This window comes from Clostridia bacterium, from assembly GCA_017405765.1.
Classification (GTDB): Bacteria; Bacillota; Clostridia; order Oscillospirales; family RGIG577; genus RGIG577.
The window spans coordinates 1-57671 of sequence record JAFQZS010000051.1 but is presented as its reverse complement, the minus strand read 5'-3'; the positions used below and the strand labels follow the sequence as shown (position 1 = coordinate 57671).

Here is a 57671-nt window from a genome sequence, read left to right as displayed (position 1 = left end):
CGCTCCCTTTTTTATTGTATCATACCTTGTTCTCGTTTATGATACGCACGATAATATCGTGAAGAAGCTCGACCGTGTAATCGCCTATTATGGGCTCGAGGTGGCTTTCGCCCACGCCCGAATCGTCGGTAAGGAAGACGTAGTCGCCGTTAGTGCAAATTGCGAGCGCACGGCCGAAAAGCTCCGTGTCACGGTCAGCGTTAGATGCGACGACGGGAATCATCATTATGCCTCTTTGGGAGGCGGAGCGAACGGCTTCATCGATAAGTGCGTCGTACTGCGAGTGCGGAGGCGCGTCGAAAATCAGGAACGCAAGCTTTCTTGATTCGTCGCTCCAGTCGTTATTATGCGTTATCGTTTCGTCGAGAATCTGTGCAACGGCTTCGGGCAGGTCGCCGCCTCCGTCTGCGTATTCGGCCATGAGCAGGCGCGACACTTCGGAGACGTCGGAGGTAAAGCCGTTCGTCTTAGTCACGTATTCGTCCTCTTCGTCGCGGTAGAAGTTCACGCTGTAGGTTATGTTGTCGCTTCCTGTGTCGGATGCGATAGACGCAAAGTCCTTCTGAAGATACGTAAGCTCGTCGCTCATGGAGCCCGTAGTATCAACGATGAACATGACCTGAAGGTGTGTCTTCTTTTGTGCAGAAGACGTGCCGACAAGGCTTATCTCATCTGACGCACGCATAACAGACGGGCTTTGAGCGTCATCGGACGGGATGCTTTCATATGATATTTCCGCCGACGCTCCGCCTGCCGACACGGTGCGGGGCGTTTCGCCGTCATAATAGAAAAGGTATGCAACGCCGTTCTTATTCGTCAGGGCAGTCCACAGCACGCCGCCGTCATCTGACATGACGACGCTTTCGCCCTCAAGAGGTATGCCCGAATCATCGGTGAGCGTAACTTTTATGCGTCCGCGCGGGTCTATGCCGTAGGAAGGGAAGGAAATGGCACCTGAATTTACAAGATTCGTAAAAAACGGCCAGTTGTCGTTGTCGTTCCATTCTCCGGCGGTAAGCACGAAGGCCTCGCCCGGATCGACGTATATGGCGTCGGCGGGTGCAGGTGCGGAAGTGTCAGAGGGCCCGCTGCCCGTATCCGTCGTATGCGATGCAGACGCGGGATAGTAGTCTCCGCCTGCTTCGGAGGCTTCTTCGCGGACAGCGTAATCTGCGCCGTCATCCTCGGCTTCTTTTTCCCAAATGGAGCAGGCGGCAAGCGAAAACAGCATAACGAGTGATAATATAAGAGAAATGAGCGTTAAGATCTTTTTTCTTGATTTCATTACTTTGACCCTCCTTACAAGCGTTTGTCTTAAAAGACGAAAGTAAAATGAAAAAAGTTTCGCATTTTTATATACGAAACTTTTTTAGCGAAGCGGCGGGGGATACGCGGGTCAAACTGAGACGTTTCATTTTTGCGATCTTTATAGTTAAAAGAAGAAAGCCCTTGAAAATCCACATTTTCAAGGGCTTTAACTTGGCAGCGGGACTAGGATTCGAACCCAGACAAACAGAGTCAGAGTCTGTCGTGCTACCATTACACAATCCCGCTTTACGACTTTCTCATAATACAACACATACTTTGATTTGTCAAGCAGTAGAGACGAAAAAATTTAATTTTTTTCTGTATCTGCGCACAAGGCGCGTTGGTTTCCATAAAAAATAATGTTTTGCAGGCTTGTCTTGAAAAAGAGCGTTTTTTAGAGTATTATCATAATATGATTAGAATAAATCGGCTAAATTCTCATAGGAAAGGAACGTGAAAGCGTATGAAGTATCTTAATCTTTTAGCGGAAAAGTATCCGAACATACAAAGCGCGATAACGGAGATAATCAATTTGAACGCCATTTTGAACCTTCCGAAGGCTACGGAGCATTTCGTGTCCGACATACACGGCGAGGACGCCGCTTTCACGCATATTCTGAATAATGCGTCGGGCGTTATCCGCGCAAAGATCGACGACCTGTTCGAAGGCAAGCTCACAGAAAGAGAGAAAAAAAGCCTTGCCGCTCTGATATATTATCCCGAGGAGAAGCTTGAGATATTAAAGACGCAACAGGATAATCTTAATGAGTTCTACAAGATAACGCTTCACCGCCTTATTGAGGTCGTGCGCGTCGTTTCTTCAAAATATACTCGTTCCAAGGTGCGTAAGGCGCTCCCGCCCGACTTCGCCTACATAATCGACGAGCTTTTGAATTATCAGGACGACCTGGGCAATAAGGAGCAGTATTACGCAAATATCGTTTCAACTATAATAAACATAGGCAGCGCCGATTCCTTCATTTACGCCATGTGCGAGCTTATCAAACGCCTTGCGGTGGATCATCTTCACGTGCTGGGCGATATATTCGACAGAGGACCCGGCCCCGACAAGGTCATGGACGCGCTTATAAATCACCATTCGGTTGACATAACGTGGGGAAATCATGACATTCTCTGGATGGGCGCCGCGGCGGGACACGACGCCTGCATCGCGAACGTACTGCGCATCTCGCTGCGTTACAGCCATATGGCTTGCCTTGAGGAAGGCTACGGCATAAACCTACTGCCGCTTGCAAAATTCGCGCTCGACAAATACGGAAATACCGACATTTCGCGCTTTATACCGAAGAACGCCGAGTCTGAGCTTACGGGTATGGCCGCTATGATGCAGAAGGCTATGGCCGTGATACAGTTCAAGCTGGAGGCCGAAGTGATACGCCGTCATCCCGAATACGAGATGGAGGACCGCGCGCAGCTTCATCTTATCGACTACGATAAAAAGGTAATACGTATAGACGGCAAGGAATACGAGCTTTTGGACTGCGATTTTCCGACGATAGACCCGAAAGACCCCTACAAGCTTACTCCCGATGAAGAGCACATAGTCGTAAAGCTCCGCAATTCCTTTAAGAACAGCCGCCTGCTCCAGAAGCATATTCGCTTTATGTTCGCAAAGGGCGGTATGTATATAAAGTATAACGGCAACCTTCTGTTCCACGGCTGTATCCCGCTCAATAAGGACGGTACATTTGCGTCTGTGGAGATAGACGGCGTACCGTATAAAGGCAGGGCGCTGCTTGAAGAGATGGAGAAGATAGTAAGACGCGGATATTACGCGCCCGAGGGCAGCCGCGAAAAAGAGCAGGGCATGGATATGATGTGGTATCTTTGGAACGGCCCGAAATCACCGCTTTTCGGCAAAAAGAAAATGGCCACTTTGGAGCGCTACATAGCAAAGGATAAGGCGCTTCACAAGGAAGAGAACAACACCTACTTCAAGCTGCGCGACAGCGACGCTCTATGCGATATGGTCTGCGAGGAGTTCTCAATGTCTAAGGAGACGACGCACATAATAAACGGTCACGTTCCCGTAAAGGTCAAAGAGGACGAAAGCCCGATAAAGGCCGGAGGACGCCTTATGGATATCGACGGAGGCATGTCAAAGGCTTACCAGTCGGTAACGGGTATCGCCGGATATACGCTCATATACAATTCATACAGCATAAGGCTTGTTTCCCATGAGGCGTTCAAGTCGCGCCAGGAGGCGATAGAGAACGAAGCCGACATCTACTCGACCGAGGTAATACAGATAAAGACGAAGAGAAGACTTCGCGTAGCGGACACCGACGTCGGCGTAAGGCTGCAGGCGCAGATAGACGATCTTACCGAGCTTTTAGCAGCGTATAGAAGCGGCAGAATAAAAGAGCTGTTCAAATAGTCATAACGAAAAACTACCTTCACAAAACGAAGGTAGTTTTTTTCGCCTGTTTTTCATATTAACTTCAAAAAACCGTCACATTGGCGGTTTATGATATGAGCGTAAGATAAAAACAGGCAAAGGAGGCTGTACGATGAATGACTCTTACGATACTTTTGATAATACTTCTGGCAATAATGAACAGAATGCCGATAGAGAAGAGAGAAGCAATTATTCTGAAGGCGAAGACTGCAGTTCTCAAAGCAGCGCAGAAAGCGGCGCCGAACGAGGATATAGCAAAACCGGCGATGCTTCGAGCGAAGAAAACACATCATATGATCACCAAGGCGGCGAAGATGGCAAAGAGAACGCTTATTACGGCGGAGAGTATATTGAAACAAACGAGGCGCAAAGCCAAAGCCGCGATACGGACGGCGAGGGATATTCGAGGGACTACGCTGACGGCAGGTCTTCATTTAATAAAGAGAACGATAACGGCGGCGTAAAAAAGAAAGAAAAAAGACCTATCACGAGGGGCGTTATGGCAGCATGCATGATAGGGTCGCTCGTTTTAGGCATGGCGGGCGGCGCGATATCTACTAGGGTAATGATAAAAAACGATCCCACGCTCGAACCGAAGGTAATATATCAGGCCGTTGAGACGAATTTTGAAGGACAGAACATGCAGTCCGGACAGTCGCTCAGTACTGAGGATATAGCGGCGCTCGTAAGCGATTCCGTAGTTGAGATATCGACGGAAAAGACGGTGTTCGACTACTGGTTCGGCCAGTACGTGACGCAGGGCGCCGGAAGCGGCGTTATAATCTCCGAAAACGGCTACATAATAACGAACAATCACGTTATAAGCGGAGCGTCAAAAATAAGCGTAACGCTCACTTCAGGCAAACAGTACGCCGCAGAGCTTATAGGCTCAGACGAGCAGAGCGATATAGCGGTGATAAAGATAGATGCAAGCGATCTTACGACTGCGATCTACGGCGATTCCGATGAGCTTAGAGTCGGCAATCACATAGTCGCCATAGGCAATCCGCTCGGACAGCTTGGCGGCACGGTCACGGACGGCATAATAAGCGCGCTTGACCGCGAGATCGCGATCGACGGACAGAAGATGAACCTTATGCAGATAAGCGCGTCGATAAATCCCGGCAACTCGGGCGGCGGACTTTTCGACGGCAAAGGACAGCTCGTCGGTATAGTCAACGCAAAGTCGGCCGGAACGAGTATAGAGGGGCTCGGCTTCGCGATACCGATAAACGATGTAAAAGAAATAGTCGAAAACATTATGAACACGGGCCGCGTACCGGGAAGAGCGGTGCTAGGAGTTATGCTGATAGATATAAACGACGTGCGCACGGCTATGAGTTACCGAGTTCAGGAGTACGGAACGTATATTCTTGAAACTACTCCGGGCGGCTCTGCAGACGCCGCGGGGCTAAAGTCCGGCGACTACATCGTAAGCTTTGACGGAACGGAAGTGACAAACGGCACCCAGCTTAAAAACCTCGTGGAGACGCATTCCGAGGGAGATACCGCAACGATGGTCGTAAAGCGAGGCGACGAGACGCTGAGCTTTGACGTTACGTTTAAATAAAACTGACATTTTCATATTTACCCTTCCTTTCTTTAACATAAATCGGAGCGAAAGACGCTCCACGACAAAAACGGCTTAAGTGCCGTTTTTGTCGTTTTACGGGATTTTTTTGCGCGCAGGATCATTTTTGAAGCTTTACTGATGGATCATTAAATGATACAATAACATCAAAGAAAAGACTGAAGAGGGATATTATGTATAACATTTTAGTAGTTGACGACGAGGAAAGAATACGCGAGATAATAAAGAAATACGCAACTTTTGAGGGACACAGCGTAGTAGAGGCGAAAGACGGCATGGAGGCCGTGGAGCTTTGCCGCAAAACGACCTTCGACATAATCATCATGGATGTTATGATGCCGGAGCTTGACGGCTTTTCTGCCTGCAAGGAAATAAGAAAGCACGCGGACACGCCGATAATCATGCTTTCGGCGCGCGGCGAGGAGTACGACAGGATACACGGCTTTGAAATATGAGTAGACGATTACGTTGTAAAGCCGTTCTCGCCGAAGGAGCTTATGATGAGAGTCAGCGCAGTATTAAAGCGAGCAGCCTCAAAAAGTGAGAATGCGCCGGAAAAAGACGTGTTTACTTTCAAGGGGCTCTGCGTAGATTTTACGGGGCGCATAGTTACGGTAGACGATGAGCGCGCCAGTATGTCTCCAAAGGAATACGATCTTTTGTTCTACATGGTAAAGAACAGAAATATTGCTCTTTCGAGAGAGAAGCTTATCATGGATGTGTGGGGATACGATTTTTACGGCGACGACAGAACGCTAGACACGCATATAAAGCTTTTAAGAAAGAGCCTCGGCCCTTATGCGGGGCTTATCGTCACGTTGAGAGGAGTTGGATACAGGTTTGAAGCCTGAAAGCAGGAATATGCACCTTAAATGGAAGGTGTTCATCCAGTTTATAATTTTTGCCGCAGTCGTGCTTGCGTGTCTGTGGATATTTCAGATAGTGCTTTTGGACTCGTTTTACAAGCAGATAAAGATTTATGAGATACAGAAGGCGGCGGAAACGATAGAGCATAATATAGACGACGAGCAGCTTGAGGATCTGGCGATACGCATTGCGAGAGAAGGCAATATGTGCGCAGCCGTTTACGATCAGTCGTTCGAACAGAAGTTGTCGATAGATATACTGCCGGACTGCGTTATCCATAAGCTGCCGGCGTTCATTATCGAGGAGATATACGCAAGAACCCTTGAAAGCGGAGGCGAGCATATGGAGATATTCTCGCGCGAGGCGTTTTTTGACAGAAACTACGACGAGGACGACTTCCGCAAAGGAGCGCCGGGACGCGACGGAGGAATGGGCGCGTCGCTCATATACTCGCGCATAGTTAAGACCGCCGACGGCGGCGAATGCCTCGTGCTCTTGAACTCCACGATATCGCCGGTGAACGCCACCGTAAATACGCTGCGCACACAGCTTATCATAATCACGGCGATAATGATATTGCTTGCGTTCGTTTTGGCGCTAGTTATATCAAAGCGCATAGCAAAGCCGATAGTGAAGATAAACGAATCGGCGAAAATGCTGGCGCAGGGCGATTATGAAGCCGACTTTTCGGTAAACGGCAAAGAATTTCTCGAAATAAAAGAGCTTTCAAACACGCTCGACCATGCCTCAAAGGAATTGTCAAAGGTGGAAAATCTGAGGCGTGAGCTTATTGCCAACGTATCCCACGACCTTCGCACGCCGCTTACTCTGATAAAGGGATACGGCGAGATGATGCGCGACATCCCGGGCGAGAATACGGCGGAGAATATCCAGATAATCATTGACGAGACGAGCCGACTGTCGGAGCTTGTGAACGACGTGCTCGACATATCTAAGCTTCAGTCCGGCGAGCAGGTATTCAACGTGGAGCGTTTTTGCCTTACCGATATGATAGAGGAGATACTGGGCCGCTACGGAAAGCTCGTGAGCCGCGACGGATACTCGATAGATTTCGAGAGGACCGAGAACGTTTACGTTGACGCAGACGAGACGCGAATGGCTCAGGTAGTATATAATCTCGTGAACAACGCGATAAATTATTCGGGAAAAGATAAGCGCGTGCGGATCGTGCAGAGCGTAAAGAACGATACCGTATGCGTCAGCGTCATAGATTCCGGTGAGGGGATAGCCGAAAGCGACCTTCCTTATATATGGGACAGATACTACAAGGTAGACAAAACGCATAAACGCGCGCATATAGGCACGGGCCTCGGCCTTTCGATAGTGAAGCACATTTTTGAGCAGCACGGCGCGCGCTACGGAGTTACGAGCGAAGTGGGGAAGGGCAGCACGTTCTGGTTCGAGCTTAAGGCGAAAGAGACGAGCGAGATCAAATAAAAGCATTATAAAAAGGAAGGGAAGCCCCTTCCTTTTTTATATTCACGAAAGCCGTATTTACGGCCTCGACTGCCGAGTTCGTTTTTTGTTTCACATGTCGTGCGCCGCGTTCATATCATGATACCGAGGTGGTATTTATGTATATACTCATACACGTCGTATCGCAGACCGAGGCGGGCAGGATCATGAAAATGCTTGAGTCGAACGCTATATATGCCTCTGTGCGAAAGACGCCTTTCTTTATATCGCACACGGGATGCGGCTTCGCCGTAAGGATAAAACACAGCGAGCTTGAACGAGCCATGTCCGTTTTAAAACGACATAAAGCGTCATATAAAGGCATATATGAGGTCTTGGGAGAAGAGGCGCGGAGGATAGATGCATGATATATTTTGACTGTGCGGCGTCTTCTCTTCAAAAGCCTCCGTCCGTGTATGACGCGCATATAACGGCCATGCGCGCGTTTTCCTGCGGCGTAGGCCGCTCGGGATATGCGCCCGCCCTGCGCGCCGCCGAAAAGATATACGAGGTGCGCGAGCGGGCGGCGGAGTTCTTCGGTATGCCCAAACCTTGCGGCGCGGTAATTACGCATAATGCCACTCACGCCTTAAATACAGCGCTGAAGGGCACGATCTTACCGGGGGAAAGACTTGTGATCTCCGATATGGAACACAACGCCGTATATCGAACGGCGATGTGGCTTAAAAACTGCGGCGTAAAGATAGATATAGTGCATATAGCTTTCAGCGACGACGAAACATGTGAAAATTTCAGGGCGGCATTTTCGAAAGAAACGCGCGCCGTGTGCATAACACATATTTCCAATGTATTTGGAAACATTTTGCCGATACGTCGTATTTTTGAAGATGCAAAAAAGCATGGTATCCTTACGATATTGGACGCCTCTCAATCGGCGGGCAGCATTAAAATAAATATGGAAGACGATAATATCGACATACTTTGCTGTGCGGGACATAAGGGGCTTATGGGTCCGCAGGGCACGGGGCTTATGTGCGTAAACTCCGACGTTGATATAAACCCTGTCATACACGGCGGCACGGGAAGCGACTCTGTTTCACCCGATATGCCCAAGTATCTTCCCGATCGGTTTGAAGCGGGAACGCACGACACGCCGGGAATAATAGCGCTCGGCGAGGGTATGGGCTTTATTGAAAATTTGGGCGTTGAGAAGATCTTCGAGCACGAAAAAAGCATAATTTCATTTATTAAGACCGAGCTTTCAAAACTGCCGAACGTCACGATCTATGAGCGCGCACAAAACACGGCCGGCCTTTTTTCGTTTAATATAGAAGGCATAGACTCTGAGGAGACTGCAGCACGTCTTGACGCGCTGGAAATATGCGTAAGAAGCGGTCTTCACTGTTCGCCTCTTGCGCACAAGTCATCGGGAACGCTTGAATGCGGCACGGTGAGAGTGAGCGCGGGCATATACAATACGTTTGAGGAGGCCGAGCGGCTTATTTGGGCGGTGCGAAGCATCGCATAGGCGTTATTTGCGTTTCGCAGATTTTCTCAAGCTATTTTTTCATATATTGATTGCAACGTGATATATAATTATGTTATTATGTAAATATATATGTACCGATCGGGCGCGTTTGGACGTGCAGGTACAATTCGCTGAAAAGAGATCGATATATGGGTTTGTTTGAAAACATATGGAGCTATATACGACTTATATCCATCATTGACATAATCGATATAGCCATTGTCGCTTTTACAATATACAAAATAATAACATACGCCAAGGGCACGAGAGTAAGCCAGCTTTTAAAAGGTATCGTGATTCTGCTCGTCGTTATGCAGGTAAGTGCGTTCTTGCAGCTTAACGCCGTCAATTACATACTTAAAAATCTTATGCAGATAGGCCTGCTTGCTCTTATCGTCGTGTTCCAGCCCGAGCTTAGGCGTATGCTTGAAAGCGTGGGTACGCGCGGATGGGGGCTTTCGTTCTTTACACGAAATGAAAGCGGCGAGAATGCCGAAACTCTTGCCGTTATCGAAAGCGTATGCAAGGCCGCGGCGAAAATGTCGGAAGCACATATAGGCGCGCTCATCGTATTTGAAAGAAAAACGTATCTTCAGGATATTGCCAAATCCGGTACGAGGCTTGATGCGCGCGTAAGCGAGGAGTTTTTGCAGAACATTTTCTATCCGAAGGCTCCGCTTCACGACGGAGCGGCGATCATAAGCGAGAACTTAGTCGCCGCGGCGGGCTGCATACTGCCGCTTTCGCAGCAGCGCGGCATAAATAAGGAGCTGGGAACACGCCACAGGGCGGCTTTGGGCGCAAGCGAGACGAGTGACGCCGTCGTTGTTGTGGTATCTGAGGAAAGCGGCATGATATCATTCGCCCAAAAGGGCGTACTGACGAGAGGGCTTGACGCGGCCGCACTCAGCGATAAGCTTCAGGGCGCGCTTATCGCGCAAGACGAGATCATGACAAAGCAGAAGGATTTCAGGGATATTTTCATCGATTTCTTCAATCCAAAGAAAAAGAAAGAGGATAAAACCAAGGATGAATAATTTTTTAAAAAAACCTCTTGTTTTAAAAATAGTTTCTGTAATTCTGGCAGTGATAATCTGGGCATACGCCATTAACAGCGAAAATCCCGAAAGAGACAAGGATATACGCTCCGTAAAGGTAACTATCAATACCGAAGGATCAGTGCCGTACAACGCAGGCCTTGCGATAACGGAGGGAATGTCTCAGACTATCGACGTAAGGATACGCGGCCGAAACAGCGCGCTCGTCGAATACGATGCAAGCAAAATAACGGCTACCGTGGACATAAATTCGATAACGGAGGAGGGAACGTATGCTCTGCCCGTAAACGTATATGTGCCCGGAGATAACGTATGGCTTGTAAATTATACGCCGACGCGTCTTTCGTATACGTTTTCCAAGATGACTACGGCAAGCGTTCCCGTACAGGTCGTGCTTTCGGGTACTCACAGCGCAGAGTATGTGATAGACGAAACTGCGGCAACGCCGTCTTATGTAAGAGTTACGGGCCCCGTAAGTGAGGTAAATTATATTTCTTACGCGGCGCTTTATGTGGACGTTACGAATGCGGCCGGAGACATGACGTATGAAGGCGAGATCGCGCTTATAAATAAGGAGGGTGAGCGCGTACGCTCTAAAAACGTGACGTGCAGCACAGAGACCGCCGCAGCTCAAATAAAAATGAGCAGGCGAAAGACAGTGCCGCTGACATTCGATATAACGGGAGAAGCAGACGAAAGGCTGGAATTTACCATAACGCCGGACAGCGTTGAGATAACGGGAAGCGCACAAGCGGTCGACGCAGTAAGCGAAATAAACGTGGGAAGCGTTAATGCGGAGAATCTTATTGAAGGCGGAGAGGTATATCTCACTATTCCCGTACCGCAGGGAGTAACGATATCAAGCGAGGTAACGTCGGCCCGCATAACGGCGCAGACGCCTCAGGACAATGCAAATGTGAACACGCCGCTTGAAGGATATGCGTCAAAATCAATTGAAAATATTGAAATAGATATGTCGGGAATAAGCGAAACGGGGCTTTCGCCCGACGACATCACGGTATCGTCCGATACGGTAAACGTAATAGTAGTCGGCAGTATAGACGAGCTTGCCGCAGTAATGGCCGACAACATTTCTGCCGAAGCCGATTTTTCGGGACTCGGCGCTGAGGCAGGCACGTATGAGATACCTGTAAAAGTAACATTGCAGACAGACGACCCCGACAGCAACGCCGCAGTTACGGGAACATATACGATCAGCGCAGAGGTGAAATAGATGCTTGTTATAAGCGATATAAGAAAAAGCCTTGACGCGGACGACGGCGACGCGATAGAAGAGGCGCTTTCACGCCTCGGCAGCCGACGAAGCGAATGCGAACGCGCTCTCATCGTAAGAAAAGGCGTTGACGCGCGCCGCAAGAACGTAAATTTTGTTTATTCGGTGGGGCTTTTTATGCGCACAGATGAACAAAAGGCGGCAAAAGCCATAAAAGGCGCGTCTGTAAGGAGCGAATTTTCGCTCGACATACCGAAGATCAGACGCGCGCATGACGCCTGCCGTCCCGTAATTTGCGGATTCGGCCCTGCGGGGATGTTTGCCGCATTGGTGCTTTCGCGCGCGGGCCTTCACCCTGTAGTGATCGAGCGCGGAGCCGACGCCGATGCACGCATAGAGACGGTTCGCACATATATGCGAACCGGAAAGCTTGACATAAATACAAATATACAGTTCGGAGAGGGCGGCGCCGGTACTTTTTCGGACGGAAAACTCACCACTCGCATAGGCAGCCCGGTATGCGAGTTCGTTTTAAAGACATTTGCCTCTCACGGCGCGCCGGAAGAGATACTTTACCTTGCAAGACCACATATAGGTACCGATATACTAACGAATGTTATAAAGAGCATACGGCGCGAGATAATATCTTTGGGCGGCGAGGTGCGGTTCTTGTGCAGGGCAGAGAAGATAATTACAAAAAATGGACGCATATGCGGCGTTTTTACGGAAGATGGCCGCACTATTGAAACAGACACGCTGATACTTGCTACGGGTCACAGCGCGCGGCAGATGTATGAACATATTTACGAAAGCGGGATAAGCATAATGCCGAAGCCGTTTTCCGTGGGATTTCGCATAGAGCATTTAAGAAAAGATATCGACGAGGCCATGTACGGCCGATTTGCGGAGCATAAAAACTTAAAGAGCGCCGAGTATCAGCTTTCGTATCGTGAGGGAGACAGAGGCGTATACACATTTTGCATGTGCCCGGGAGGAGAAGTGGTGGCCGCATCGTCGGAGGAGGGCGCGTTTGCCGTAAACGGAATGAGCAGGCATGCGCGCGACGGTGTAAACTCAAACAGCGCCGTCGTTGCGTCGGTATCCGCCGAGGATTTCGGAAGCGGGCCGCTTGCGGGCATGTATTTCCAGCGCAGGCTTGAGAAGAGCGCATATTCGCTTGCACAGGGACGCGCGCCCGTTTCTACATTGGGCGCATATATGGGAACGGGGAAAAACGAATTTACCCGCGTTTTGCCGTCTATAAGATTCAAAACGTGTGAAGCCGACATTTCTGCGCTTTTTCCAAAGAATATAGATGGATTCTTAAAACGCGGGCTTATGGCTTTTGAACGTAAGCTTGCGGGTTTTTCATCTCCCGACGCCGTAATAACAGGAGTTGAGACACGCACCAGCGCGCCCGTGCGCATCATAAGAGACGATACGCGTCAGTCGCCGGATGTGAAAGGTCTTTACCCGTGCGGAGAGGGCGCAGGTTATGCCGGAGGTATAATGAGCGCAGCGGTGGACGGTGTGAACACGGCCATGCAAATTCTTAAAAATCTGGAAGGGTGAACGGTATGTTATATAACGAGGGGCTGGTCGTATCGCTTGACGGCGATTACGCCGGAGTGAAAATAGTAAGAGAAGGCGCATGCGGCCACGACTGCAGCAAATGCGTAGGCTGCGGCGGAGGCGAAACGACGATAATCGCACGAAACGACGCTCGCGCCTCCGTAGGCGATTTCGTCGCGCTCGAGGGCGACGGTATAATCGTGCGGCGCGCGTTTATCGTGTATATGCTGCCGATACTACTTTTCTTTGCGGGATATGCGATAGGATATTATCTTTTGGGCATGGGCGAGGGCTTATGCGCCCTTTTAGGACTTGTATTGGCCGCAGTAGAAGTGATAATAACGATGCGTTACAGCAAAAAGCAGAAAGAGAAGGGCAATATCCCCGTTATAACCCACGTGCTTTAAAACCGCGTGAACGCGAAGAAATTCTCTTTTACGTAAATCGAAAGCGTATCAAGGCTTTCCCCGCGCACTTTTGCAGCGTGATAATATACGTCAATGATCGCCGAAGGCTCGTACTGCCACGGCGATTTTTCGCATTTTCTCGCCCAGGCGAAGCAGTCCGCGCCGTCCGTTTCAATAAGTATGCGCTCGCGCGGAAGAAAGCGCGCAAGCTCGTCCGCTTCGTCCGAAAAGCCGACGTCAGGCCCCAACGAGAAGTAACAGCCCAAGTCGAGATACTTTTTCGCCATGGGGATATCGCCGTGGAACCAATGTATGCATACGTTCTTTACTCCAAAGGCCTTTATCATTTCGAGACATTCCGCCTCGCGTCCTACGGTATGTACGCTTACGGGACGGTCGTATTTTTCTGAAAGCGCGAGAAGCGTTTCAAACACTTCTTTCTGATACGGCTCCGACTCTTTCGGGGCCCATTTGCCGCAAAGGCCTATCTCTCCTATTATCCTCGCCTGACTTACGTATTTTTCAAATTCATCGGCGCGGTCGTGATAAAGATGCGCGCGCCACGGATGTATCCCAAAGGCGGCTGCGGCGTTATCAGAGCTATTTTCTATCTTGGCCGCCTCAAGATAAGTGGGCATATCCATAGCCATCATAAGAAGGCCGATCTTTTCGTTTGAGCCGCCGTTTAAAAGCACATGCATATTTTCATATGGGCCGTAGTTCTCTATGTGATTGTGTACGTCGAAATAATCGCAGGAATGCATAAAGCGCCTCCTTTGGGCTATAGTTTGCAAAAGTATTTGACAGTATCCTCGCTGTTTATACAGGACAGCGCATCGGAAAAATACAACCTTCGCTCAAGCGAGGAGTCGTATATATCAAGAAGCGGCACGAGCACGAATTTGCGCCCGAGCATTCGCGGATGGGGCAGAATAAGCTCCTCATCAAGAGATATAACGTCGTCGTAAAGAAGCATGTCTATGTCTATCACGCGCGGAGCGTTTTTATAAGGACGCTCGCGCCCCATTTCGCTTTCTGTTTCCAAAACCAAATGAAGCAGCCTGCGGGGAGACAAAAGCGTAGATACCTTTACGCAGCAGTTAAGATAATCATCGCACGGGCCGCAGTCCACGGGAGAGGTCTCATAAACATTCGATACGCTTTCTACGCGCGTTGACTCAAGCGCGCCAAGCTTTGCGACGGCAGTCTTAAGATTTGCCGTGCGGTCGCCTATATTTGAACCGAGCGAAAGATAGACCGTGCTTCTCTTTAACGAGGCGCTTACGCCTACCGCACAAAGCTCGGCGTCTATCGGCGCGCTTTCCTTGCAAATGCGTGCGCGCATTTTTACTATGCTGGGGAAGCGGCACATTATCTCTTTCAGAGCATTTTTTAAAAATACCTCTAAAAGATCGCACCTCGAATCTCTTACAAGGCCTTCAAGTGAGGAAACGAGCTTTGTATAATCTACGCTCGTCTCAATATCGTCACAAAGACGCTCGTCGTCTATGTCGGCCTGAGCCCAGATAAGAAAATTCTGGCCGTTCTTTTTTTCAAAGTCATATACGCCTATGTGTCCGAAGACTTTGAGCCTGTCTATAAATATCGTAAACATTGGCATACCTCATATATCAAGCTTTGCGCACATTTTAAATACTTTTTTTGCATGAGAAACATCATGCACCCTTATCATGTCAATTTCGTCGCGCAATGCGGCCGCTATTGTTATGGTGTTGCCGATATTAAGGCTTTGTTCATCTGCGCCTATGGTGTTTTTAATATACGATTTGTTCGACGCGCCGAGCAATATCGGTATTTTCAGCGTTTTAAGCTCGTACAGATTGCGTAAGACGTCGAAATTCTGCTCAGTGGTCTTTCCGAAGCCTATGCCCGGATCGAATATGATGTTTTCGGGCGGAAAGCCAAGATACGAAAGGTCCGAAAGGGCCATTTCGAAAAACTCGAGAACATCGTTTACTATATTTATCTCCTCGTCGATATCGGCGGGTGCGTGCGTTATTACAAGGCGCGCGCCGTATTCCTTTGCAAGCGCCGCCATTTCGGGGTTCACCCTGCCGCTTACGTCGTTTATTATCGACGCACCCAAAGACAGCGCATCGCGCGCAACTTCGGGTTTTGTTGTGTCTATCGATACCAAAGCGCCCAGCGCGCATACGCGCTTTACGACCTCTGTTGTACGTTTGAGTTCCTCCGACGCCGATACGGGCGTAGATCCCGGACGTGTCGATTCGCCGCCTATATCTATTATGTCGGCTCCGTCGAGTATGAGCTTTTCGGCATGGCGCACGGCGGAGTCTAAAGAATAGTGCTTACCGCCGTCGTAAAACGAATCGGGCGTCACATTTAAAATGCCCATTAAAACAGGCATTTTTCTTTCTTCCATCTCCATTTTAAGCCTCCTTCATAATAAGAGAAAGAGCCTCGCTTCTCGTGCGTGCGTCGCTTCGCAAAGTGCCGCGAAGCGCGCTTGTAACCGTTTTGCTGCCGGGTTTTCTTATTCCGCGCATAGTCATGCAAAGATGCTCTGCCTCAACGACTACGGCAACGCCGCGCGCATCTACGGCCTCAACGATAATGTCTGCGATCTGTTTTGTAAGCCGTTCCTGAAGCTGGGGCCTTTTTGATACGTCGTCAACTATGCGGGCGATCTTGGAAAGCCCCAGCACCTTGCCGTCGCGCGGCAGATATGCCACGCTGGCCGTGCCGACAAAGGGCAGCAGGTGATGCTCGCACATCGAGTAAAGCGGTATATCCTTGACGACGATGAGCTCGTCGTAATTTTCGTTTTCAAAAACTTTAAAATGCTTTGTTATATCGCATTCAATGCCAGCGAATATTTCTTCATACATGTTGGCAACGCGCTTCGGCGTCTCCAGTAAGCCCTCGCGGTCGGGGTCTTCGCCGATTGCGATAAGTATCTCTCGTACTGCGTTTTCTATACGCTGTTTATCCATGAAAAAACGCCTCGATTCTTTTGTTTTTCGTTTTCTTAGATTATACGTTAATCCTTTTTTTGTGTCAATTTTTTTGTATGAGCATAATTCGACGCTTGGTTTAATAGACATAGTATATCATTTTAAGAAAGACTCAAAAAAGGACGCGGGGTGACGCTATGAGCAGCAAAAGAGAAAGCGGGTATGAAAGATACGAAAGCAGACGCCGCCAAAGAACGGAAGGCATGCGTACATATGAACGGGGTGCGGGCAGTATGCGCAAAGATGAAGAAAAAGCACCAATGTCGTTTGCCAAAAAAACTGCCGTACGATTTTTTGTTTGCGTCATTATTTTTCTTTTGGCGCTTGCTTTAAAAAATGCGCACGATCCGGCGGCGGAGCGACTGCGTGAAACGATATCGGATACGCTGGGGGCAACGACGACGGCTGAGGATGTTGAAGTTTTTGCTTCGGGAGTATCCTCGCGTATAGGCGAGATAGCGGGAACGACGGTAGCTGTGTTTTCCGGACGTGAGGGCGCCGTAAGCGAAGAAAAATCTGATCATGATACCCAAAGCGAAGAAAAGTCTGTGCCCAAAGGATCGTACGATACGCCAAAAGAGGAAGAGGCGTATGACGGGGAGATGAGCGTTTCCGACTACGCGGTAAATCTTTCGTCAAGGAAGTATACGGAAATGATAGAACCGTTAAGCGATGTCGAGCTTTTCGGAGCGGCAACGGAAGCTTATGACTGCGATACGGGGGAGGCGCGTGAGGAGCTGCCGTCAAACGTCTGCAACGACAATCTTATACTGCCCATAAAGCTGATAATTCCCGTTGACAGGCACGTTACGTCAAAATTCGGTCCGCGAATAAACCCTGTTACGAAAAAAGAATCGTTTCATTACGGCGTTGATTTGGGCGCGCCGGAAGGGTATGCAGTGCTTGCACCGGCAGACGGGGTTGTAGCCAAGGTATCCGAAAGCGAGGCATACGGAATAAACATGATAATACATCACGATCACGGTATAGGCACTTTTTACGGTCATTTAAGCGAGGTGCTCGTATCGGAGGGTGAGAGCGTCAGCGCAGGGCAGACAGTGGCGCGCGTGGGCTCTACGGGGTGGTCAACGGGACCTCACCTTCACTTTGAGCTTCACAAGGATATGATGATACTTAATCCCGAAAATTATTTTGAGTTCATCTATGACTGACAAAAGGAGACGTAAAAAATGACAAAGAGAATAAAAACGGCTCTGGGAGCGTGCCTTACATTCGGTCGTGTGCAGCTGCAGTTGTCTGCGATAGCGCTTTTTTTACTGCTTTTTGTAGGCGGAAACGCTATAGTTTTCTTTTCGCTCATATCGGCTGCGGCGCTTCATGAAGCGGGGCATTTGACTGTTATAAAACTTTTGGGCTTTAAGGTGGACAAGGTAAGCGTTACTGCGCTGGGCGCGGCCATTCACAGAAAGGGACTCACGGGATTTCGCCATGACATATTTATCGCCGCCGCAGGGCCGCTTTTCAGCGCTGCGGCGTTTGCCGTTTCGTATGCATTTTACGCTTCGGGAAGCGAGAGCCGGTTTTTATCTCTTTTTTGCGGTTTAAATTTAATATTATGCCTTTTAAATCTCGTACCTGCATGGCCGCTCGACGGAGGGGTCATGCTTTTGTCGGCGCTTTATCAGAGATACGATGAAAAACATGCGCGTTTCCTTGCGTTCTATATTTCTCTTTCGGCGTCGCTTACGCTTTTTGTTTTGGGAGGCATATTGCTTTATCATACGGGGTACAACATTTCGCTCATTCTTATATCACTGTTTTTATTATATGGCGTGAGCCGATTTGAAGAGCTTGTATAACGGCCGCGATTATTATATAATAACTTTAATAAACTTTTCATTGGAGAGGCAAAATGATCGATAAAAAGCTGCGCCGCATACTGCTAAGAGTGCAAAAGCCGGCGCGTTATATAGGAAACGAGCTCGGAAGCGTGCATAAGGATCCAAGCGGAGTTGACGTGCGCTTTGCTTTCTGCTTTCCCGACTGCTACGAGGTAGGCATGTCGCATCTCGGAATAAAGATACTTTACTCGCTTTTGAACGATATGGAGGGCGTGTCCTGCGAGCGCGTGTTCGCTCCGTGGACCGATATGATAGCCGAAATGAAAAAAGAGGGAATACCGCTTTTTTCCATGGAAAGCAGAACGCCCGTATCGGAGTTTGATATTATAGGCTTTACGCTTCAATATGAGATGTCGTATTCAAATATCGTGATGATGCTGAAGCTTTCGGGCATACCCGTGCTTTCAAGCGAGCGCACGAAGGACGACCCCATAGTTTGCGCGGGCGGGCCGTGCGCATATAATATGGAGCCTATAGCCGACTTTTTCGATTTCGCCATGATGGGCGAGGGCGAGGAGATAATGGGCGAAATGATAGCGGCTTACAGGGAGTACAAGCATTCCGACATGACGAAGGAGGAATATCTTCGGCGCATATCGCATATCGAGGGCGTGTACGTTCCCTCGCTCTACGACGTAAGATATAACGAAGACAAAACGGTTAAGGCCGTTAGCCCTAAATTTCCCGACGTGCCGAAAACTGTAAAGAAGCGCATAATCGAAGATTTTGACAAGGTATATACGCCGAGAAGCGTAATAGTGCCGAACATAAAAATAGTACACGACCGTGTGAACATGGAGGTGTTCCGCGGCTGTCTTCGCGGCTGCCGCTTTTGCCAGGCGGGCATGATATACCGCCCCGTGAGAGAAAAAAGCGTAGATACGCTTATGGAGCTTGCGCGCGATCTCATTGCGCAGAGCGGCTATGAGGAGATATCGCTAGCCTCGCTTTCAACGAGCGATTATTCGCACATAGACGAGCTTCTTGACAGGATGCTCGAATGGTCGAAGGAGAACAAGATAAACTTTGCCATTCCGTCGCAGCGCGCCGACCAGTTCACGAAGGAGTTCCTTGATAAAACGACGGCCGTAAGAACGAGCGGCATCACGTTCGCCCCCGAAGCGGGAAGCCAGAGGCTCAGAGACGTTATAAACAAGAACATCTCAGAGGAGCAGATACTTAACGCCTGCCGCATCGCCCTTACGGGAAACAATACGACTATAAAGCTTTACTTCATGTCGGGGCTGCCTACGGAGACAATAGAAGATATAGACGGCATAGGAAAGCTTGCCTTCGCCGTACTTGCGCTCGGTGCGAAAAAAGGGGACAAGCCCAAAAAGTCGATAATGATAAACGTGAGTGTTTCGGCGTTCGTGCCGAAGCCGTTTACACCGTTTCAGTGGATGGCGCAGGACACGCGCGAAAAAATGCGCGAAAAGCACGTACACCTTAAATCCTCCGTAAAATCGAGAAAGATACATATAAGCTACAGCGACGATGAGACGAGCCATCTCGAAGCGGTGTTTGCGCGCGGCGACAGGCGGCTTTCGCGCGTTATTCTTCGCGCCGTCGAAAAGGGGTGTATGTTCGACAGTTGGGGAGAGTGCTTCGACTTTGAAAAATGGATGGAAGCGTTTGAAGAATGCGGCATCGACCCCGCATTCTACGCCAACCGCAAAAGAAGCTATGATGAGGTTCTGCCGTGGGATCATATAGACGTGGGCGTTTCAAAGCGCTTTCTCATGCGTGAAAACGAGCTTTCAAAGCTTGGGAAAACAAGCACGAACTGCCGCGACGGCTGCGCGGGCTGCGGCATAAAACAGGCGTTTGGAGGTGAGCTTTGTGGGACCGGTAAGACTGACGTTTAAAAAGACAGACGAGGCCGTATTCATCTCGCATCTTGACATATCGCGCCTTTTCGTGCGCGCGCTCAATCGCGCGGGGATAAAGGTGAAATACACACAGGGCTTTAATCCTCACGCTTATATAGTGTTCGGAGTCCCGCTTTCGTTAGGATATGAAAGCGTGTGCGAGCGCGTCGATTTCGAGGTGCTGTCGGGTGAGAGCGCCGACGAGATAATAAGGCGTTTGAATCTCGCCATGCCCGGCGGGATCGAGATAACGGACTGCCGCGCGCCGGTAAAGAAGTTTAAAGAGATAGGCTTTGCGCGCTGGGAGATAACAGCCGAGAAAGCCTCGCCTCTTACGGAGGACGAGCTTTCTAAGATAAGGACGCTTCTTTTGTCGAACAGCCTTATGATAACAAAGGAGACGAAGCGCACCGTAAGCGAGGTAGACTTAATGGAGAAGTCGCGCGGATTTTCGGTAATAAGACAGGACGAAAACTCCGTGCGTATTGAGACGGCGCTTTCGAGCCGTCCCGAGGACGTTTTAAACCCCGAATATGTTATTCGCGCCGTAAGCGAGCGGCTTAATATTGAATTTAGCGACGTTTTTTACAGAAGAATAGAGTTTTTAGATGAAAATATTGAGATTTTTCGCTGAAAAATCTAAAAAACACTTGCTTTTTTTTAATGTGCATGGTATTATTCTATGGTATATTGCGCTTATTGTGAAAGCGGCGCAATTTTAAGAAAACGGATGGTCCTCTGGGCGGGTGATGCGGCCCATGAACATCTATGAAAGAAGGGAGGACTTTTCAATGGATTATCTTCAGACTTTGACTCAGGATCAGATACGCACGGATATTCCCGAGTATTCCATCGGTGATACCTTAAAGATCTATGTAAAGATCAAGGAAGGCTCGCGCGAGCGTATCCAGATGTTCGAGGGCATACTCATCGCAGAACGTCACGGCGGCATTCAGAAGACTATCACCGTGAGACGTATATCGTACGGCATCGGCGTTGAGCGTACTTTCCCCGTAAATTCGCCTAACATAGCGAAAATAGAAGTATCCAGAAAAGGCCGCGTAAGACGCGCTAAGCTGTTTTATCTGCGTGACAGAGTCGGTAAAGCGGCAAAGGTTAAGGAAAAGCTTTAAGAAAAAGGGGACTTTTACGAGTCCCTTTTTTGCTTTTTATAAGCAAAAAAGAATTTGCTCCATATTTTTTCAAAGAGGTGCAAACATGGATATGAATAAACAGACCGATCCGCAATCTAGGGCGGACGAAGATAAGGAAGAAAGAAAAGGCCGCCCCTACGCCGAGGCGCTCGACTGGACAGAGGCGCTCGTATTCTCGCTCGTCGTTATTATTCTCGTATTCTCCTTCTTCGTAAGAATAATAACGGTTGACGGCCAGTCGATGGAGCGCACGCTTCACACGAGCGACAAGGTCGTGCTTACCACGATAGGATACGAGCCCGAATACGGAGATATCGTAGTCGTCAATATGCCGAACTGGACAGACAGACCTTTCATAAAGCGCATTATCGCAACTGGCGGACAGAGCGTGGATATAGATTTTTCATCCGGAAGAGTAATAGTTGACGGACAGATGCTAAACGAGCCGTATATAAATGATATAATCCGCGAAGACGTATACCAGCAGCTGGATTTCCCGCTAGTCGTGCCTGAGGGCACGGTGTTTGTGATGGGCGACAACAGAAACGCCTCCACCGACAGCAGAAGCGCCCTTGTAGGATGCGTTGATAAAAGATATGTCATGGGCAAGGCGCAGTTTAGGATATTCCCGCTCAATTCTTTGGGAAGCATATATAAGAATATGGACTGGTAAAGAACAGGAAGTTAAGATATGTCACAGATACAGTGGTTTCCCGGACATATGGCAAAAACGCGCAGGCTCATAGCCGAAAATTTAAAGCTCTGCGATATCGTCGTGGAGATACGCGATGCGCGCATACCCATATCGTCTAAAAATCCGATGATAGACGAGCTTTTAAAAGATAAGCCGAGGCTTGTGCTATTAAATAAAAGCGATATATCGGATAAGCGCATAAATGAGCAGTGGATAGAGCATTATAAGGATCTTGGTGTGCACGCCATGCTTTTTTCTGCGATCACGCCGCAGGGGAACAAGGAGACGCTGGCAAGGATACGCCTTATTCTTAAGGATAAGCTCGAACGACAGCGCGCGCGCGGCATAGTGAACCGCCCCATAAAGATAATGGTGGCGGGCATACCCAATGTGGGAAAGAGCGCGTTCATAAACTGCATTTCGGGGCGAAAGGCCATGAAGGTGGAGAACAGGCCGGGAGTCACTCGCGACAAACAGTGGATAAGGCTTTCGGGCGGCTTTGAGCTTCTCGACACGCCCGGCATACTCTGGCCGAAGTTCGAAGACGAAAAGGTAGGCCAAAGACTTGCCTTCTGCGGCTCAATAAAGGATGAGATAACCGATACCGTTTATCTTGCCGCAGAGCTTGCCGATTTTTTAAGAAAGAATTATATAAGCGAGCTTTCGCAGCGATACGGCATACCTCGGGATGAGCTTGCCGGCGCAGAAAAGTATGAGGCTTTTTCGCAAATAGGAAAGAAGAGGGGCTTTCTTTCGGGAGGCGGAGAAATTGACGAGGAGCGTACCGCCAAAATGATACTTGACGAATTCAGAAGCGCAAAAATCGGAAAAATATCGTTGGAAAAGCCGGGTGACTATATATGAGCGGCAAAAGATTCGACATGACGGCGTTCGAAAGAGAAGCCGAAAGCGCAGGTTACGGCGTCGTCGCCGGTACGGACGAGGCCGGACGCGGCCCGCTTGCGGGACCGGTAGTAGCGGCTGCCGTTATACTGCCGAAAGAGCCCATTGAGGGAATAAACGACTCGAAGAAGCTCTCCGAAAAGAAGCGCGAAGCGCTTTACGACGTTATCATGGCGCGCGCCGTTTCCGTAGGAGTGGGTTACGCCGACGAGCGTGAGATAGACGAGATAAATATACTGAACGCGGCGATGCGCGCCATGGCGCGCGCCGTTGACGATTTAAATGTCAGGCCGGATTTTGTGCTTATAGACGGAAACACCTCGCGCTTTATGGAAATACCGCACAGATGCATAGTAAAGGGCGATCAAAAAAGCGCCTCCGTTGCCGCGGCGTCGATAATCGCGAAGGTCACGCGTGACAGGCTTATGGCCGAATACGCGAAGAAGTATCCCGAATACGGCTTTGAAAAGCACAAGGGATATCCCACTCGCGAGCATACGGAGCTTATTAAAAAATACGGCCCCTGCAAAATACACAGAAAGACTTTTTTAAAAAAGATATTACCTTAAAAAGAGGTGTTTGATTTTGGACGATATAAAACGCGGAAGACACGGTGAGGAATTGGCCGTTAAGTTTTTATACGATCAAGGCTACGACGTGATAACGGTAAATTACCGCACGCGGGAAGGCGAGATAGACATAATCGCAAATGACGATACGTATCTTTGCTTTGTGGAGGTAAAGAGCCGCATCGGCACGCCCTTCGGCACGCCTGCCGAGGCCGTGACGACGGAAAAGCAAAAGAGGCTCATTAAAGCAGCCAAGCGCTTCATATACGATAACAAGCCTCCGCTTCAGCCGCGATTCGACGTTATAGAGTTGTTCGCGGACAGGGAACGCGGCGACTCCACACGCTGGCAGATAACTCACATAAAGAACGCATTCGGAGAGACGGAAGAATGATACGCTATTTCGACGCGCACTGTGATACGATAACGCGCACCGCCGACGCGGGCCTTTCAATGTACGAAAACGATATGCACATCTCGTTTTCAAAGCTTGAACGCTTTAAGAATTACGCGGGCATTTTTGCCATATGGCAGGACGACACAAAAACGCCCGCCGAGGCTTATAACGATTTTTTTAAGTATTACGATTATTTTACGGGCGAAGTTGAAAAAAGAAAGGATATCGTTGCTTTCTGTAGGGAACGCGCCGATTACGAAAATGCCGTAAAGGAAGGCAAGATCGCGGCCTTTTTATCGATAGAGGGTGGGCTTCCCTTAAACGGCCGCTTGGACAATCTCGATAAGTTTTACAAGATGGGCGTGCGCCTTATGACGCTCACGTGGAACCGCTACAACGGCATTGCAGACGGAATAACCGAGGAAACAGGGCGAGGCCTTACCGACTTTGGGCGCGAAGTTGTAGCTCATATGGGAAAGCTGAATATGCTCATCGACGTGTCGCATCTTTCGGTCCGCGGCTTTTACGATGTTATGGAGGCGCACAAAGGTATTGTTGTCGCCTCGCATTCAAACTCGATAAAGGAATGCAGCCACAGACGGAACCTTACCGACGAGCAGTTTCTTATGCTCAAAGACTCGGGCGGCGGCTCGGGCATAAATCTTTACGCCGATTTTATAAGCGACAGACAGACGGCGCACATATCCGACGTCGTACGCCATATCGAGCACTTTATGGCTCTGGGCGGCGAGGACAGCCTCTTTATAGGGGCGGATTTTGACGGGATAGAGCGCACGGTCAAGGGACTTTCGGACGTTGTACATATTGAAAACCTTTATGAGGAGCTTTTGAAGCTCAATTATAAAGAAAGGACCGTACAAAAGCTGTTTTATGATAATTTGGAAAGAATAATGCTCACCGTGCTTTAAACGCGCGGGGAAATTGGAGGTCAGAAATGAAATACATAAGCACGCGCGACACGTCTATAAACTTTTCGGCCGCACAGGCGATGAAACAGGGCCTTTCAAAAGAGGGCGGACTTTTCGTGCCCGAAAGTATAGTGCCGTTTGAGAAGGGCGAGCTGTCCGCGCTTTCGGGCAAGCCTTATCGCGAGGCGGCCTTCGCCGTAATGAGAAAATATCTCACCGATTTTTCAGACGAGGAGCTTTTCGACTGCATCGACTCCGCATACAGCGAAAAGCGTTGGGAGGCTTCGGAGATAACGCCTATCGTGGGACTTTCGGACAACGCGTATATTCTTGAGCTTTTCCACGGCCCCACCTGCGCGTTCAAGGACGTTGCGCTTCAGATACTGCCTAAGTTTTTAACGTATTCGATAAAGAAAACCGGCGAGGACAAGACCGTCGTGATACTCGTTGCAACTTCCGGCGACACGGGAAAGGCGGCGCTTGAGGGCTTTGCCGACGTCGAGGGCACTCGCATAGCCGTATTCTATCCGGATGACGGCGTAAGCGATATGCAGAAGCTTCAGATGGTGACTCAAAGCGGCGAAAACGTAAATGTGGGCGCCGTAATAGGAAACTTTGACGACGCTCAAAACGGCGTTAAAAAGATATTTACAGACAAGGCGTTCTCAGAAAAGATCGCAGGACGCGGTTTTATGCTCTCCTCCGCGAATTCGATAAACTGGGGCAGACTTCTTCCTCAGATAGTGTATTACGTATACGCTTATGCGCGCCTTATTTCAATAGGCAGAATAAATGCCGGAGACAAGATAAACATATGCGTGCCCACGGGCAACTTCGGAAACATACTTGCCGCTTATTACGCTATGAAAATGGGCGTGCCCGTAAACCGCCTTATATGCGCGTCAAATGAGAACAACGTGCTTACGGATTTCATAAACACAGGCGTTTACGACAAGAACCGCACGTTCCACACTACGATATCGCCGTCGATGGATATACTCATCTCATCTAACCTCGAACGTCTTTTGTTCGACCTTTCGGGCGGCGACGAAAAGCTCATATCCTCTTATATGAAGGCGCTTTCGGAGAGCGGAAAATATGAGGTGACGGACGAAATGAAAGTACAGATTGCACATCTGTTCTCAGCAGGCTTTACGGACGATAACGGCACAAAAGCCACGATACGCCGCGTATTTGAAGAAAAGGGATATTTATGCGATACGCACACGGGCGTAGCCGTGACGGTGTATGAGGATCACGTAAAGAAAACGGGCGACAAAACGCCCACAGTGATAGCTTCGACCGCAAGCCCCTATAAATTCGCAAAGAGCGTGCTTGAGGCGCTGGACGTAGATATTTCGGGCAAAAACGACTTTGAGCTTCTCGATATGTTAAGTGAAAAGAGCAGCGTAAAGGTCCCCGATGCACTGGGACTTTTAAAAACAAAGCCGGTGCGCTTCAATGCGAAAATAAAGAGAGAAGATATGGAAAGCTTCGTTGACGATTATCTTAAATAAACATGTATGCGGGGCGCGTATCCCGCGTCCCGCATATTAAATATGCTCAGCCCTTTTTAAAGGTTGCGCATATGGTGTCGGCCTTGGCCTTTGCCGAATGGGGGCCTACGTCTATACTGCCTGCGCAGCAGCAGTTTGACTCTGAGCAGTTGTATGCGCAGTTGTCTACCGTGCAGGTGATGCCTTCGATAACTTCCTTGTTAATGTTTACGTTTTTCACGCATCTTCACCTCCGAGGATATTATCGTCTGAAAACATGTGCAATATTCACCGGCAGCACTGCGCGGAAAACTTAATTTTGATCATACAGGTGATGGAATGGCAATTTTTGCAATAGGGGATACTCACCTCTCGTTCGGAACGGATAAGCCTATGGATGTGTTCGGCGGACGCTGGAGCGATTACGAAAGAAAGCTTAAGGAAAACTGGGAAAAGGCAGTAGGCAAGGATGACAGCGTTATAATGGTGGGCGACATTTCGTGGGCCATGAATTACGACGAGCTTAAGGCTGATTTTGAGTTTCTTGACGCGCTGCCCGGAAAGAAGTATATAGTTAAGGGGAACCATGATTTTTGGTTCGACACAATGAAGAAAAACCGTGATTTCACAGCGCGCTGCGGCTTTGGATCAATAGATTTCATAAATCACAGCTGTGTTGTGATAGAAGACACGGCAGTCTGCGGCACGAGAGGGTGGTTTGCACCCGAGCAGCAAAATACGCCACATGACCAAAAGATCTTTGCGCGCGAAATGATGCGTCTCAGGGCCGCGCTTGAAGCGGCGAAGAATACGGGTAAAACGGATATTGTTGCGGCGATACATTATCCTCCTCTTTACAGAACGTATGAATGCCCCGATATAATGAATATGCTCACAGAGTACGGCGTTTCGACCTGCGTATACGGACACATTCATTCAAGCGCGGTAAAAAATTCAATAGAAGGCACGTTTTTCGGAGTGGAATATATGCTTGTTTCGGCAGATACTATGGATTTTGTGCCGAAAAGGATACGATAGAGGCGCTTTTGTTAAATAAATAATAATATTCGGCAAGAACATTTGACAACACGGATCAAATGTATTATATTTAGATAATGCAGGTAAAGTCAATTTGAGGAAGGATGTATTAAAATGACACTTAATAAAGTGGAGAGAAACGGCAATACCGTTGAGATGGAATTTGCGATAGACCGCGCTGAATTTGATAAGGCGATCGAAAAGTCTTATCGTAAAAACGTGGGCAAAATATATGTGCCCGGCTTCAGAAAGGGTAAAGCTCCCCGCAGGATGATCGAAAAAATGTACGGAGAAGGCGTGTTTTATGAGGACGCTATAAACTTCGTTTATCCCGATATGTATGACGATGCGGTAAAGGAAGCAAAGATCGAGCCTGTTGATCAGCCCGAGGCAGACGTTGTCGATGTAGGCGAGGCAGGCCTTGTAATGAAGGCGACGGTTACCGTAAAGCCGGAAGTAAAAATCGGCGACTACAAGGGTTTAAAACTTAACCGTGCGGTATATACTGTTACCGAAGAGGAAATCGATGAGGAAGTTAAAAAGCTTGCCGAGCAGAATTCCCGCCTTGTGACCGTAGAGGACAGAGGCATAAAGAAGGGCGATACGGCCGTTATTGATTTTGAGGGCTTTATAGACGGAAAGTCGTTTGCAGGCGGCGCCGCAAAGAGCTTCTCTCTTGAGATAGGCTCAGACATGTTCATTCCCGGCTTTGAGGATCAGATGATAGACCATAAAACGGGCGAGGAATTCGATGTTACCGTTACCTTCCCCGAAGATTATCATATGAAGGACTTTGCCGGCAAGGAAGCTGTATTCAAGGTTAAGATAAATGAGATAAAAGAAAAAATAGTTCCCGAAATAGACGACGATTTTGCACAGGAAGTAAGCGAGCATGACACGATTGCCGAGGTTCGACAGGAGCTTAAGGAAAAGATGCTTGAAATGCGTGTGAGAACGGCAAATGATATGCTTGAGGGCGAGATAATCTCTCACCTTGTAGATACGCTTGAGGCGGACATACCCAGCGTTATGATAGCAAATGAGCTTCAGCAGGTACAAAAAGAGCAGGAGCAGCAGTTCATGGAGCAGGGCGTGACTATGGATCAGTATTTCCAGATGACGGGACAGGATCCGCAGGAGTTCGTTAAGCTTATGATGGATCAGGCGGAGCGCAGAGTAAAGAGCAGACTTGCCCTTGAAAAGGTGGCCGAGATCGAGAATATCGAGGTTTCCGACGCAGATCTCGATATGGAGATAAAGCGTATTGCGGAGCGCTTCGATATGGAGCCCGAGCAGATAAGAAACGTAGTGCCGCTTGATACCGTAAGAGAGGATCTGAAGACTCATCTTGCAGTTGAACATATAAAGGGACTTGCCGAGATAACCGAAATATCCGGCGAAGAGTATGAGAAGATGAAGCAGGAGGAATTTGAGGCAAAGCAGGCCGAGGAGGCTATGAAGAAGGCTGCCGAGGAATTAAAGGAAAAAGAGGCAACTGCCAAGGAGCCTGAAATAATCCACGTGACTGCTGACGACGAAACGACTTCTGAGGAGAACAAGTAAGTAAATATATTTACTTATAACCCTGTGTTTGATTTAAGTATTTAAAAACGGCAGTGGGTGACCGCTGCCGTTTTTTAAGAATTCTTATAAAGGGCGTTATTAACCCAAAGAAAGGAGTGCATGAAAATGCCTACAATGCCATATGTTGTTGAACAGACGCCGGGTGGCGGCGAGCGCGGATACGATATTTTTTCGAGACTTTTGAACGACAGAATAATATTTTTGTCGGAAGATGTAAACGATACTACCGCAAGCCTTATAGTGGCGCAGCTTTTATATCTTGAGGCGCAGGATCCCGATGCGGACATAAAGTTTTATATAAACAGTCCCGGCGGCTCCGTAACGGCGGGCTTTGCTATTTATGATACGATGCAGTATATAAAGTGCGACGTATCGACGATATGCATAGGAATGGCGGCCTCTATGGGCGCGTTCCTCTTGGCGGCAGGTGCGAAGGGCAAGCGTTTCGCGCTTCCCAACAGCGAGATAATGATACATCAGCCGATGGGCGGCGCAAGGGGTCAGGCTTCCGACATTAAGATACACGCTCAGCAGATATTAAAGATCCGCGACAGCTTAAATAAGATCTTGGCGGAGCGCACGGGTCAGCCTCTTGAAAAAATAGAGAACGACACCGACCGCGACAATTTCATGTCGGCCGAGGATGCGCTGAATTACGGGCTTATCGACAAAATTATTGAAAGACAGCAATGATCTGTATTGGTTCGGGATGTTTTTTCATCCCGAACCGTTTGTCTTGACGAAGGGAGAACCCGGATGGATAAGTTTTATAAAGACAGCGAAAAAAGATGCTCCTTCTGCGAAAAATCGCAGCGTGAGGTGCGCCACCTTATCGAGGGGCCGCACGGCTATATCTGTGACGAGTGCGTGGAGCTTTGCAGCGCGATAATTAAAAATGATCGTGATCCGATGAATAGAGCCGCATCTGCAAGCGACCTCTTCGCCTCGTCGTCTGCAAGGCTCAAACCAAAAGAGATAAAGGAGCGTCTGGACGATTACGTTATAGGTCAGGATGACGCCAAGGTGGCGCTGGCAGTAGCGGTGTACAATCATTACAAGAGATCCGTTTATAACAGCGAGCATGACGGTGACACCGATATACAAAAGAGCAATATTTTACTTATAGGCCCCACGGGAAGCGGAAAGACTTATCTTGCGCAGACGCTTGCGCGAGTTTTGAACATTCCGTTTGCCATTGCCGATGCAACGACTCTCACTCAGGCAGGATATGTGGGAGAGGACGTGGAAAACATCCTATTAAAGCTCATTCAGGCTGCCGATTACGATATAGAACGCGCCGAGCACGGCATTATATATATCGATGAGATAGACAAGATATCGAGAAAAAGCGAAAACGTATCGATAACGCGCGACGTATCGGGAGAAGGCGTACAGCAGGCGCTTTTAAAGATCCTTGAGGGTACCGTGGCCAATGTTCCGCCGCAGGGCGGACGAAAGCATCCGCAGCAGGAGTTCATACAGATAGATACTACTAATATACTCTTTATATGCGGCGGTGCATTTGGCGGGCTTGAGTCGATAATAAAGAAGCGCATCGGAAAAAGCCAAATGGGCTTCGGAGCTGACATAAAGAGCAAGGTCACAACAAATACTTACGACGCTTTAAAGCAGGTGACTACGAAGGATCTTATGAGATACGGCATAATCACGGAGCTTATAGGGCGCCTGCCGGTGCGCGTAGTGCTTCGCGACCTTGATCGCGCGGCGCTTATAAGCATATTGACCGAGCCGAAAAACGCGCTCACGAAGCAGTATAAAAAGCTGTTCGAGGTTGACGGAGTAACGCTTGATTTTGAACAGGAAGCCCTTGAGAAGGTAGCGGACATGGCGCTTGAGCGCGGTCTCGGAGCAAGAGGCCTTAGGTCGATACTTGAAGAATCAATGATGAAGCTCATGTATGAGATCCCGTCGCAGCCGGATGTAGAGACTCTTACCATAACTGAGGACTTTATAGAAGGAAAAGGCGAACCGCATATAACAAAGCGTGATACGGCTAAAGCAAAGCCAAAGCCGAGAAAGAAGACCGAGCAAAAAAAGAATACGGCCTCTTAATTTAAAAAGGCTTCTTCCGAGAAATTCGGAAGAAGCCTTTTTCTATGCCGTAGCTTCTTTTAATACCTTGCCTATGGAGTCGTGTATGCAGAGCGTCGCCATTCTGTCGCTCGGCGTCTCGCTCTTGTTTATGAGCACGAGATTTTTTCCTCTGAAATAATCTATAAGGCCGGCGGCGGGATATACGTTCAAAGAGGTGCCGCCGATTATAAGCGTGTCGGCGCGGCTTATGGCGTATATCGAATTGTCTATCGTGTTCGGATTCAGCGCTTCCTCATACAATACTACGTCGGGCTTTATAAGGCCGCCGCATGAGCATACAGGCAGAGGCGTGTTGTCGATTATAAATTTAAGTCCGTATGATTTGCCGCAATTTTGGCAGTAGTTTCTGTGTACGGAGCCGTGCAGTTCATATACGGTGCTGTTTCCTGCCTTCTGATGAAGCCCGTCTATATTCTGCGTAACGACGGCCAAAAGCCTGCCTTCTTTTTCAAGCAGGGCAAGCGCCTTGTGCGCGTCGTTCGGCTCGGCGTCGGGATAGAGCATGACTTCGCGGTAGAATTTATAAAACTCCTTTGTATGAGTTTCAAAAAACGTATGGCTGAGTATCGTTTCGGGCGGGTATCTGTACTCCATATTGAACACGCCCGACGCGGAGCGAAAATCGGGGATGCCGCTTTCGGTGGATACGCCAGCTCCGCCGAAGAATACTATGTTTTTGCTCTCTTTTAAAATTTTGCTGAGTTTACTGATTTTTTCGTCCATGATCAAACCTCCTTAATACATAAGTGCATCGCGGTAAATTATATGACCGGCCTTTACGGTGAGCTTAGGCACAAGCATCTTGTCGGCGTGTACCTCGCCGCCGAAAGCATCTGAAAAGGTAAGCTCGTGCGGCGTAACTTTTATGACCGCCAAGTCGCCCGGCGCACCGATATTTAACGTGCCTGCCTCGTTTGTTATTCCGTATACGCGCGCCGGGGTATAAGATACGGCGCGGATAACGTCCGAAAGCTCCATTCCCATGTTAAGAAAAAGCGACGCCTGATGGATAAGCGAGCCTATGCGTCTTTTATACTGAGTGGGCCGCACCATGTCTGTGCTGATGATGTCGGGAAGAAAGCCTTGTGATACGCCTTGTTTCGCACAGTTCAGCGTCATATTTACGACGGACGCAGCCGTATCGAATATTACGCCGCGCCGTCTTGCTTCCACGACTTCGGGAAGGACGCTTCCGTCGGGTGCAAATATAGTTGAGTCCCCGCGGAACATATGAGTGAACACATCGCCCTTTTCAAGACGCGAAAGTATATCGCCCACGGTTATACCGTCGTCCAGCGGCCCGAAATGGACAGTCGTGTTGCAAAGATAACCTTCACAGTTCAGCTCTTTTTGCATTTTCTTTATTTCATCCAAGGCCGAAAGACCGAAGCCGCAGGAAAGACCTCCGCCGGTGCGAAGCTTAAAGCCTATTATTCTGCTTTTATATTTTTTAAACAGTTCTCTTACACGTTCGTGCGTAACATACATGGGATCCTGTATCTCGCCGTAGGGAGCAGGCTGAACGCCGTACATAGAAGGCTCAAGCAGAGCTTTTATCGTGACTATGGAAAGCTCGGTCGTATTAAGGCACATATCCATGTTGTATATGCCGCCGCTGCCCGGGTCGATAACGGTAGTGACGCCACAAGGGGGACACATTACGTCGGCGCTTGCGCCGTACGGAAAATCGGCGGGGAATGCGTGCATATGCGCATCGATAAGGCCCGGAGTCACTATGCATCCGCTTGCGTCTACCTGCTCCGTGGCCTGGCCGTAATGCTCTTTCGGCTCGGCAAAAACTCCGTCTCTTATGTAAATATCGCCTTCTCGCATGGTATTTGTAATGGGATCGAATATCGTGCCGTTTTTTATTACTATATTCATGTTTACCCCCTTATTTTATTTTTTTATATAAGCGAGAGACGCCATTACGGGCGCGCCTCGCCGTCTCTTACTTCAATTATGAGCTCCGTTTCCGAAAGACGGGACAGCAGCATGCTTTCTAAGCGTTTCTGCGGGTTTTTCACTATCCATATGCTTGCCGCTTCCCAAATAGCGAAAGAACCTATTGTAGATATCACGGCAAGAAGGATTTTATTAAGCGATATGGCAAGAAGTATGCCCGCCGCAAGAAATATGACTCCGACAACAAGAAATTTGAGCTGTTTCGCTATATTTCTCTTATATTCCTTTTTCTTCTTTTGCTGCATTATCTGAATGTTTCGTGCAAATGCGGCAGTCACAGCGTCCTTGTTTACGGGAGTATCACTTATTATCCTAAGGGCAAGCCCGTCGCCGAAATGCTTTTCTTCAAATCGGTCTGTTATATATGATATAACATCGTCGCTTAATACAAGTCTGTCCTCATCAAAGCGGTTATAAAGTTCGTCCTCGGAGCGTATTCTAAGCTTTATTTCAAATCTGCCCATGAAAGCCTCCAAAAAAGCGTGTTAAATTTTAGTGATCATGCTGCAAGAAAAATGCTCGCTTGCAAGGGGATTTTTGCGCCGCGATCCAATAGAGCGCAGCATATGAAGTATGCCCGCGCATCGCGCCGAGCCCGTCTTCGCTTTTTATATATTATACCAACATTCAACAACAAGCACGCAAAGCCTTGGAACAAAAGCGTTTTGCCAGCTTATCACTAGCGGTTTTACTACCGATTTACTACTTTTAATTAACGGATTGCGCCCTGATATACAGCCTATAGTAGTTAACGTCGTAAACAACGAAGCACTCTCCAATCAGCAAAAATGTTTGACGAGAATGTCTTGAAGTCGTTGGTGGTCTGATATTGCTATTCCTTTATCTTTCAATGAAGTTGCAATAGCAACTCGTATATGTTCTTTGACCTTTCCATTTTTTGCAATCTGTTCCAATGTATGCGGGAAAAGATGTAATAGCCATGAAACGTCAAACCTATCGAAATCGAATTTAGTGTATTCACAATAGAAGTCAAACACCGCACTATTACCAAGAAATTCCTGGAAATCCTTCGCTTTGAGGATATTGAGCAAACACCAATAACCGACCCGATCTAATTCTTCGTATGGTTGTCTAGCTGGATATACGACTACACCATTGTTATTTGTTTTTTTAGCCGCATCTATTCTTTGCTTAAGGAATTCCTTCAGTTGAATATTAACTACTTTACTAATACGCGCATCACATTGAATAAGCATTGTAAATAAATTAAAGCTAAAATTCGTTTGTATTAGTTTGTTAGCCCATGTGATAAGCTTTTTCTGCTGATTCTTTGAGACATATCCGCAGTAGTGCTGGGTTATCTGATCATACATCTGGGACAGATTATTATTAATAATCTGCGAGATTCTCACAGACAGTCTTCGTGAATAGTATTTTTCCTCTGGTGCAGAGATGTAATGAACAAGATTGAAATAATTGATACCCGTGCTTGTTGAGGGCAACTCAAACTTCTCGCCCTTTTTCAGTGCAGAAATCTTCTTATCCAAATAAGAAATCAATGTATCCTCTACGATTTTCCTTGTTGTTTCGCTATACATTTTCCTTTTCGCCAGTTGGCGATCAAGGAAAAGAACCTTATCATTTATCAATATTTCCCTGAATTCTTGTGTTAGGATGAAGCCGCATATCTTATCAACCAAGCCCTGCGAAACGCTGACATATCTGAGTAATGCGAGGCAATTCTTAATTTGCGTTTGCAACCCAATAACATCAATGTTGTTTTTTGTAGATTTGACCGCATAACTGTAGTAATCCAATAAGTTGTTTACAGCGGTCTCAACCAAAGACATATTCTGAAACTCGATTGTTTCAATGTGATATTTGTCCAGCAACTCTACTATTTCCTTTGCATCAAAATACTCTACGAAACAGTGAAAATCGATTTCATCGAAATAAATGTCATTCCCTTCAATAAAAGGAAATAGCCGCTCATGCAATACTTTCTTTCCCTGTGTGGAGTACTTGTATACTAACAGGGACATCAGATTCTTCACTGCAATTCTATACTCGGAGAATACATCTGCTACAATTCCATTTCCAAGCAAGAAATGCAAATAATCGTTTACTCGACAAACCGCCTTACCGCTGCTTGTTAATCCAAATTCTGTTGAACCGGATTCTATCGCCTTTTGCAGCTTTTGCCCATCAACAAACGACTCATAAGCGTATTTATAAAGCAAATCCGGACTATGAATATCTGTTAAGTTGTCATATGTACTCCTGAATTCCACTGGCAAATGCCTAAACAGATTTTCAATCTCCGAATCATTTGGTGATAAGGCTTCAACTGCATCTATATCATAACAGCGATACCATGTATTAACATTCTTTATTACTTTGCGTAAGCTAATACAGTTAGATTCAGCAAGATAGTACAACAGATAGTTCTCTGCCTTAAACGCTTGCTTTGTAACTTCTGAAAAAAGGAAAAATGCTTCGTCATATCTTCTCAGCCGGGACAGATAAAAAGCCTTTCTATAATTGCTTTCGATTGACTTGTATGTCTTTGCTGAAAAGGTGTGCATGTGTGTATAATCGAATAGAATGCAATTCCTGTCAGCAAAAGGCACTCCATCAGTAATAAACTGCCTGTGCTTGTGGTTATCTTCTACCTCTAATACTCTCGCCTTTCGGAAGACATCTAAAATGCAGTGATATTTAGCCAATACATCTTTTGAAAGTGCATTTTGTTCAGCCAATGATAATTGATTTATTGCAAAGAACTTTTTTAATATCAGGCTATCATTTTGAGGATAGCTTATAACTCCAGTGTCCCTTATTCTGACGTAGGGATACAGTCTTTTTGAAATATCTCCGATTCGAAGGGCATTTAATCGATTTAAGGGTCGAAGCAAATTGTATAGAATCTCAAACGCTTCATCCTCTGATTTTCCGTCTAATGACAGTTTAGATTGATTCTTTAACGCAGCAAAGATCGCATTGTAGCGATTCAAGTAGTCGTCAGTTGGAGGCAAGAGTTTATTCAACTCGATAACTGCGAGTCCCTTTGACTGATGATAAATAAGTTCAGTATCTGTAAGGGCCGAGCTACCAACATAAAGGAAGATAGGCTCTCGGAAGCTACCCTTAAGTAGTGTTTTCGTCCAGTTAAGAATCAGTTTAATATTATAATCATTAAGGCTGTATCCTATAAAAACAACAGTGTTGGTGGAAAAAATAGATTTTACCAGGGTTTCAATCAATTTGAAGTTTTCGCTGTAGTTGAGGTAGTCCTCTTCCTTCAGCACAAAATTATTATGCTTAAAATCCCCGTGTAGTTTTAGTATAAACCTATCTCCAAAAACGGTTGGAACGTCTTCATCTCGTGAGACTACCTTAAAGCTTTGACAATACTGGATCGCCGCATCTTCCAGTAGCGTGTCATAGTTGGTAGTAATAAAGGATACCGGATTTAGGTTCAGCATTTCCCGATGGATGGTATTTGGCAACAATGAAGAAGAATACAACTGTTCCTTGACGAACTTATAGTACTCTGCCTTGTTCTCCCCTAAAGAATAATAAAACATCTGCGGAATTTGAAGAGATTCATCGGAAGAATATTTTTTTTGGGGTAGTTGTTCCAGTTTGACACTAATTGCGTCAATCAACTCTTTCCACGTCGGTGCTCCGGAGAGTTTTGATACGCCTGCACCAACGAAAAACGTAAGTGCATTATTCTGTGAAGCGTTTAATATTCTTTGCAGTTCTTTCTCATACATATTAATCCCCTCGTCTCATGCCGCAGCAAATAATCGGCCCATTGTATAATCATGTTGAACATGTTTGGCGCTATCTTGTTCTCTCAAAATGCGAACGGGTCCATCGCAAAAGGCAGCCACCTATTTATTGCTTTGAAAACTCCGACGATCCGATGCCGAAGAACCGCTCGAAGAAAACTTTCAGCTTATCGATGACTGTCTGCTTCTTTTGGGTACGGTTGCCGCCTCCGAAGCGGGAGACGGGAGGCAGAATCTTCTCAATATCTGTACCGGTCGTTTTTATCTCGCCGTTGCGGAAAGAATCCTCCATGAACTTGCGTGTCTCTTCCTCTTTCAGATTCTCCTCCGTAATGATTTGGACGAGTTGCTTCTCCCGTTCCTCGGCAACGAACGTGCGCCACTCCAACATAACGTCATCCACATCGTTAATTCCGGCAATGAATGTTTCGATGAGTGCCTTCTTGCTGCGCAACTCCGGCGATGCGTCCACAGCCTTACGGATGGTAATCAGCACTTCTTTGTCCTGGCAATGGCTGTCATGGAACTTTTTCACGAGCAGAAGGATGTAATCGATATTAATCTCAATCTGGCGGATCAGCTCCACCTCAAAGATTACATCGTCCGTGATATCCTCTTTATCGCCGCCGGGTTTGCGACCACGCCATTCGTCGCGCAGATCCTGATAGCGACCGAGGTAATCCTGCAGATCGCGCTCGGTGAGAATCTCCTTCCCGGCAAAATCATCGAAGGAGACGAGAAGGTTTCGCATACGCAGGATCGAGCCGAACAGTGCGATAAACTCCTTCTGGTTCTGCTCTCCAATGATCTGCGGCACGGTGAGCGGAAATCTGTCCGTCAGCTCATCTATCATATCTACATAGCCGGGATGATGCTTGTCGTCGGGGCCGATGAAACCGTAGTAGTAATCCTTGAATGTCTGCATCAGTACGATGCCGGACGCATTTTTGTCGCCGAACAGCGAAATGGCATCATCAACACGTTTTTGCAAATTGCGAAAACAGATGATATTGCCGAAAGTTTTTATGCTGTTTAGGATACGATTTGTGCGGCTGAACGCCTGTATCAGACCGTGCATTTTCAGATTCTTATCTACCCATAGCGTATTCAGCGTGGTGGCATCAAAACCCGTGAGGAACATATTGACCACAATCAGCAGATCAAGCTCCTTGTTCTTCATACGGAGTGATACATCTTTATAGTAATTCTGGAACCGGTCTCCGTCCGTAGAATAATTGGTATGAAACATCCCGTTGTAATCACAGATGCAGGCTTCAAGAAAATCACGAGAGGACTGATCCAAAGCGGATGTGTCCTCAGAGTTCTCTTCATCAAGGATGCCGTCAGCCTCTTCCTCGTTCGCACCATAACTGTAAATAGTTGCTATACGGAGCGAACGCGCAGGGTCGGCAGCCATCTGCTTTTTGAATTCCTCGTAGTATAATCTTGCCATCGGAACGGAGGCAACGCAAAAAATGCTGTTGAATCCGCTGATGCGTTGTTTCTGCTTTATCTCCTCAACAGCGCCACGGGCGGCAGACGCTACCTCCGAAATGTTCGTCAGTGTATTGAAAATGTAAGTCTTATCCCCGCGATATGTCTTTTGGTCAAAATGCTCCAGAATGTACCGTGTGACAAGTTCGATGCGCTTCGGTGCCATGAACGCTTTCTCTCGGTCGATATCCCAGACGTTCTTATCGTCAATATCCGGGTCGGTATCCATCGTCTTGATGTAATCCACGCGGAACGGCAGAACGTTTTTATCATTGATGGCGTCCACGATGGTATAGGTGTGCAATTGATCGCCGAAGGTCTGCTCAGTGGTGAAAAACTGCGTGTTCCTAACCGCTCCGGCATTCGCCGCAAAAATCGGCGTCCCGGTAAAGCCGAACAGATGATATTTCTTAAAATTCTTTACGATTGCCGTATGCATATCACCGAACTGGCTGCGGTGGCATTCGTCAAAGATAATAACAACGTGCTTGTGATAAACTTCATGTCCAGGATTCTTTTTTACGAAGGTGGACAGCTTCTGAATGGTTGTGATAATGATATGTGCATTCGGGTCTTCAAGCTGCCGCTTTAGGATTGCGGTAGAAGTATTACTGTTGGCAGCGCCTTTCTCAAAGCGGTCATATTCCTTCATGGTCTGATAGTCCAAATCTTTGCGGTCAACCACGAAAAGCACCTTGTCTATATAGGGCAGATTGGAAGCCAGCCGCGCCGTCTTGAAGGAGGTCAGCGTCTTGCCGGAGCCGGTGGTATGCCAGATATAGCCGCCTCCCGCCACGCTGCCATACTTCTTGTAGTTCGTGGCGATCTCAATGCGGTTGAGGATGCGTTCCGTTGCCGTGATCTGATACGGACGCATGACCATGAGCATATTCTCGGATGTGAAAATACAGTACTTCGTCAGCACATTCAGAATGGTGTGCCGTGCGAAAAACGTCCGTGTAAAATCAATCAGATCAGGGATCACCACATTGTTGCTGTCTGCCCAATAGGATGTGAACTCAAAGCTATTGGAAGTCTTCTCCTTTTTTGCTTTGGAGGAATTCGCATCCTTTATAGCATTGAAGCGGGTGCTGTTGGAATAATACTTCGTATTCGTGCCGTTGCTGATGACGAAGATTTGCACATACTCGAACAGTCCGCATCCTGCCTAGAAAGAATCACGCTGATAGCGGTTGATCTGATTGAACGCCTCCCGGATAGCAACGCCGCGCCGTTTCAGCTCGATATGCACAAGCGGCAGACCGTTGACGAGAACGGTAACATCATAGCGGTTATCGTGCTTCGCCCCGACATCCTGCCCGACAGAATACTGATTGATGACTTGCAGGAAATTATTATGCACGTTCTTCTTGTCAATCAGCAGGATATTCTTGCTGCTGCCGTCGTCGCGGCGGAGCACCTGTACGAAATCCTCCTGTATCTTCCGGGTCTTTTCCACAATATGCTCATTGGGATTGGCAACGCTTTCCTTGAGGAAACGGCTCCACTCGGAATCGGTGAAGGTATAGCCGTTCAACTTTTCAAGCTGTGTGCGTAGATTGGCAAGCAGCTCCGCTTCCGTATGGATCGACAGGTATTCATAGCCCTGCTCCGTGAGCATACGAATGAACTCCCGTTCAAGCTCCGCCTCGCTCTGATAGCTGTCAGAGCGGGCCTTTACGGGTTCGTATTCCGTAACGACTGTATTTTCCGTGGTCTGAGCCACAATGTTGAAGTACGGCAAGATGCCACCTCCTTGGGTTTATACTTCTTTGAATGTCAGCAGCTTATCTCTGTAATACTCGTACTGCTGTCTACGAGCCTCTATCTCGGCGGGAAGCCCCTTAGTGATGTCATTGCATAGGGCATCAAAACGGTCTAATAATCCGGCAATTCTTATTTGCTCGGAGTAAGATGGTAATGCAAAACAATATTGCATCACAGCATCTTTGTTCCCACGCGGCATCTTTGCTCCTTTTGCATATTGGTTGTCATAAGCAAAGAACCTTTCGGAGGAAAGGACATAATACAGGTACCGTGGATATACTTCCACATCATCATGGATACCTACGGTGAGGACGTCTCCATTCGTGCCGCCTGAACAGTCAGAAAGCCATATTTTCTTTAAGTATGGCCTGATGTTTCCGATCAAAACATCGTTTGCCTCGAATCGGATAAGCCGACCTTCAATTGGAACGTATTCTGAAGGCTTGCGACCGCCTTTATCTGGAAGAAGATTATCTACCCCAATGTAGGAGTTCTCGTCAATTTCAGCGGCATCGATTCTCTGACTTCTATATTCAGCCACATCCTGCAACTGCACCTCCGCATACCCAAACACATACTGCAAAAGCGCTATTTCAGCCTGTCTGTCTGTCTGTCTAACGATTGTGTTTCCGGTCTCGGCGAATGTCAATAGCAAATCTCTGTAATATTCGTACTGTTTTTGCCTTGCGCTGATTTCTGCCGGGAGACCGATGTTGAGGTCATTACATATAGCCTCAAAACTATCCAGCACATTCGCATATCGCTCCTGCACATCCAGAGGTGGCAACGGTATCTCTATATTTTCAATAGACGGCACATTGGAATGAACCACCTTGCTTTTGACCTTGCCCTTGCTTTTCTGCTCTCTCGCATAAGTGGTAGAGAGGACATGGGCAAGATAGCGCGGGTTCTGCTTGTGCTTCATCACCACAATGTCACCACCTGCAAGGCAGCGGTCATGCCCTACATATGCGACGGATTTTGCAATATCCTCCACGCTTTCCCCGGTGATAGCAAACAGAATATCACCATACTCAAAATACTTAGGAGACGGCACATATTCAAGCTTCGTATGGGATACGCAAGTATCGAACCATGTGTTGTAGGTCGTATATATCTCGCCGTAACGGACGCAAGGGATACCTTCCTCGGTCACTTCCTCGCGCTTGATGCCAGCTCCACGGAACATCTCTGTGGCGATCTCCTTGAGCTTAACGACAGGGATTTCCTTGCGCACATCCAGCAACGCATCCCTATAGTATTCATACTGTTTCTTCCGCGCTGTAAGCTCCGCTGTAAGCTCCGCTGTAAGCTCCGCTGTAAGCTCCGCTGTAAGCTCCGTGAAATTGTCCAGGATACGGACAATTTCACGCTGCACCTCTATGGGAGGGACAGGGATCTTTGCTTTCAAAATATTGTCATTATACAACCTTGCAATAGTCCCACCGGATGAAATACTCCAAGGGGACAATTGATAGCAATAGAAAAGATACTTATTTAGAACTTGTGTTTCGTCATTTGAAACCCATACAATATTTGAGTCTTGAAAATAAGAAGACTCACCGTTAAAAATGACGCTTCTTCCTATTGTACCAGCGGCTGATATCAATACTTCTCCAGCCTTCGGATATGAATACTTACTTTTGTATTCGTTAAATAGCTCTTCAGAGATATATGAATCTGCAACTCCGCCAAATGTCCCAATTTTATAGAACGGTATACCGCCTTCACTGTTGGTTTGTGATTTCAAAATCCTTTTACACATACAAACAGGGCCGATTTCACCTAAACGCTTATATTCAACGCCATTAGTGCAGTATTCTTTTATAAGTTCTCCCAATCTATTCATGTACTGCCTCCTGCATTCTTTTATATGACTCATCACAGATTTTTCTTCCGAATCCTATATTCATCAGACTCAAGGTAATTATTATCCATTCCAAGCCTTGCCTTTGGTAAAAAGAACTTACCATACGCCTCTATGAATGGGGTGTAATCACATGAATCCGCACATACTATACGACTGTGACTTCCTCCGTCCTTTCGCCCAAAGCGAAGCCTTAACTGCCGCAAAGACAGCTTTTTGAAGCCCTTTTCAAAAAAGATGAAATTCTCTCCGCCATTTATCGCATGGGAGTCAAAAGCCAAACAGTCTGGTTCTGTGGATAGTATTTGCTCTAACAAGCTTTTTTCTCTTTCGGTTAAAGGAACTTGTGCGTCGGCCTTGTCTATCAAATCTTGCACACCGCACTTCCGTCCATCAACAATGATAAGAGGATCTTGTGTCGGCAACGTCGGAAATGTACTGGTTCCGTCATCGTAAGCCCAAAAGGTCAATATATTGTTGCCTGCACCATGTTTTTTAATTTCAGCTCTCGCGGTCTGAGGACTATCAGCCCAATATGATATCTTCATACCGGGAAATAAGAAAGAATATCGTCCGTTACACATGCGTAGGTTCCCAGCAAACAATTCAGATGCTGTTTTTTTATATAAGCCGTCATTGAATTCGACACAGCGGAAGAAATCAAACTCATCAGTAATATAAACAGGCAGGTCTTTGTGCTTGTATGTTGGACGTCCATAATCTTGACTTTTAAAGACTCTGCCCCAACTCATATCTCAATCTCCATAATAATACGATTTATTTCTTCCCGGAGGGTCGCCTCACGTGCGACGATCTCCTCAATCTCGGCATTCAGTTTTTTGATGTCGATTTTCTCGCGAGTATCCTCCGCCTCCACATAGGTGGAAACGGAAAGGTTATAGCCGTTCTCCGCGACTTCGTCATAGCTCGCCAGATGAGAGAAATGTTTGATCTCGCTATGATTCGCCACCGCGCTCACGATACGGGCAATATTGTCATCGGAAAGCCTGTTATTCTTCGTGACCTTAACGCATTCGCCGGAGGCATCCACAAACAATACCCGATTGCCCTTCTTGTTCTTCCGCAGAACCATGATATCAACGGAAATGGTCACGTTAAGGAACAGGTTCGCCGGGAGTTGGATCACAGCGTCCACGAAGTTGTTATCGATCAGATACTTTCGGATTTTCTGTTCCGCTCCTCCGCGATACATGATGCCGGGGAAGCATACGATTGCAGCCGCGCCGTCTGCCGAAAGCCATGACAGGCAGTGCATAACGAATGCCAAGTCCCCCTTGGAATCGGGAGCCAAAACACCGGCAGGCGCGAATCGCGGATCGTTGATCAGAACGGGATTGCTTGACGCTTTCCACGGTCTGGAGAACGGCGGATTGCAGACGATAAGGTCAAACGGCTCGTCATCCCAGTGTTGGGGAGCCATAAGCGTATCCTCGCGGACAATGCTGAACTTGTCAAATTCTATATTGTGCAGAAACATATTGATGCGGCACAGGTTATATGTCGTAAGGTCAATCTCCTGTCCGAAAAAGCCCTGACGGATGTGCCCCTTGCCGAGAACGCGCTCGGCCTTGAGCAATAGAGACCCCGAACCGCAGGCGGGATCATATACCTTGTTCACGTCCGTTTTGCCGATTGTTCCGAGACGCGCAAGAAGCTCAGAAACGTCCGCAGGCGTGAAATACTGACCGCCCTTTTTGCCTGCGTTTGCCGCATACATGCCCATGAGATATTCATAAGCGTCTCCGAACAGATCGGCATTGAGACCTTCGGAGCTGTACAGCGGCATCCGGTTTACGCCTTCGAGAAGGTCAACAAGCACCTCGTTCCTTTTTGCTACGGTCTCGCCGATGGATTTGCTGTTGACATCAAAATCATCAAACAGACCGGAGAAGCTGCTTTCCGAATCGCTGCCTTTTGCAGATTCTTCAATATGACGGAATACACCTTCTATCGTTTCGTTGAGATTTTCATTATTTCTTGCGTTTCTCAGCACATTTCCGAAAAGCTCAGAGGGAAGGATGAAAAAGCCTTTTTCCTGAATAAGCCCCTCGCGCGCACCCTCGGCGTCCGTATCAGACAGCTTGGCATAATCAAAATCCGCATCGCCGGCGGCGCGCTCACCGGCATTGATGTACGCAGTAAGATTCTCGGATATGTAGCGGTAAAACATCGTTACAAACACATAGGATTTGAAATCCCACTCCGAGACATGACCTGCGTGTACCAGATCGGTGGCCATTTTATATATCGTACTGAACAGGGCGTCCTGTTCTTTTTTTATATCTGCCATTTCAGTCAGTCCTCCTTGCCCATCTCGTGCCATTCTCTTTCGAGACGGGAGAAATCTATATCGTGTGTTTCGCAAAACGCTTTTATATTCTTCATGGCGTTGAGATTCGGTTTCGCTCTGCCGCCTTCCCACCGGTTGACGGAAGAAAACGAAACATTCAGCTCACGCGCAAAAGCCTCCTGTGACAGGAAAGAGTGCTGCCGGATGCTTTTTAATTCTTCAGAAAAACTCATGTCCGCGTCTCCTTTACTTCGACTGGTCAAAGATATAGCATAATTATATCATAATTCGCCAGCAAAATCAATGTCGATGTGCCGCTCAGATTAAGTTCTGGCAAGCAAGGCGGCTTGGAGCCACTTTTCGCTTGTTGGGGAAAGCTCCCCAAACCCCTTTGAACGATTTCTGCAAAATCGGCTGCGCACCGTTCCGGTGCTTTTTTTGTTTCTTTCAACTGGAAACATGCGCGTTGAGGGCGACAAGAGTTGTTCGACGAATTCAGTTCACCCCCAAAATATATTTTTGGCAATGGGTAAAAAAGCTTTCCGAAATGTCCATTGAAAAGTGGGAGAAGAATCTCGGAACTTCACAACGCCATAGACTATCAAAAAAATATTTCTGACGATACCTGACATTCGGCAGAAAAATGTCCATTGAAAAGTGGGAGGAACACAATATAAACTCAGCCTTCTGCATCTTCCGGAATTGGCTTTTTGCCCGAGCAATCGCCAGCTCGTCCGAAAGCCCCGGTATATCCGGACAAAGCGTACCGTTTTACATTTTCCGCAGGCAGCGTCGCCGAGGATTCGGGAAAAATCGGAACGGCATAACGTCATGGCCTATCGAAAAAGCAAAAAAAATTTATGCGGATGGTTTAAAAAGCTCAAAAAAATGTCCGTTGTAGGGTGAGAGGACAATTTCGCCGCAAGTGGATACGAAAATTTAGTCTTTGCAGAGTGTCACAGCTAAGCAGGAGATCAGGAAATGAACTCAGTCTTCGTTGCGGCGGAATTGATTTTTTGCCCCGGTAATCGCCAGCTCATCCGAAAGCCCCGGTATCCGGACACAGCACACCATTTTGAGTTTTCTGCGGGCAGCGTTGCCGAGGATTCGGAAAAAAACGGAGCAGCATTACGTCATGGACTATCAAAAAAGCAAAAATCCATTTTGTCGACGGTTGAATAAGCTCGAAAAAATGTCCATTGAAAAGTGGGAGGACAATTTAACCGCGGAAGCGACACAACAAAACAGGAGAACACGAAATGAACTCAGTATTCGTAACCTTCCGGAATCGTTTTTATCCCTGGCAGCCGTCAGCAAAAAGCAAACTCTTTTTCAGGCGATACCTGACATTCGGCGTAAAAATGTCCGTTGTAGGGTGAAAGGACAATCTCGACGCGGAAGAAAACAATCTCGACGCGAAAGCATCACAGCAAAACTGGAAATCACAAAACAACTGATATACCCAAAAAGAAACGGAGGAATCATGATGAAGCGCATTTTGGTAATTGATCCGGAGTTTGAGGCGAAGTGCCCGCCTTTGACCGAGGACGAGCTTTCGCAGCTCGAAGAAAACATCCTGGAGGAAGGGCTTATTCTGACACCTATCATCGTGTGGAACAACACGATTGTGGACGGTCATAACCGCTACCGCATCGCACTGGATCATCCGGGCATCGAGTTCCGCATCCATGAAAAACCGTTCAACAATAAATACGAAGCGCTCTCATGGATTTGCAAGAACCAGCTCGGACGGCGAAACCTCACGCCCCAGCAGAAGAAATATCTCATAGGCGAGCGATATGCTGCCGAGAAAAGCATACTTGATTTTAACGGAAATCAGCACACTTTATTGGGCGAAAGTGGTCTGGTTCAAAATGAACCAGACCACAGGGCTCATGGTACGCGAACAAAAATAGCGGAGGAAACTAATACAAGTGAGAGCTATGTGATGCGAGCGGATTGGTATGCTCAGGGAGTTGACGCCGCCGAAGAAGTGCTTCCTGGCATTAAGAACGACCTGCTCCTTGGAAAGTTTAAGCCTCGCGAAACCGATGTGGCGGCTGTCGCCCGTGCATCCCCGGAGGAGCGCAGGGAAAAAGCGGAACAGCTCAGGGCAATCCCGGAAAAGAAGCCCAAAGCCGATAATACGAAGCGATGGAAACAGGCTTATGCGGCAATCGACAAAAGCTACGAGGATATGAAAGCACCCAAACGTGCCGACGAGGATTCAGCGATGGTAAGTCTGCGCTATGTGGCGGAGAATATGATTGAATGCTGCGACGTTCTCTTTGACAATTTCCCCGGTCTGTTGGAAAAGCCGGACTACAAGGCGAAGGTCATTGAAGTCATGCAGAAACCGAAACAATATATTCTCAAATTGGAGGGAGGAGATGATTTTGAATAAGACCGATGTTCCCATCTGGGAAAAATATACGCTCACCATTGAGGAGGCGTCCCGCTATTTCCGCATAGGCGAAAACAAGCTGCGGAGACTTGCAGAGGAAAATCCCGCCGCAGGCTGGGTCATTATGAACGGCAACCGCATTCAAATCAAGCGCAAGCAGTTTGAAAAGGTGATTGACAGTCTGGACGCTATTTAAGAAAAACAGTGCAATTGAGCCCTGTATGTGCTATAATGGCAACCGGCATATCAGGGCTCTTTCCGTCTTAAGGAAAGGAGCATTATAAAATGTCAGAAAAGAGACGAGACAGCAAAAATCGTGTTTTGCGGTCAGGAGAGAGCCAGAGAAAAGACGGAAGATATGCTTACAAATATGTGGACGCCTTCGGCAAGTCGCAGTTCGTTTACGCATGGAAGCTTGTACCTACGGATAAGACGCCCGCAGGAAAGCGGGAGGATATTTCTCTAAGGGAAAAGGAGCAGGAGATACGGCGGGATATCGACGACGGAATAGATACCCTCGGCAAGAAGATGACCGTCTGCGAGCTTTACGCACAGCAGATACGCCACCGCGGGAATGTGAAATACAATACCACCCGCAGCCGCAGCCGACTCATGCGTATGCTGAAAGAGGACCCAATCGGAAGTTGCCCCATCGACAGCGTAAAAATGTCAGACGCGAAAGAGTGGGCGCTCAGAATGAAGGAAAAGGGCGTTGCGTTCAGCACCATCCGCAACGACAAGCGATCTCTGAACGCTGCATTCTATTCAGCGATACAAAACGACTGTGTGCGTAAAAATCCGTTTGACTTCCCAATCACCGATGTATTGGAGGACGACACGGAGCCGAAGGAACCTCTTACCCCGGAGCAGGAGGAAAGCCTGTTAGCGTTTGTGCAGAGCGACAGCGTCTACTGCAAATACTATGACGAGATCGTGATTCTGCTGGGAACAGGGCTTCGCATTTCCGAGCTGTGCGGACTGACGATTGCTGACGTGGACTTTGAGGAACGGAAAATCCATGTAGACCATCAGCTTCTGCGCTGCAAGGAAAAGGGCTACTACATCTCGACCCCCAAGACCAAAAGCGGCATACGTCAGATCCACATGAGCGAGAAGGTCTATCAGGCGTTTCTGCGGGTGCGGGACAATCGCAAAGGTGCAAATCCGATCATCATTGAAGGCTATACCGATTTCCTGTTTCTGAAGCGGGACGGCTACCCCAAGACAGCATCAAACTACGCCATGACGCTTCTCAATCTTGCGAAGAAGTACAATAAGTGTCACGAAGCGCCTTTGCCGAAGATGTTTTCAGCCCATGTCCTGCGGCACACCTTTTGCACCAATTTAGCCAATGCGGGTATCAATCCCAAAGCCCTGCAGTACATCATGGGACACGCGAACATCACCATGACGCTGAACTACTACGCACACGCTTCGTTTGACTCCGCGAGGGCGGAAATGAAGCGATTGACAGCGTGAGAAACGGCGGGGATTTACTACTCGCTTACTACTTTTCAAAGCAAAATGGCAAGAGGATTTAAGCATATTTGTGAGTTTCTTCCGAAAAGCAAAATGCCGGAAACGCCTGTAATATCAGGCTTTACCGGCATACGGGAAGTTTTAAGAAATTAGCTGAAATAGTGGTTGAATGTTCATCTAAAAATAAAAGGGGCGGACAATATAAAAAAGTCTTCCGATCCATTTATGTATTTCGGAAGACTTATTATTAACTTTGGTCATATATGCAAAGTCATATATTTTACAGCGCAGGGCTTACAATAAACGCATCGGGCAAAAGACGTCCGTTTTTCTTATCTCCCGCCGAGGGCTTTGTTATTATCCTGCCGTTATAATACATTATGCTCGACGAGCCGCCGTCAAGATTTATTGCCTGATATGCGTTGTATTCGAGCATGAACTCGGCTATCTCCTGCATTGTTGCGCCTATCGAATAGCCGGGCGCGCGTCCGTCTACTATAAGCAGCAGAACTTCGCCGTTCTTAGTCTGCCCTATCGCGCTGCGCGGCTGAACGCCCCAGCCTGCGCTTCCCTCAACTACGCGCTGACCGTCGAGCACAAGTATGGGCTTGAACTCCACGGCGTCTCTGAAAATCGAAGTATCATTATAGCTTCCTATCATCAAAGTATCGCTTTCGGTAAAGCCGGTCATCTTGTATGTGCCTCCGACAGAAGAAGTATATTTTGTTTTGCCCGATATGCACAGCCCATAAGGATATGCTCCGACGCCTTTTCCGCCGGGATCGTCGAATCCGGAAGCGTTTATGCCTAAAACGGCGTCTGATTTCTTACAGATATCGGCGATATTTGCGCCGGAGCGACCGTAATTGGGCGATACGGCCAATGAAACGCGGGAGGGGTCTTTAATAATAGCCATGCGCGCCACAAAATCTCCAGTTTTTCGCATAACGATCACTATACCGTTTTTTGTGTCAAGTACAAGCACTCTGTCGCCCGACGTCGTTCTTATTCCGGTGTCCGCATCGTTCGTATCGGCGGCGTCTATCCAGAGATAGTCGTCAACGTAGGAATCATCTTTGTGTTCGCTCATATATTCGTCAAGCGTTTGTATGTCTATCTCGGGATAAGCCTTTTTAAAGTCGGGATTGTTCTTTGAAAAGCTCTGATCGTCTTTCTTATCGTTCTTAATGAATGCCGTGTCTGTGTGAGGCTTTGAGATATGCCAGTATGAGTCGGTCGAAAGCGACTCTTGTTCAAGGTCGTTTTCAAGCGCATAGCCCATTGTTTCTTCTATGATCACCTTTGGAATGAATGCGGTGGCAAGCCACTTATGGGTAAATGTCGTCATGGCCGTTTCTATGTATATAGTGCGCCATTTTGATATAAAAGGCACATCCGTATAGACCAAAAAGGTATATGTACAGCTAAGTACCAGGAGTATGAGAACAAGGTTTTTAAAAACTTGTCCCGGTGAGCGTTTTTTCCTTTTTGCCATTTTCTTTTTGTCTCCTTAAGAGCTGTATAGGGGTAGTATAGGGTAATTTATCACGTTTGGGAATGTAATTCAAGAGTTTACTTTCAGTTTTTCGACTTTTGACGAAACAAAACGCGGAAATTGTTCCGCATAGTTTGACAAAGCTCGTGATAAAATGTAAAAATAATATCATAATAAACAGCAGAGAATATATTTGAGGTGATATCGATGCATACTAATGCGCTTATATATGAAACGAGCCCATATCTTTTGCAGCATGCAAATAATCCCGTCAATTGGTATCCGTGGGGCAGGGAGGCGTTTGAAAAGGCAAGGCGCGAAAACAAGCCTGTTTTTATAAGCATAGGGTATTCTACGTGCCACTGGTGCCACGTTATGGCACATGAAAGCTTTGAAGACGAAGAAGTTGCCGAGGCTTTAAATCGCTCGTTTGTCTCGATCAAGGTCGACAGAGAGGAACGTCCCGATATAGACGGCGTATACATGCGCGCATGTCAGGCAATGACGGGACGCGGCGGATGGCCCATGAGTATATTCGCCGACGCCGACGGAAAGCCCTTTTACGCCGGCAATTATTTTACAAAGCCATATTTTTTAAAGCTTATCGAAGCCTTAGATGAGCAGTGGGAGAATAACCGCGACGGCGTGCTCTCGCAGTCTGCCCGTGTGGCGGAGGCATTGAACCGCACGAGAGAGTCGGACGCGGACGACGCGGAGTATCCGTCGCAGAAGTACATTGTCTCCATGTACGAGAGCGGCTTTGACAAGGATTTCGGAGGATTCGGCGGCGCGCCGAAGTTTCCGTCGGGGCACGCCATGATGTATCTTATGCGCACGGCGCCGTATATGGCCGAAACGACGCTTAAACAGATGTTTTACGGTGGCATATTCGACCATGTGGGAGGCGGATTCTGCCGCTATTCAACAGACCGCTTTTGGCTTGCGCCTCATTTTGAGAAAATGCTCTATACGAACGCATGGTTGGCAGCGGCGTATCTTATGGCGTATGAGGAAACGGGTGATGATTTTTATAAGGAAGTTGCGATAAGGGTATTTTCTTATCTTGAAAAAGAGATGGCTTCGCCCGACGGCGGATTCTATTCGGCGCAGGATGCGGATTCTGAGGGAGAAGAGGGAAGGTTTTACGTTTTTTCAAAAAGCGAGCTTATCGATCTTCTGGGAAATGAGGACGGAGAACGTTTCTGCAATTATTTCGGCGTAAGCGAAGGGGGGAATTTCCAGGACAAAAATATTCTAAACCTTATAAATAACCCCGATCATCCCGGCAAAATGGACGATCTTATAAAACGTGTATATGAGTATCGCAAGAACCGTGCAAAGCTTCATACAGACAAAAAGCGCCTGACCTCGTCAAACGCTCTTACCGCTGCGGCATATGCCATGGCAGGACGTATAACGGGAGATGAAAGCTTTACAAAAAAAGCAGAGAAGACGATCTCCTTTATTGAGAGTAAGCTTACAGAAGGCGACGTTGTCTTTGCAGGTATAAGCGGAGACAAACGTATGGGCGCGGGCTTTATAGACGATTACGCTTTTTATATATTTGCCCTTCTTCAAATGTATGAGGCTTCTTTTGAGAACAGGTATTTATTAAGGGCTTTGGAGCTTACAAAAAAGGTATGCCGCGACTTTTGGGATGAAAAAGACGGAGGCTTTTTCTTCTCAGGCACAGAAAACGAAAAACTGTTTTCGCGCCCCAAGGAAACTTTCGACGGCGCGCTGCCGTCGGGTAACAGCATGATGTCTTTCGTGCTTTCCAGAATCGCACTTCTTACCGAAGACGAGACTTTTGAAGCGATATCAAACAGTCAGACAGCGTTTATGAACGCTCAGTCGGCAGGGCGCCCCGTCGCGTATGCGTTTTATCTTTATTCGCGCCTCCCCGTAAAGAAGATAGTATGCGTAACGAAAGACGGCATGACGCCAAAAGGGCTGCATGTTCGTTCCGATTGGGCGTTTTTGCTTGCGGGCGAAACGGATGAGTACCGCCTTTTAAATGATAAAACGACATACTATGTCTGCGAGGGCGAGCTTTGTTATCCGCCCGCCAACGAATTAGAATAAATTTCAAAAAAGTGTTGACAATAGAAAAAAGCGCTGGTATTATATAAAACAATAAAAACCGTTGAAGCGGAAGTAACGGCAGTGATGTTCCCACAGAGAGTCGGGGCAGGTGAGAGCCCGGCGGAAAACAAGCTGTCAAATGGGCCGCTGAGGGCGTCGAACAAAGAAAGAGGTTTCTTTTGAGTATTCGGCGACGTGAAGGCATACGTAAGTTGCCGGGGATATGATGGTATCTCAAAGAGTGCGGAAAAGTTTTTTTCCGAATCAAGGTGGCACCGCGAGCTTATAAGACTCGTCCTTGACGTATTTACGTTGAGGAAGGGTCTTTTTTATTTGATTTTTTAAAGCTTAATACGGAGGATAAGATATGTCAAAGGGAAGATACGGTATACACGGCGGTCAGTATATACCGGAAACGCTGATGAACGCCGTTACAGAGCTGGAGGCAGCGTACGACAAGTATAAAAACGACGCTGATTTCAACCGCGAGCTTAAATCGCTCTTAAACGAATACGCAGGCAGGCCTTCGCTTTTATATTACGCCGATAATATGACGAAGGATCTAAAAGGGGCAAAAATATATTTAAAGCGCGAGGACTTAAACCACACGGGATCCCACAAGATAAACAACGTGCTGGGACAGACGCTGCTTGCAAAAAAGATGGGCAAGACGCGCGTTATCGCCGAAACCGGCGCAGGTCAACACGGCGTTGCCACGGCGACGGCAGCTGCGCTCATGGGCATGGAGTGCGAGATATTCATGGGCGAGGAGGACACTAAGCGTCAGGCGCTCAATGTGTACAGGATGCGCCTTTTGGGGGCAAAGGTACATGCGGTAAAAAGCGGAACGGCCACGCTTAAAGACGCGGTATCCGAGACGATGCGCGAGTGGACGGCGCGAATGGACGATACGCATTACGTTTTGGGCTCGGTAATGGGGCCGCATCCGTTTCCCGAGATGGTACGCGACTTTCAGTCGGTCATATCGAAAGAAATAAAGGAACAGATGATGAAAAAAGAGGGACGCCTGCCCGACGCCGTTATAGCCTGCGTGGGCGGCGGATCGAATGCGATGGGCGCGTTTTATCACTTTATCGGAGACGAACAGGTGGGGCTTATAGGATGCGAGGCGGCGGGACTGGGCATAGACACACCGTCGACTGCAGCGACGATAGCAACCGGCAGAGAGGGCATATTCCACGGCATGAAGTCGTATTTCTGCCAGGATGAATACGGACAGATCGCTCCCGTATATTCGATATCGGCAGGGCTCGATTATCCGGGTATAGGCCCCGAGCATGCATACCTTCATGATACGGGACGCGCACAGTACGTCGCGATAACTGACGAAGAAGCGGTAAACGCATTCGAGTACCTTTCAAGGACGGAAGGCATAATACCGGCCATAGAGAGCGCACATGCCGTGGCATACGCCTTAAAGCTTGCGCCGACAATGGAAAAAGACAAAATAATCGTCATAAATATTTCGGGACGCGGAGATAAGGACTGCGCTGCCATGGCGCGTTACAGAGGGGAGGAAATTTACGAATGAGCAGGATAAAGAAAGCGTTTGACAACGGAAAAGCATTCATACCGTTTTTAACATGCGGCGATCCGGATATTGAAACTACAGAGAAGCTTATTAAGTCAATTGCGAGGGCCGGAGCCGATATAATAGAGCTTGGCATACCGTTTTCCGATCCTACGGCGGAGGGACCGGTGATACAGGCGGCGAATGCGCGCGCTCTTTCGGGCGGCGTCACAACAGATAAGATACTCGACATGGCGGCAAGAATAAAAAACGAAGTGAGCGTACCGCTTGTTATTATGACGTATGCCAATGTGCTGTTTTCTTACGGAACGGAAAGGTTTTTAAAGCGCGCGCTTGAAGCGGGCATTTGCGGAGTGATACTTCCCGATGTTCCGTTTGAGGAGAAAAACGAATTTGCGCCGCTATGCCGCAAATACGGTATAGACTTTATCTCTCTTGTCGCACCGACGTCAAACGAGCGTATAGAAATTATAGCGCGCGAAGCGGAAGGCTTTTTATATTGTGTTTCTTCGCTGGGCGTTACCGGCGAAAGAAGCAGCATAACTACGAATATAGGCAATATGACTGCGCTTGCAAAGCGCGTTTCCGATATCCCCGCGGCGGTGGGCTTCGGCATATCTACGCCAAAGCAGGCACGCGAAATGGCGTCGTTATCAGACGGAGTTATCGTAGGTTCCGCAATAGTGCGCATTATAGGCGAGCACGGTAAAGACAGTGAGACGTATGTATATGAATACGTAAAAACAATGAAAGAGGCAATAAAAAACATATAAATAAATTTATTGAAAAGGAGAGAAAAAACATGTATAAGGACATACTTACAAAACTTACAACAAGGCAGAATTTAAGTGCGGATGAGATTTTCGCGCTGATAGCAGCTATAAATAAAAATGAGGTATCAGATGTGCAGATAGCCGGTTTTCAGGTGGCGCTTTTAATGAAGGGCGCGTCTCTTCCCGAAATAGCCGCAATAGCCAAGGCTATGAGAGTAAACTGCGTTCCGCTTCGCCCAAAGGTCGATTTTGAGCTTATGGACACCTGCGGCACCGGCGGCGGCCTCAGCACCTTTAATATTTCAACGGCGACGGCGCTTGTTGCGGCGGCGGGCGGCATACCGATAGCAAAGCACGGCAGCCGTTCGATATCAAGCCTTTCGGGAAGCGCAGACGTATTGGAGGCGCTCGGAGTAAATATAAACCTTACGCCCGAACAGGTCGAGAAGCTTATAGAAGATGTTGGTATAGCATTTATTTACGCACCGCTTTTTCATCCCGTTATGGGCAAGGTGCTTCCGCCCGAAACGGAGCTTGGCATAAAGACGATCTTCTATACGATAATCGGTCCGCTTATAAATCCCGCATTTGCGCCCAGGCATCTTTTGGGCGTATACAAGGAGGAGCTTTTGGATACCGTAACATATGTGGCAAAAGAGCTTGGCTATACGAGAGCCATGTTCGTTTACGGAGTGGACGGTCTTGACGAGATATCTCTTATCGGAGAAACGAAGGTAAACGAGCTTAAAGACGGAGAGGTCAAAAAATACATAATGGCTCCCGAGGATTTCGGGCTTAAAAGATGCAGGCTTGATGATATAAAGACAGGAACGCCTGAGGTGAATGCGGCGACGATAAACGGCGTTTTTTCGGGAGAGATAAAAGATGCAAGGCGTGATGCGATCGTATTTAATTCGGCGGGTGCGCTGTATGTGGGCGGAAAATGCGAGAGCATTAAGGACGGAATAGAGCTGGCGGCTTCGCTTATTGACAGCGGTGCGGCCGAAAAGAAGCTTTCGGTTCTGAAAGAAAAGTCGAATTCTTTTTAGGTGGCTGATAATGATGCTCTTTTCGGACTCCATAAAAAAGAAGAAGGAAACGGGGATCGTTCCCGTTATCCCCGATATAAAGCTGATATCGCCTAAAGAGGGAGAACTTACAAGGGGACGCGATCCTGTGGCTATGGCAATGCTTTTTGAGAGCTTAGGGGCGCCTGCGCTGTCGGTAGTAACGGAGCAAAAGCATTTCGGCGGCTCTGTCCGGCTTTTAAAAAGTATAACTTCCGCCGTTAATATACCGGTGCTGAGAAAGGATTTTATAACGGACGAGTCAGAGCTATACATAACAAAAGAAGCGGGCGCGTCAGCCGTGCTGCTCATATGCGCTGTGACTGAAAGACAGATCCTTAAAAGGCTTTATTATAAAGCTTTAGAGATGGGGCTTGAACCGCTTGTCGAGACGCATACAAAAGAGCAGCTTATGCTTTCACGCGAACTGGGAGCAAAGCTTGTGGGGATAAACAATCGCGATATTACGGGACTTGAAAAAGACTCGGGTGGCGTTTCTCATACGAAGCTTCTCGCCGCATATGCGCCAAAGGACGCGTGCATCATAAGCGAGAGCGGCATAGAAACGCCCGGGGATGCAAGGGATGCCATAGAATACGGCGCAGATGCGGCGCTTGTCGGCACGGCGCTGTGGAAAGCCGCAGACACGGCAAAGTTTTACCGAGAAATGTGCGGCGGTGAGATGCGATGAAAATAAAAATATGCGGACTTATGCGTAAGGAAGACGTAAAGCTTCTGGGCGACCTTTCGGCGGACGTCGCGGGTTTTGTTACCGAATATCCCGCGCGGGTGCCGTGGAATTTAAAAAGAGACGAGGCGGCGCGTCTTATCGTCGCCGCGCCGCCGAACCTCAAAACGTGCGTTGTTACGGGCGGGGAAAGAGAAAAGATAATCGGGCTCATATCCAAGCTTCGCCCCGATTATGTGCAGCTTCATTATAAAGAGACGCTTAGCGACACAGAATATATAGTGCGAAGTCTTTCGCCGTTGGGTATAGGTGTTATAAAGACTATGCCGTTTACAAGCGAGGAGCGCCTGCGCCAGTTTAAAACGGCAGACATAAAAGAATGTACGCGCCTTCTTGGAAGAGCAGGCGTATATGCGATACTTTGCGATCCGCGCACGCCGCAAAACGCCGCCGAAGGCAGCATGCCTGCCGATATAGGAATGTTTGAAGAGATAAGAAGTATAAGCCGCGTTCCGGTGATACTCGCGGGAGGAATAACTCCCGATAATATCGAAGACGTCGCCTTAAAAATATCTCCATATATGGCAGATATAATGACGGGCGTTGAAACATGCCCGGGAATAAAAGATGAAAACAGGCTGCGCGAGGTATTAAAATTCCGTTCTCGCGTATAAATTGACTTTAATGAAAGAGAATGATATACTGAAGTAAAGACAGTTAAAAAAGGAGCGTGGATCATATGGATATTAAAGATAAAATTGAGGACATTAAGGACAAGGCTGAGGACAAAGTAAAAGACACGGTAGAAGGCGCAAAGGACAAAGTTTTGGAAATACGCGACGAGGCCGAGGACAAAGTAAAAGGCGCGATAGAGGGCGCTAAGGAAAAGGCTATGGAAATGCGCGACGAGGCTGAAGACAAAGTAAAAGGCGCGGTAGAGGGCGCTAAGGACAAAGTTTTGGAAATACGTGATGAGGCCGAGGACAAAGTAAAAGGCGCGGCAGAAGGCGTAAAGGAGAAGGCAATCGAAATACGAGACGAGGCCGAAGATAAAGTTAAGGATGCGGCAGAAGGAGTAAAGGACAAGGCGCTCGAAATGCGTGACGAGGCTGAAGACAAAGTAAAGGACGCGGTCGAGGGCGCAAAAGAGAAGGCTATGGAAGCGCGTGAAGAGGCTGAGGCAAAGGCAAAAGAGAAGCTGCGCGAAGCAAAAGAAAAAGCGCAGGAAGCTCGCGATGAGGCCAAATTAAAAGTTGAGGATGCTAAGGAAACACTGAAGCAAAAAGCGCATGAATCACTTGATAAGACAGACATTGACGACAAGATAAAGGCAGGCATCGGCGATCTGAAGAATAAGGCGCAGGAAGCGCTCGATAAGACGGACATCGACGACAAGATCAAAGCAGGCGTCGGTGATTTAAAGAACAAGGCACAGGAAGCGCTCGATAAGACGGACATCGACGACAAGATCAAAGCAGGCGTCGGCGATCTGAAGAATAAGGCGCAGGAAGCGCTCGACAAGACGGATATCGACGATAAGATCAAAGCAGGTGTGGGCGACTTAAAGAGCAAAGCGCAGGAAGCGCTTGACAAGACGGATATAGACGACAAGATCAAAGCAGGATTCAGCAGTTTAAAAGAGAAGTTTACAAAAAAATAAAGCTTATGAAAAACAAAGGGGGCGTGAAAACGCCCCCTTGTTTTTTTACAGAGGGTCTGTCCCAAAATTTGTGTAAAGTCCGAAGCATGGTGTAAAACAGAGCAAAAATAATATATTGCGGGAGGGCGGATTATTCGGGTCTGTCCCAAAATTTGTGTAAAGCCCGAAGCATGGTGTAAAACAGAGCAAAAATAATATATTGCGGGAGGGCGGATTATTCCGGCCTCCCTTTCTTGCAGTATAAGCGGGAACGGAATGCATGTCAAGGGCGGCGGCT

49 protein-coding genes, 1 tRNA gene, 2 pseudogenes and 1 other annotated feature are annotated in these 57671 nt (G+C 47.8%); of the genes and pseudogenes, 35 read left to right on the top strand and 17 right to left on the bottom strand.

Annotated elements, in window-relative coordinates; genetic code table 11:
• Positions 1–19: 19 nt before the first annotated feature.
• Positions 20–1285: a VWA domain-containing protein gene (locus tag IJG50_09630; protein ID MBQ3380099.1), complete on the bottom strand. Its 1266-nt coding sequence runs from the start codon at positions 1283–1285 to the stop codon at positions 20–22.
• Between the two features lie 195 nt (positions 1286–1480).
• Positions 1481–1554: transfer RNA gene (locus tag IJG50_09625), tRNA-Gln, on the bottom strand.
• 217 nt (positions 1555–1771) lie between these two features.
• On the opposite strand from IJG50_09625, the gene IJG50_09620 reads away from it, so the two are divergent.
• From IJG50_09620 to IJG50_09575, 10 genes and pseudogenes are all read left to right on the top strand, one after another.
• The gene (locus IJG50_09620; protein MBQ3380098.1) at positions 1772–3706 is read left to right on the top strand and encodes a fructose-1,6-bisphosphatase; all 1935 of its coding nucleotides are present in this window, start codon (positions 1772–1774) and stop codon (positions 3704–3706) included.
• 520 nt (positions 3707–4226) lie between these two features.
• The gene (locus IJG50_09615) at positions 4227–5297 is read left to right on the top strand and encodes a trypsin-like peptidase domain-containing protein (protein MBQ3380097.1); all 1071 of its coding nucleotides are present in this window, start codon (positions 4227–4229) and stop codon (positions 5295–5297) included.
• Positions 5298–5491: 194 nt separating this feature from the next.
• Positions 5492–6169 (top strand): annotated as a pseudogene (locus IJG50_09610) (response regulator transcription factor).
• Between the two features lie 10 nt (positions 6170–6179).
• Positions 6180–7643 carry a HAMP domain-containing histidine kinase gene (locus IJG50_09605; protein ID MBQ3380096.1) on the top strand — a complete coding sequence of 488 codons (1464 nt, stop codon included), beginning with the start codon at positions 6180–6182 and terminating at the stop codon, positions 7641–7643.
• 137 nt (positions 7644–7780) lie between these two features.
• Entirely contained in the window at positions 7781–8029 is a 249-nt protein-coding gene (locus tag IJG50_09600) for a DUF3343 domain-containing protein (protein MBQ3380095.1), read from the top strand.
• Positions 8026–9150, top strand: coding sequence for an aminotransferase class V-fold PLP-dependent enzyme (locus tag IJG50_09595; protein ID MBQ3380094.1), 1125 nt, complete (start codon positions 8026–8028; stop codon positions 9148–9150). Before IJG50_09600 ends, IJG50_09595 begins: the two co-directional genes overlap by 4 nt.
• Positions 9151–9299: 149 nt before the next feature.
• Positions 9300–10187, top strand: coding sequence for a diadenylate cyclase CdaA (gene cdaA / locus IJG50_09590; protein ID MBQ3380093.1), 888 nt, complete (start codon positions 9300–9302; stop codon positions 10185–10187).
• Positions 10180–11442 (top strand): hypothetical protein, encoded by a 1263-nt coding sequence (locus IJG50_09585; protein ID MBQ3380092.1) that lies wholly within the window; start codon positions 10180–10182, stop codon positions 11440–11442. The genes cdaA and IJG50_09585 overlap by 8 nt, the downstream gene beginning before the upstream one ends.
• Positions 11443–13014, top strand: coding sequence for a hypothetical protein (locus IJG50_09580; protein ID MBQ3380091.1), 1572 nt, complete (start codon positions 11443–11445; stop codon positions 13012–13014). It abuts the gene before it with no gap.
• Between the two features lie 5 nt (positions 13015–13019).
• The gene (locus IJG50_09575) at positions 13020–13421 is read left to right on the top strand and encodes a SoxR reducing system RseC family protein (protein ID MBQ3380090.1); all 402 of its coding nucleotides are present in this window, start codon (positions 13020–13022) and stop codon (positions 13419–13421) included.
• On the opposite strand, the gene IJG50_09570 is transcribed toward IJG50_09575, so the two are convergent.
• Genes IJG50_09570 through folE form a run of 4 tightly spaced genes read right to left on the bottom strand, consistent with a single transcriptional unit; the run spans position 13418 to position 16396 of the window.
• Entirely contained in the window at positions 13418–14185 is a 768-nt protein-coding gene (locus IJG50_09570; GenBank protein ID MBQ3380089.1) for a TatD family hydrolase, read from the bottom strand. The genes IJG50_09575 and IJG50_09570 overlap by 4 nt on opposite strands.
• A gap of 17 nt (positions 14186–14202) precedes the next feature.
• On the bottom strand, positions 14203–15036 hold the full coding sequence (gene folK, locus IJG50_09565; GenBank protein ID MBQ3380088.1) for a 2-amino-4-hydroxy-6-hydroxymethyldihydropteridine diphosphokinase: 834 nt from the start codon (positions 15034–15036) through the stop codon (positions 14203–14205).
• A 9-nt stretch (positions 15037–15045) separates the two neighbouring features.
• Entirely contained in the window at positions 15046–15831 is a 786-nt protein-coding gene (gene folP, locus IJG50_09560) for a dihydropteroate synthase (GenBank protein MBQ3380087.1), read from the bottom strand.
• Position 15832: 1 nt separating this feature from the next.
• On the bottom strand, positions 15833–16396 hold the full coding sequence (folE, locus tag IJG50_09555; GenBank protein MBQ3380086.1) for a GTP cyclohydrolase I FolE: 564 nt from the start codon (positions 16394–16396) through the stop codon (positions 15833–15835).
• Between the two features lie 158 nt (positions 16397–16554).
• On the opposite strand from folE, the gene IJG50_09550 reads away from it, so the two are divergent.
• The 11 genes from IJG50_09550 to IJG50_09500 all read left to right on the top strand — a co-directional run bounded on the left by IJG50_09550 (position 16555) and on the right by IJG50_09500 (position 26313).
• Positions 16555–17589 (top strand): M23 family metallopeptidase, encoded by a 1035-nt coding sequence (locus IJG50_09550; GenBank protein MBQ3380085.1) that lies wholly within the window; start codon positions 16555–16557, stop codon positions 17587–17589.
• A gap of 18 nt (positions 17590–17607) precedes the next feature.
• On the top strand, positions 17608–18237 hold the full coding sequence (locus IJG50_09545) for a M50 family metallopeptidase (GenBank protein ID MBQ3380084.1): 630 nt from the start codon (positions 17608–17610) through the stop codon (positions 18235–18237).
• A 53-nt stretch (positions 18238–18290) separates the two neighbouring features.
• Positions 18291–20147, top strand: a complete 1857-nt coding sequence (locus tag IJG50_09540) for a TIGR03960 family B12-binding radical SAM protein (GenBank protein MBQ3380083.1) — start codon at positions 18291–18293, stop codon at positions 20145–20147.
• Positions 20122–20784, top strand: coding sequence for a DUF2344 domain-containing protein (locus tag IJG50_09535; GenBank protein ID MBQ3380082.1), 663 nt, complete (start codon positions 20122–20124; stop codon positions 20782–20784). The genes IJG50_09540 and IJG50_09535 overlap by 26 nt, the downstream gene beginning before the upstream one ends.
• Positions 20785–20941: 157 nt before the next feature.
• A complete protein-coding gene (gene rplS, locus IJG50_09530) occupies positions 20942–21283 on the top strand; it encodes a 50S ribosomal protein L19 (protein MBQ3380081.1) in 342 nt (113 codons plus the stop codon).
• A 91-nt stretch (positions 21284–21374) separates the two neighbouring features.
• Positions 21375–21977 (top strand): signal peptidase I, encoded by a 603-nt coding sequence (lepB, locus tag IJG50_09525; GenBank protein ID MBQ3380080.1) that lies wholly within the window; start codon positions 21375–21377, stop codon positions 21975–21977.
• An 18-nt stretch (positions 21978–21995) separates the two neighbouring features.
• Positions 21996–22862 (top strand): ribosome biogenesis GTPase YlqF, encoded by an 867-nt coding sequence (ylqF, locus tag IJG50_09520; protein ID MBQ3380079.1) that lies wholly within the window; start codon positions 21996–21998, stop codon positions 22860–22862.
• 17 nt (positions 22863–22879) lie between these two features.
• On the top strand, positions 22880–23470 hold the full coding sequence (locus IJG50_09515; protein ID MBQ3380078.1) for a ribonuclease HII: 591 nt from the start codon (positions 22880–22882) through the stop codon (positions 23468–23470).
• Positions 23471–23486: 16 nt separating this feature from the next.
• Positions 23487–23864 carry a YraN family protein gene (locus IJG50_09510; protein MBQ3380077.1) on the top strand — a complete coding sequence of 126 codons (378 nt, stop codon included), beginning with the start codon at positions 23487–23489 and terminating at the stop codon, positions 23862–23864.
• The gene (locus tag IJG50_09505) at positions 23861–24796 is read left to right on the top strand and encodes a membrane dipeptidase (protein MBQ3380076.1); all 936 of its coding nucleotides are present in this window, start codon (positions 23861–23863) and stop codon (positions 24794–24796) included. The genes IJG50_09510 and IJG50_09505 overlap by 4 nt, the downstream gene beginning before the upstream one ends.
• 26 nt (positions 24797–24822) lie before the next feature.
• Positions 24823–26313: a threonine synthase gene (locus IJG50_09500; GenBank protein MBQ3380075.1), complete on the top strand. Its 1491-nt coding sequence runs from the start codon at positions 24823–24825 to the stop codon at positions 26311–26313.
• Between the two features lie 46 nt (positions 26314–26359).
• On the opposite strand, the gene IJG50_09495 is transcribed toward IJG50_09500, so the two are convergent.
• Positions 26360–26533: a DUF1540 domain-containing protein gene (locus IJG50_09495; GenBank protein ID MBQ3380074.1), complete on the bottom strand. Its 174-nt coding sequence runs from the start codon at positions 26531–26533 to the stop codon at positions 26360–26362.
• 98 nt (positions 26534–26631) lie between these two features.
• Between IJG50_09495 and IJG50_09490 the strand changes: the two genes are divergently transcribed.
• From IJG50_09490 to clpX, 4 genes are all read left to right on the top strand, one after another.
• Positions 26632–27330: a metallophosphoesterase gene (locus IJG50_09490; GenBank protein MBQ3380073.1), complete on the top strand. Its 699-nt coding sequence runs from the start codon at positions 26632–26634 to the stop codon at positions 27328–27330.
• A gap of 114 nt (positions 27331–27444) precedes the next feature.
• Entirely contained in the window at positions 27445–28893 is a 1449-nt protein-coding gene (locus IJG50_09485) for a trigger factor (protein MBQ3380072.1), read from the top strand.
• 126 nt (positions 28894–29019) lie between these two features.
• On the top strand, positions 29020–29607 hold the full coding sequence (clpP, locus tag IJG50_09480) for an ATP-dependent Clp endopeptidase proteolytic subunit ClpP (protein ID MBQ3380071.1): 588 nt from the start codon (positions 29020–29022) through the stop codon (positions 29605–29607).
• 63 nt (positions 29608–29670) lie between these two features.
• Positions 29671–30987 (top strand): ATP-dependent Clp protease ATP-binding subunit ClpX, encoded by a 1317-nt coding sequence (clpX, locus tag IJG50_09475; GenBank protein ID MBQ3380070.1) that lies wholly within the window; start codon positions 29671–29673, stop codon positions 30985–30987.
• Between the two features lie 42 nt (positions 30988–31029).
• Here the strand turns inward: clpX and IJG50_09470 are convergent, their stop codons facing one another.
• From IJG50_09470 to IJG50_09430, 9 genes and pseudogenes are all read right to left on the bottom strand, one after another.
• On the bottom strand, positions 31030–31752 hold the full coding sequence (locus IJG50_09470; GenBank protein ID MBQ3380069.1) for an NAD-dependent protein deacylase: 723 nt from the start codon (positions 31750–31752) through the stop codon (positions 31030–31032).
• A gap of 12 nt (positions 31753–31764) precedes the next feature.
• The gene (locus tag IJG50_09465; GenBank protein ID MBQ3380068.1) at positions 31765–32913 is read right to left on the bottom strand and encodes an amidohydrolase family protein; all 1149 of its coding nucleotides are present in this window, start codon (positions 32911–32913) and stop codon (positions 31765–31767) included.
• A 44-nt stretch (positions 32914–32957) separates the two neighbouring features.
• Positions 32958–33458: a hypothetical protein gene (locus tag IJG50_09460; protein ID MBQ3380067.1), complete on the bottom strand. Its 501-nt coding sequence runs from the start codon at positions 33456–33458 to the stop codon at positions 32958–32960.
• A gap of 315 nt (positions 33459–33773) precedes the next feature.
• Entirely contained in the window at positions 33774–36734 is a 2961-nt protein-coding gene (locus IJG50_09455) for an SIR2 family protein (GenBank protein MBQ3380066.1), read from the bottom strand.
• Between the two features lie 124 nt (positions 36735–36858).
• A pseudogene (locus IJG50_09450) lies at positions 36859–39990 on the bottom strand (type I restriction endonuclease subunit R).
• 18 nt (positions 39991–40008) lie between these two features.
• Positions 40009–41862, bottom strand: a complete 1854-nt coding sequence (locus IJG50_09445) for a restriction endonuclease subunit S (protein ID MBQ3380065.1) — start codon at positions 41860–41862, stop codon at positions 40009–40011.
• Between the two features lie 32 nt (positions 41863–41894).
• Positions 41895–42632 carry a hypothetical protein gene (locus tag IJG50_09440; GenBank protein ID MBQ3380064.1) on the bottom strand — a complete coding sequence of 246 codons (738 nt, stop codon included), beginning with the start codon at positions 42630–42632 and terminating at the stop codon, positions 41895–41897.
• Entirely contained in the window at positions 42629–44191 is a 1563-nt protein-coding gene (locus IJG50_09435; GenBank protein MBQ3380063.1) for a type I restriction-modification system subunit M, read from the bottom strand. Before IJG50_09435 ends, IJG50_09440 begins: the two co-directional genes overlap by 4 nt.
• A gap of 5 nt (positions 44192–44196) precedes the next feature.
• Positions 44197–44424: a helix-turn-helix domain-containing protein gene (locus IJG50_09430; GenBank protein ID MBQ3380062.1), complete on the bottom strand. Its 228-nt coding sequence runs from the start codon at positions 44422–44424 to the stop codon at positions 44197–44199.
• 1253 nt (positions 44425–45677) lie between these two features.
• Between IJG50_09430 and IJG50_09425 the strand changes: the two genes are divergently transcribed.
• The 3 genes from IJG50_09425 to IJG50_09415 all read left to right on the top strand — a co-directional run bounded on the left by IJG50_09425 (position 45678) and on the right by IJG50_09415 (position 48074).
• A complete protein-coding gene (locus IJG50_09425) occupies positions 45678–46595 on the top strand; it encodes a hypothetical protein (GenBank protein MBQ3380061.1) in 918 nt (305 codons plus the stop codon).
• Positions 46588–46791, top strand: coding sequence for an excisionase (locus tag IJG50_09420; GenBank protein ID MBQ3380060.1), 204 nt, complete (start codon positions 46588–46590; stop codon positions 46789–46791). The genes IJG50_09425 and IJG50_09420 overlap by 8 nt, the downstream gene beginning before the upstream one ends.
• A gap of 89 nt (positions 46792–46880) precedes the next feature.
• On the top strand, positions 46881–48074 hold the full coding sequence (locus IJG50_09415) for a site-specific integrase (protein ID MBQ3380059.1): 1194 nt from the start codon (positions 46881–46883) through the stop codon (positions 48072–48074).
• 280 nt (positions 48075–48354) lie between these two features.
• On the opposite strand, the gene IJG50_09410 is transcribed toward IJG50_09415, so the two are convergent.
• A complete protein-coding gene (locus IJG50_09410) occupies positions 48355–49569 on the bottom strand; it encodes a phosphodiester glycosidase family protein (GenBank protein ID MBQ3380058.1) in 1215 nt (404 codons plus the stop codon).
• 207 nt (positions 49570–49776) lie between these two features.
• Here IJG50_09410 and IJG50_09405 point away from each other — a divergent pair, with 207 nt between their 5' ends.
• From IJG50_09405 to IJG50_09375, 7 genes are all read left to right on the top strand, one after another.
• Positions 49777–51654, top strand: coding sequence for a thioredoxin domain-containing protein (locus IJG50_09405; protein MBQ3380057.1), 1878 nt, complete (start codon positions 49777–49779; stop codon positions 51652–51654).
• Between the two features lie 52 nt (positions 51655–51706).
• Positions 51707–51957, top strand: a binding site (T-box leader).
• Positions 51958–52021: 64 nt separating this feature from the next.
• Positions 52022–53206, top strand: coding sequence for a tryptophan synthase subunit beta (gene trpB, locus IJG50_09400; protein MBQ3380056.1), 1185 nt, complete (start codon positions 52022–52024; stop codon positions 53204–53206).
• Positions 53203–53979 carry a tryptophan synthase subunit alpha gene (locus IJG50_09395; GenBank protein ID MBQ3380055.1) on the top strand — a complete coding sequence of 259 codons (777 nt, stop codon included), beginning with the start codon at positions 53203–53205 and terminating at the stop codon, positions 53977–53979. The genes trpB and IJG50_09395 overlap by 4 nt, the downstream gene beginning before the upstream one ends.
• 29 nt (positions 53980–54008) lie before the next feature.
• The gene (gene trpD, locus IJG50_09390) at positions 54009–55028 is read left to right on the top strand and encodes an anthranilate phosphoribosyltransferase (GenBank protein ID MBQ3380054.1); all 1020 of its coding nucleotides are present in this window, start codon (positions 54009–54011) and stop codon (positions 55026–55028) included.
• Between the two features lie 10 nt (positions 55029–55038).
• Positions 55039–55737 carry an indole-3-glycerol-phosphate synthase gene (locus tag IJG50_09385; GenBank protein ID MBQ3380053.1) on the top strand — a complete coding sequence of 233 codons (699 nt, stop codon included), beginning with the start codon at positions 55039–55041 and terminating at the stop codon, positions 55735–55737.
• Positions 55734–56408: a phosphoribosylanthranilate isomerase gene (locus IJG50_09380; GenBank protein MBQ3380052.1), complete on the top strand. Its 675-nt coding sequence runs from the start codon at positions 55734–55736 to the stop codon at positions 56406–56408. The genes IJG50_09385 and IJG50_09380 overlap by 4 nt, the downstream gene beginning before the upstream one ends.
• Positions 56409–56473: 65 nt before the next feature.
• On the top strand, positions 56474–57394 hold the full coding sequence (locus IJG50_09375; GenBank protein MBQ3380051.1) for an apolipoprotein A1/A4/E family protein: 921 nt from the start codon (positions 56474–56476) through the stop codon (positions 57392–57394).
• Positions 57395–57671 lie beyond the last annotated feature (277 nt).

Bases quoted from the DNA above. Each gene is read 5' to 3' on its own strand.
- IJG50_09485 (MBQ3380072.1), top strand. From the start codon at position 27,445: ATGACACTTAATAAAGTGGAGAGAAACGGCAATACCGTTGAGATGGAA.
- IJG50_09575 (MBQ3380090.1), top strand. From the start codon at position 13,020: ATGTTATATAACGAGGGGCTGGTCGTATCGCTTGACGGCGATTACGCC.
- IJG50_09375 (MBQ3380051.1), top strand. From the start codon at position 56,474: ATGGATATTAAAGATAAAATTGAGGACATTAAGGACAAGGCTGAGGAC.
- IJG50_09580 (MBQ3380091.1), top strand. From the start codon at position 11,443: ATGCTTGTTATAAGCGATATAAGAAAAAGCCTTGACGCGGACGACGGC.
- IJG50_09515 (MBQ3380078.1), top strand. From the start codon at position 22,880: ATGACGGCGTTCGAAAGAGAAGCCGAAAGCGCAGGTTACGGCGTCGTC.
- IJG50_09445 (MBQ3380065.1), bottom strand. From the start codon at position 41,862: ATGAATAGATTGGGAGAACTTATAAAAGAATACTGCACTAATGGCGTT.
- trpB (MBQ3380056.1), top strand. From the start codon at position 52,022: ATGTCAAAGGGAAGATACGGTATACACGGCGGTCAGTATATACCGGAA.
- IJG50_09435 (MBQ3380063.1), bottom strand. From the start codon at position 44,191: ATGGCAGATATAAAAAAAGAACAGGACGCCCTGTTCAGTACGATATAT.
- IJG50_09505 (MBQ3380076.1), top strand. From the start codon at position 23,861: ATGATACGCTATTTCGACGCGCACTGTGATACGATAACGCGCACCGCC.
- IJG50_09460 (MBQ3380067.1), bottom strand. From the start codon at position 33,458: ATGGGCAGATTTGAAATAAAGCTTAGAATACGCTCCGAGGACGAACTT.
- ylqF (MBQ3380079.1), top strand. From the start codon at position 21,996: ATGTCACAGATACAGTGGTTTCCCGGACATATGGCAAAAACGCGCAGG.
- IJG50_09470 (MBQ3380069.1), bottom strand. From the start codon at position 31,752: ATGGACGAAAAAATCAGTAAACTCAGCAAAATTTTAAAAGAGAGCAAA.
- IJG50_09615 (MBQ3380097.1), top strand. From the start codon at position 4,227: ATGGCAGCATGCATGATAGGGTCGCTCGTTTTAGGCATGGCGGGCGGC.
- IJG50_09465 (MBQ3380068.1), bottom strand. From the start codon at position 32,913: ATGAATATAGTAATAAAAAACGGCACGATATTCGATCCCATTACAAAT.
- IJG50_09630 (MBQ3380099.1), bottom strand. From the start codon at position 1,285: ATGAAATCAAGAAAAAAGATCTTAACGCTCATTTCTCTTATATTATCA.
- IJG50_09440 (MBQ3380064.1), bottom strand. From the start codon at position 42,632: ATGAGTTGGGGCAGAGTCTTTAAAAGTCAAGATTATGGACGTCCAACA.
- IJG50_09550 (MBQ3380085.1), top strand. From the start codon at position 16,555: ATGAGCAGCAAAAGAGAAAGCGGGTATGAAAGATACGAAAGCAGACGC.
- IJG50_09620 (MBQ3380098.1), top strand. From the start codon at position 1,772: ATGAAGTATCTTAATCTTTTAGCGGAAAAGTATCCGAACATACAAAGC.
- IJG50_09380 (MBQ3380052.1), top strand. From the start codon at position 55,734: ATGAAAATAAAAATATGCGGACTTATGCGTAAGGAAGACGTAAAGCTT.
- IJG50_09600 (MBQ3380095.1), top strand. From the start codon at position 7,781: ATGTATATACTCATACACGTCGTATCGCAGACCGAGGCGGGCAGGATC.
- IJG50_09595 (MBQ3380094.1), top strand. From the start codon at position 8,026: ATGATATATTTTGACTGTGCGGCGTCTTCTCTTCAAAAGCCTCCGTCC.
- folP (MBQ3380087.1), bottom strand. From the start codon at position 15,831: ATGGAGATGGAAGAAAGAAAAATGCCTGTTTTAATGGGCATTTTAAAT.
- IJG50_09605 (MBQ3380096.1), top strand. From the start codon at position 6,180: ATGCACCTTAAATGGAAGGTGTTCATCCAGTTTATAATTTTTGCCGCA.
- IJG50_09415 (MBQ3380059.1), top strand. From the start codon at position 46,881: ATGTCAGAAAAGAGACGAGACAGCAAAAATCGTGTTTTGCGGTCAGGA.
- IJG50_09395 (MBQ3380055.1), top strand. From the start codon at position 53,203: ATGAGCAGGATAAAGAAAGCGTTTGACAACGGAAAAGCATTCATACCG.
- IJG50_09545 (MBQ3380084.1), top strand. From the start codon at position 17,608: ATGACAAAGAGAATAAAAACGGCTCTGGGAGCGTGCCTTACATTCGGT.
- trpD (MBQ3380054.1), top strand. From the start codon at position 54,009: ATGTATAAGGACATACTTACAAAACTTACAACAAGGCAGAATTTAAGT.
- clpX (MBQ3380070.1), top strand. From the start codon at position 29,671: ATGGATAAGTTTTATAAAGACAGCGAAAAAAGATGCTCCTTCTGCGAA.
- IJG50_09405 (MBQ3380057.1), top strand. From the start codon at position 49,777: ATGCATACTAATGCGCTTATATATGAAACGAGCCCATATCTTTTGCAG.
- rplS (MBQ3380081.1), top strand. From the start codon at position 20,942: ATGGATTATCTTCAGACTTTGACTCAGGATCAGATACGCACGGATATT.
- IJG50_09430 (MBQ3380062.1), bottom strand. From the start codon at position 44,424: ATGAGTTTTTCTGAAGAATTAAAAAGCATCCGGCAGCACTCTTTCCTG.
- IJG50_09540 (MBQ3380083.1), top strand. From the start codon at position 18,291: ATGATCGATAAAAAGCTGCGCCGCATACTGCTAAGAGTGCAAAAGCCG.
- clpP (MBQ3380071.1), top strand. From the start codon at position 29,020: ATGCCTACAATGCCATATGTTGTTGAACAGACGCCGGGTGGCGGCGAG.
- folE (MBQ3380086.1), bottom strand. From the start codon at position 16,396: ATGGATAAACAGCGTATAGAAAACGCAGTACGAGAGATACTTATCGCA.
- IJG50_09385 (MBQ3380053.1), top strand. From the start codon at position 55,039: ATGATGCTCTTTTCGGACTCCATAAAAAAGAAGAAGGAAACGGGGATC.
- cdaA (MBQ3380093.1), top strand. From the start codon at position 9,300: ATGGGTTTGTTTGAAAACATATGGAGCTATATACGACTTATATCCATC.
- IJG50_09570 (MBQ3380089.1), bottom strand. From the start codon at position 14,185: ATGCATTCCTGCGATTATTTCGACGTACACAATCACATAGAGAACTAC.
- IJG50_09490 (MBQ3380073.1), top strand. From the start codon at position 26,632: ATGGCAATTTTTGCAATAGGGGATACTCACCTCTCGTTCGGAACGGAT.
- folK (MBQ3380088.1), bottom strand. From the start codon at position 15,036: ATGTTTACGATATTTATAGACAGGCTCAAAGTCTTCGGACACATAGGC.
- IJG50_09455 (MBQ3380066.1), bottom strand. From the start codon at position 36,734: ATGTATGAGAAAGAACTGCAAAGAATATTAAACGCTTCACAGAATAAT.
- IJG50_09500 (MBQ3380075.1), top strand. From the start codon at position 24,823: ATGAAATACATAAGCACGCGCGACACGTCTATAAACTTTTCGGCCGCA.
- IJG50_09585 (MBQ3380092.1), top strand. From the start codon at position 10,180: ATGAATAATTTTTTAAAAAAACCTCTTGTTTTAAAAATAGTTTCTGTA.
- lepB (MBQ3380080.1), top strand. From the start codon at position 21,375: ATGAATAAACAGACCGATCCGCAATCTAGGGCGGACGAAGATAAGGAA.
- IJG50_09425 (MBQ3380061.1), top strand. From the start codon at position 45,678: ATGAAGCGCATTTTGGTAATTGATCCGGAGTTTGAGGCGAAGTGCCCG.
- IJG50_09410 (MBQ3380058.1), bottom strand. From the start codon at position 49,569: ATGGCAAAAAGGAAAAAACGCTCACCGGGACAAGTTTTTAAAAACCTT.